This window comes from Methylobacterium sp. Gmos1 (genome assembly GCF_053764715.1).
Genome location: NZ_JBSNCC010000003.1, coordinates 554587 through 609162, shown reverse-complemented (window position 1 = coordinate 609162; position 54576 = coordinate 554587). Strand labels below are relative to the sequence as shown.

The 54576-nt window shown below is 70.7% G+C and carries 51 protein-coding genes and 1 pseudogene (2 of these 52 cut by a window edge); 20 read left to right on the top strand and 32 right to left on the bottom strand.

Annotated features, from left to right (window positions below; translation table 11 throughout):
• The 17 genes from ACS5PV_RS09025 to ACS5PV_RS08945 form a co-directional block, all read right to left on the bottom strand.
• Positions 1-262, bottom strand: the 5' portion of a protein-coding gene (locus ACS5PV_RS09025; protein WP_455395016.1) for an ABC transporter substrate-binding protein. The gene continues 674 nt to the left of window position 1, outside the view; 262 of the gene's 936 nt are visible here — the first part of the coding sequence; it begins with the start codon at positions 260-262; its stop codon lies beyond the left edge, outside the window.
• A gap of 28 nt (positions 263-290) precedes the next feature.
• Positions 291-1217, bottom strand: a complete 927-nt coding sequence (locus tag ACS5PV_RS09020) for an ABC transporter substrate-binding protein (protein WP_455394989.1) — start codon at positions 1215-1217, stop codon at positions 291-293.
• A 55-nt stretch (positions 1218-1272) separates the two neighbouring features.
• Positions 1273-3039, bottom strand: a complete 1767-nt coding sequence (locus ACS5PV_RS09015; RefSeq protein ID WP_455394988.1) for an amino acid ABC transporter permease/ATP-binding protein — start codon at positions 3037-3039, stop codon at positions 1273-1275.
• Between the two features lie 71 nt (positions 3040-3110).
• Positions 3111-4454 (bottom strand): LLM class flavin-dependent oxidoreductase, encoded by a 1344-nt coding sequence (locus ACS5PV_RS09010; RefSeq protein WP_455394987.1) that lies wholly within the window; start codon positions 4452-4454, stop codon positions 3111-3113.
• Between the two features lie 17 nt (positions 4455-4471).
• Positions 4472-5461: an MsnO8 family LLM class oxidoreductase gene (locus ACS5PV_RS09005; protein WP_455394986.1), complete on the bottom strand. Its 990-nt coding sequence runs from the start codon at positions 5459-5461 to the stop codon at positions 4472-4474.
• A gap of 415 nt (positions 5462-5876) precedes the next feature.
• The gene (locus tag ACS5PV_RS09000; protein WP_455394985.1) at positions 5877-7190 is read right to left on the bottom strand and encodes an NtaA/DmoA family FMN-dependent monooxygenase; all 1314 of its coding nucleotides are present in this window, start codon (positions 7188-7190) and stop codon (positions 5877-5879) included.
• 91 nt (positions 7191-7281) lie between these two features.
• The gene (locus tag ACS5PV_RS08995) at positions 7282-7902 is read right to left on the bottom strand and encodes a GNAT family N-acetyltransferase (RefSeq protein ID WP_455394984.1); all 621 of its coding nucleotides are present in this window, start codon (positions 7900-7902) and stop codon (positions 7282-7284) included.
• Positions 7903-8258: 356 nt separating this feature from the next.
• Positions 8259-9629: an LLM class flavin-dependent oxidoreductase gene (locus ACS5PV_RS08990; RefSeq protein WP_455394983.1), complete on the bottom strand. Its 1371-nt coding sequence runs from the start codon at positions 9627-9629 to the stop codon at positions 8259-8261.
• A 184-nt stretch (positions 9630-9813) separates the two neighbouring features.
• Positions 9814-11199, bottom strand: a complete 1386-nt coding sequence (locus tag ACS5PV_RS08985; protein ID WP_455394982.1) for an FAD/NAD(P)-binding protein — start codon at positions 11197-11199, stop codon at positions 9814-9816.
• A gap of 13 nt (positions 11200-11212) precedes the next feature.
• Positions 11213-11338, bottom strand: a complete 126-nt coding sequence (locus tag ACS5PV_RS08980; RefSeq protein WP_280137046.1) for a hypothetical protein — start codon at positions 11336-11338, stop codon at positions 11213-11215.
• A gap of 66 nt (positions 11339-11404) precedes the next feature.
• Positions 11405-13027 (bottom strand): chaperonin GroEL, encoded by a 1623-nt coding sequence (gene groL, locus ACS5PV_RS08975; protein ID WP_455394981.1) that lies wholly within the window; start codon positions 13025-13027, stop codon positions 11405-11407.
• A 30-nt stretch (positions 13028-13057) separates the two neighbouring features.
• Positions 13058-13348, bottom strand: coding sequence for a co-chaperone GroES (gene groES, locus ACS5PV_RS08970; RefSeq protein ID WP_455394980.1), 291 nt, complete (start codon positions 13346-13348; stop codon positions 13058-13060).
• A 293-nt stretch (positions 13349-13641) separates the two neighbouring features.
• Positions 13642-14148: a hypothetical protein gene (locus ACS5PV_RS08965; protein WP_455394979.1), complete on the bottom strand. Its 507-nt coding sequence runs from the start codon at positions 14146-14148 to the stop codon at positions 13642-13644.
• A gap of 35 nt (positions 14149-14183) precedes the next feature.
• Complete coding sequence (locus ACS5PV_RS08960) at positions 14184-15818, bottom strand: ABC transporter substrate-binding protein (RefSeq protein WP_455394978.1); 1635 nt, start codon at positions 15816-15818, stop codon at positions 14184-14186.
• Positions 15815-17014: an acyl-CoA dehydrogenase family protein gene (locus ACS5PV_RS08955; protein WP_455394977.1), complete on the bottom strand. Its 1200-nt coding sequence runs from the start codon at positions 17012-17014 to the stop codon at positions 15815-15817. The genes ACS5PV_RS08960 and ACS5PV_RS08955 overlap by 4 nt, the downstream gene beginning before the upstream one ends.
• A 22-nt stretch (positions 17015-17036) precedes the next feature.
• Positions 17037-18623 carry an ABC transporter substrate-binding protein gene (locus tag ACS5PV_RS08950; protein WP_455394976.1) on the bottom strand — a complete coding sequence of 529 codons (1587 nt, stop codon included), beginning with the start codon at positions 18621-18623 and terminating at the stop codon, positions 17037-17039.
• Between the two features lie 29 nt (positions 18624-18652).
• The gene (locus ACS5PV_RS08945) at positions 18653-19855 is read right to left on the bottom strand and encodes an LLM class flavin-dependent oxidoreductase (RefSeq protein ID WP_455395015.1); all 1203 of its coding nucleotides are present in this window, start codon (positions 19853-19855) and stop codon (positions 18653-18655) included.
• Between the two features lie 134 nt (positions 19856-19989).
• Here ACS5PV_RS08945 and ACS5PV_RS08940 point away from each other — a divergent pair, with 134 nt between their 5' ends.
• The 6 genes from ACS5PV_RS08940 to ACS5PV_RS08915 are packed head-to-tail and all read left to right on the top strand — an operon-like array spanning position 19990 to position 25243.
• Entirely contained in the window at positions 19990-20979 is a 990-nt protein-coding gene (locus ACS5PV_RS08940) for an ABC transporter permease (protein ID WP_455394975.1), read from the top strand.
• A gap of 11 nt (positions 20980-20990) precedes the next feature.
• Complete coding sequence (locus ACS5PV_RS08935; protein ID WP_455394974.1) at positions 20991-21893, top strand: ABC transporter permease; 903 nt, start codon at positions 20991-20993, stop codon at positions 21891-21893.
• Position 21894: 1 nt separating this feature from the next.
• A complete protein-coding gene (locus ACS5PV_RS08930; protein WP_455394973.1) occupies positions 21895-22926 on the top strand; it encodes an ABC transporter ATP-binding protein in 1032 nt (343 codons plus the stop codon).
• Positions 22904-23824: an ABC transporter ATP-binding protein gene (locus ACS5PV_RS08925; protein ID WP_455394972.1), complete on the top strand. Its 921-nt coding sequence runs from the start codon at positions 22904-22906 to the stop codon at positions 23822-23824. The genes ACS5PV_RS08930 and ACS5PV_RS08925 overlap by 23 nt, the downstream gene beginning before the upstream one ends.
• Before the next feature lie 28 nt (positions 23825-23852).
• Positions 23853-24434: an FMN reductase gene (msuE, locus tag ACS5PV_RS08920; protein ID WP_455394971.1), complete on the top strand. Its 582-nt coding sequence runs from the start codon at positions 23853-23855 to the stop codon at positions 24432-24434.
• A complete protein-coding gene (locus ACS5PV_RS08915; protein WP_455394970.1) occupies positions 24434-25243 on the top strand; it encodes a MetQ/NlpA family ABC transporter substrate-binding protein in 810 nt (269 codons plus the stop codon). The genes msuE and ACS5PV_RS08915 overlap by 1 nt, the downstream gene beginning before the upstream one ends.
• Positions 25244-25310: 67 nt before the next feature.
• On the opposite strand, the gene ACS5PV_RS08910 is transcribed toward ACS5PV_RS08915, so the two are convergent.
• Positions 25311-26927, bottom strand: a complete 1617-nt coding sequence (locus ACS5PV_RS08910; RefSeq protein WP_455394969.1) for an ABC transporter substrate-binding protein — start codon at positions 26925-26927, stop codon at positions 25311-25313.
• Between the two features lie 278 nt (positions 26928-27205).
• Between ACS5PV_RS08910 and ACS5PV_RS08905 the strand changes: the two genes are divergently transcribed.
• Positions 27206-28207, top strand: coding sequence for a hypothetical protein (locus ACS5PV_RS08905; RefSeq protein WP_455394968.1), 1002 nt, complete (start codon positions 27206-27208; stop codon positions 28205-28207).
• Here ACS5PV_RS08905 and ACS5PV_RS08900 read toward each other — a convergent pair.
• Positions 28191-28643 (bottom strand): RrF2 family transcriptional regulator, encoded by a 453-nt coding sequence (locus ACS5PV_RS08900; RefSeq protein WP_455394967.1) that lies wholly within the window; start codon positions 28641-28643, stop codon positions 28191-28193. The two genes, ACS5PV_RS08905 and ACS5PV_RS08900, sit on opposite strands and share 17 nt — an antisense overlap.
• A gap of 262 nt (positions 28644-28905) precedes the next feature.
• Here ACS5PV_RS08900 and ACS5PV_RS08895 point away from each other — a divergent pair, with 262 nt between their 5' ends.
• From ACS5PV_RS08895 to ACS5PV_RS08865, 7 genes are read left to right on the top strand one after another with little or no spacing between them, the layout of a single operon-like run.
• The gene (locus tag ACS5PV_RS08895) at positions 28906-30270 is read left to right on the top strand and encodes an LLM class flavin-dependent oxidoreductase (protein WP_455394966.1); all 1365 of its coding nucleotides are present in this window, start codon (positions 28906-28908) and stop codon (positions 30268-30270) included.
• 17 nt (positions 30271-30287) lie between these two features.
• A complete protein-coding gene (locus ACS5PV_RS08890; protein WP_455394965.1) occupies positions 30288-31124 on the top strand; it encodes an ABC transporter ATP-binding protein in 837 nt (278 codons plus the stop codon).
• 25 nt (positions 31125-31149) lie between these two features.
• Positions 31150-32505, top strand: coding sequence for an LLM class flavin-dependent oxidoreductase (locus ACS5PV_RS08885; RefSeq protein WP_455394964.1), 1356 nt, complete (start codon positions 31150-31152; stop codon positions 32503-32505).
• Between the two features lie 5 nt (positions 32506-32510).
• Positions 32511-33557 (top strand): PhnD/SsuA/transferrin family substrate-binding protein, encoded by a 1047-nt coding sequence (locus tag ACS5PV_RS08880; RefSeq protein WP_455394963.1) that lies wholly within the window; start codon positions 32511-32513, stop codon positions 33555-33557.
• Positions 33558-33584: 27 nt separating this feature from the next.
• A complete protein-coding gene (locus tag ACS5PV_RS08875; RefSeq protein ID WP_455394962.1) occupies positions 33585-34652 on the top strand; it encodes an ABC transporter substrate-binding protein in 1068 nt (355 codons plus the stop codon).
• A gap of 8 nt (positions 34653-34660) precedes the next feature.
• Entirely contained in the window at positions 34661-35479 is an 819-nt protein-coding gene (locus ACS5PV_RS08870) for an ABC transporter permease (RefSeq protein WP_455394961.1), read from the top strand.
• On the top strand, positions 35476-36264 hold the full coding sequence (locus ACS5PV_RS08865) for an ABC transporter permease (RefSeq protein ID WP_455394960.1): 789 nt from the start codon (positions 35476-35478) through the stop codon (positions 36262-36264). The genes ACS5PV_RS08870 and ACS5PV_RS08865 overlap by 4 nt, the downstream gene beginning before the upstream one ends.
• A gap of 17 nt (positions 36265-36281) precedes the next feature.
• Here the strand turns inward: ACS5PV_RS08865 and ACS5PV_RS08860 are convergent.
• Positions 36282-36928, bottom strand: a pseudogene (locus ACS5PV_RS08860) (NtaA/DmoA family FMN-dependent monooxygenase); the annotation flags it as partial.
• Between the two features lie 26 nt (positions 36929-36954).
• The gene (locus ACS5PV_RS08855) at positions 36955-37824 is read right to left on the bottom strand and encodes a MetQ/NlpA family ABC transporter substrate-binding protein (protein WP_455394959.1); all 870 of its coding nucleotides are present in this window, start codon (positions 37822-37824) and stop codon (positions 36955-36957) included.
• A 332-nt stretch (positions 37825-38156) separates the two neighbouring features.
• Here ACS5PV_RS08855 and ACS5PV_RS08850 point away from each other — a divergent pair, with 332 nt between their 5' ends.
• Complete coding sequence (locus ACS5PV_RS08850) at positions 38157-39380, top strand: acyl-CoA dehydrogenase family protein (protein ID WP_455394958.1); 1224 nt, start codon at positions 38157-38159, stop codon at positions 39378-39380.
• A 903-nt stretch (positions 39381-40283) separates the two neighbouring features.
• Here ACS5PV_RS08850 and ACS5PV_RS08845 read toward each other — a convergent pair.
• Positions 40284-41105: an NAD(P)H-dependent oxidoreductase gene (locus ACS5PV_RS08845; protein WP_455394957.1), complete on the bottom strand. Its 822-nt coding sequence runs from the start codon at positions 41103-41105 to the stop codon at positions 40284-40286.
• A 91-nt stretch (positions 41106-41196) separates the two neighbouring features.
• On the opposite strand from ACS5PV_RS08845, the gene ACS5PV_RS08840 reads away from it, so the two are divergent.
• Entirely contained in the window at positions 41197-42117 is a 921-nt protein-coding gene (locus ACS5PV_RS08840) for a LysR family transcriptional regulator (protein WP_455394956.1), read from the top strand.
• Between the two features lie 73 nt (positions 42118-42190).
• Here ACS5PV_RS08840 and ACS5PV_RS08835 read toward each other — a convergent pair whose 3' ends face one another.
• The 4 genes from ACS5PV_RS08835 to ACS5PV_RS08820 form a co-directional block, all read right to left on the bottom strand.
• Positions 42191-44176: a family 2A encapsulin nanocompartment cargo protein cysteine desulfurase gene (locus ACS5PV_RS08835; protein WP_455394955.1), complete on the bottom strand. Its 1986-nt coding sequence runs from the start codon at positions 44174-44176 to the stop codon at positions 42191-42193.
• The gene (locus ACS5PV_RS08830) at positions 44163-45554 is read right to left on the bottom strand and encodes a family 2B encapsulin nanocompartment shell protein (protein WP_455394954.1); all 1392 of its coding nucleotides are present in this window, start codon (positions 45552-45554) and stop codon (positions 44163-44165) included. Before ACS5PV_RS08830 ends, ACS5PV_RS08835 begins: the two co-directional genes overlap by 14 nt.
• A 409-nt stretch (positions 45555-45963) precedes the next feature.
• The gene (gene cysE / locus ACS5PV_RS08825) at positions 45964-46833 is read right to left on the bottom strand and encodes a serine O-acetyltransferase (RefSeq protein WP_455394953.1); all 870 of its coding nucleotides are present in this window, start codon (positions 46831-46833) and stop codon (positions 45964-45966) included.
• 26 nt (positions 46834-46859) lie between these two features.
• Complete coding sequence (locus ACS5PV_RS08820; protein ID WP_455394952.1) at positions 46860-47066, bottom strand: hypothetical protein; 207 nt, start codon at positions 47064-47066, stop codon at positions 46860-46862.
• Between the two features lie 272 nt (positions 47067-47338).
• Between ACS5PV_RS08820 and ACS5PV_RS08815 the strand changes: the two genes are divergently transcribed.
• Both ACS5PV_RS08815 and ACS5PV_RS08810 read left to right on the top strand, forming a co-directional pair.
• Positions 47339-47767 carry a YeeE/YedE family protein gene (locus tag ACS5PV_RS08815; RefSeq protein WP_455394951.1) on the top strand — a complete coding sequence of 143 codons (429 nt, stop codon included), beginning with the start codon at positions 47339-47341 and terminating at the stop codon, positions 47765-47767.
• The gene (locus ACS5PV_RS08810) at positions 47767-48198 is read left to right on the top strand and encodes a DUF6691 family protein (protein WP_455394950.1); all 432 of its coding nucleotides are present in this window, start codon (positions 47767-47769) and stop codon (positions 48196-48198) included. Before ACS5PV_RS08815 ends, ACS5PV_RS08810 begins: the two co-directional genes overlap by 1 nt.
• A 280-nt stretch (positions 48199-48478) precedes the next feature.
• Here ACS5PV_RS08810 and ACS5PV_RS08805 read toward each other — a convergent pair whose 3' ends face one another.
• The gene (locus ACS5PV_RS08805) at positions 48479-48604 is read right to left on the bottom strand and encodes a hypothetical protein (RefSeq protein WP_455394949.1); all 126 of its coding nucleotides are present in this window, start codon (positions 48602-48604) and stop codon (positions 48479-48481) included.
• A complete protein-coding gene (locus ACS5PV_RS08800; protein WP_455395014.1) occupies positions 48601-49002 on the bottom strand; it encodes an ABC transporter substrate-binding protein in 402 nt (133 codons plus the stop codon). The genes ACS5PV_RS08805 and ACS5PV_RS08800 overlap by 4 nt, the downstream gene beginning before the upstream one ends.
• A gap of 382 nt (positions 49003-49384) precedes the next feature.
• Here ACS5PV_RS08800 and ACS5PV_RS08795 point away from each other — a divergent pair, with 382 nt between their 5' ends.
• The gene (locus ACS5PV_RS08795; protein ID WP_455394948.1) at positions 49385-49660 is read left to right on the top strand and encodes a hypothetical protein; all 276 of its coding nucleotides are present in this window, start codon (positions 49385-49387) and stop codon (positions 49658-49660) included.
• Here the strand turns inward: ACS5PV_RS08795 and ACS5PV_RS08790 are convergent.
• Positions 49647-50318 (bottom strand): TetR/AcrR family transcriptional regulator, encoded by a 672-nt coding sequence (locus ACS5PV_RS08790; RefSeq protein WP_455394947.1) that lies wholly within the window; start codon positions 50316-50318, stop codon positions 49647-49649. The two genes, ACS5PV_RS08795 and ACS5PV_RS08790, sit on opposite strands and share 14 nt — an antisense overlap.
• Before the next feature lie 210 nt (positions 50319-50528).
• Here ACS5PV_RS08790 and ACS5PV_RS08785 point away from each other — a divergent pair, with 210 nt between their 5' ends.
• Positions 50529-51593 (top strand): alpha/beta hydrolase, encoded by a 1065-nt coding sequence (locus tag ACS5PV_RS08785; RefSeq protein WP_455394946.1) that lies wholly within the window; start codon positions 50529-50531, stop codon positions 51591-51593.
• 289 nt (positions 51594-51882) lie between these two features.
• Here the strand turns inward: ACS5PV_RS08785 and ACS5PV_RS08780 are convergent, their stop codons facing one another.
• The 3 genes in view from ACS5PV_RS08780 to ACS5PV_RS08770 are tightly spaced (each overlapping or abutting the next) and all read right to left on the bottom strand, a layout consistent with a single transcriptional unit that may run on beyond the window.
• A complete protein-coding gene (locus ACS5PV_RS08780; RefSeq protein WP_455394945.1) occupies positions 51883-52617 on the bottom strand; it encodes a flavin reductase family protein in 735 nt (244 codons plus the stop codon).
• A complete protein-coding gene (locus tag ACS5PV_RS08775; protein WP_455394944.1) occupies positions 52614-54347 on the bottom strand; it encodes a class I adenylate-forming enzyme family protein in 1734 nt (577 codons plus the stop codon). Before ACS5PV_RS08775 ends, ACS5PV_RS08780 begins: the two co-directional genes overlap by 4 nt.
• On the bottom strand, positions 54344-54576 hold the 3' portion of the coding sequence (locus tag ACS5PV_RS08770) for an alpha/beta fold hydrolase (RefSeq protein WP_455394943.1). The gene runs 544 nt beyond the window's last position; 233 of the gene's 777 nt are visible here — the last part of the coding sequence; its start codon lies off the right edge, out of view — the gene reads right to left on this strand; its stop codon occupies positions 54344-54346. Before ACS5PV_RS08770 ends, ACS5PV_RS08775 begins: the two co-directional genes overlap by 4 nt.

Sequence of the window (54576 nt, the reverse complement as noted above, 5' to 3'; positions counted from 1 at the left end):
CGCCGATGACGGTCTTCGCATCGGTCGCGTAGGTGCCGAGCGGGGGGCCGCCCGGTGTGATCGCCACCGTGAGGGTTCCCGGTTCGACGAACCGGTACCCTTTCGGGAGCCGGGCGACCGCCGCCGGATCTGCCTCGGCGCGGACCCGGCCGGGCTGCTCGGGCCCGAGGTCGAAGGGGGGGCCCTGCGCCGCGGCGGGCAGGATCGCGCCGGCGCAGGCCGCGCCGACGAGAAGCGGAAGGATCCGGCGCCGCACGCGCATGAAGACGCTCATCGGGGATCTCCGGCTGTCAGGCTCGCGGCAGGCCGGGCGGGTTGGTGCGCGATTCCTCGATCGCCTCGGCCGAGAGGTTCCAGCGCGCCAGCGCCTTGGCGTAATGGCCGTTGCGGATCTGGGTGTTGATCGCGTGCGTGATGCCCTCCGCGAGACCCGCCCCCTTCCGGGTCGTCACGGCGATCTCGGCCACCACCGGCCAGCCGCCGCTGAAGTTGCCGGCGAGCCGCGTCTTGCCCTCGCGGGCCGCCTTGAAGCTCAGGAGGGCGTTGGGGCCGAGATATGCGTCGGCGCGTCCCGATTCGAGGGCGAGGTAGAGCACCACGTCGTCGTCGTAATACTGCGGCTCGACGGGCTTGAGGCCGTTCTTCACGTTCTGGTCGTTCCAGCGCAGCAGGATCTGCTCCTGGTTGGTGCCCGAGGAGACGATGACCTTGAGCCCAGCCACGTCCTTCGGCTCGCGGATGACGAGGGGGTTGCCCGCCTTGACGTAGAAGCCGAGCAGGTCCTTGCGGTAGGTCGAGAAGTCGAATTTCTCCTTGCGCTGCTCCGTGACGGTGACGTTCGAGATCACCGCGTCGAACCGGCCCGAGGCGAGACCCAGCGGCCAGTCGGCCCAGGAGGTCGTGACGATCTCGAGCCGGCGGCCGAGCGCGTCGGCGACGAGCTGGGCGAGGTCGATCTCGGCGCCGATCACCGTTTTCGTATCGCTGGCGTAGCCCGCGAAGGGGAGGCGCCCGGTGTTGTTGCCGACCGTGAACACCCCGTCACGGGCGAACTTCGCGTCCTTGGCGATCAGCCGGATCGCCTCCTCGTCGCGCGGGGCGCGGACGCGGCCGGGCTGCTCGGGGGAAAGGTCGATCGCCTGCGCCAAGGCACGGCCGGAGAGGAGGGCGGTCGAGGCGGAGGCGAGAAGGGCGAGCGAGTCGCGACGGGTCGGCACGGGACGAGGTCCTTCGGGGAGGGCGGAGGGGAGGGTCGAGGGGAAGCGGGGAAGGTCAGAGCACCTTGGCGAGGAATTCGCGGGTGCGGGGATGGTCCGGCGCAGCCAGCACGCGAGACGGCGGGCCCTGTTCGAGGATCCGGCCGCCCTCCATGAACACCACTTGGTCGGCGACCTCGCGGGCAAAGCCGATCTCGTGGGTGACGATCACCAGGGTGGTGCCGGAGCGAGCGAGCTCCTTGATCACGTCGAGCACCTCGCCGACGAGTTCGGGGTCGAGGGCGGAAGTCGGCTCGTCGAACAGCAGTACCTTGGGCCGCAAAGCCAGCGCCCGGGCGATGGCGACGCGCTGCTGCTGGCCGCCGGAGAGCTGGCGCGGATAGGCATCGGCCTTGTCGGCGAGACCGACCCGGGCGAGCAGTTCGCGCGCCTCGGCGACCGCCTGGGCCCGGGGCAGGCCGCGCACCGTGATCGGCGCCTCGACGATGTTCTCGATCACCGTGAGATGCGGGAACAGGTTGAAGCTCTGGAACACCATGCCGACATCGACGCGGCGGGCGAGGATGTCCTTCTCCTTGAGCTCGTAGAGCGTGTCGCCGTCCTGGCGGTAGCCGATCAGCTCGCCGTCGATGGCGATGAAGCCGGCATCGACCCGCTCGAGATGGTTGATCGCCCGCAGGAGCGTCGACTTGCCGGAGCCGGACTGACCGATGATCGCCGTCACGCTGCCGGGCCGCAGGGCGAGGCTCACCGCGTCGAGCACCTTGAGCGGGCCGAAGCTCTTCGAGACATTCGTGATGCGGATCTCGCCGCCCTGGCGGGCGGGCAGGACAGGGAGCGCGGAGACGACCGGAACGGTGGACCGTGCAGGAGCGCCGGCCCGGTGCAGGCGCTTGAGCGCGGTGCCGATCAGCGAGGGCGGCGGGTTCCGCAGCGCGCCGCGGGCGTAGTAGCGCTCGACGTGGCGCTGGACGAAGGACAGGACGCTGAGGATCACCAGGTACCAGACGGTCGCCACCATCAGGAGCGGGATGACCTCGAGGTTGCGCCGGTAGATGACCTGGATCGTGTAGAACAGCTCGGGCAGGGCCAGGATGTAGACCTGCGAGGTGCCCTTGGCGATGCTGATGACCTCGTTGAAGGCGGTCGGCAGGATGGTCCGCATCGCCTGCGGCAAGACGATGCGCGAGACCTGCCGGCGGCGCGGCAGCCCGAGCGCCGCGGCGGCCTCGTGCTGGCCCTGGTCCACCGCCAGGATGCCGCCGCGCACGATCTCGCTGGAGAAGGCGGAGGCGTTGAGGGTCAGCCCGATCACCGCGGCGAGGAACGGCGTAATGAGCTGCGTCGTCTGCCAGGAGGCGAGGGTGATCCCGGTGAACGGCACGCCGAGCCAGATCGTGTCGTAGAGGTAGCCGAGGTTGTTGAGGATCAGGAGCAGCACGATCAGCGGGATCGAGCGAAACAGCCAGACGTAGCCCCAGGCCAGCCCCGAGAGCAGCGGCGAGCCGGAGACCCGGGCGAGCGCGAGCAGCGTGCCGAACAGGAAGCCGAGAACCGTGCCGAGCGCCGTCAGCAGCAGGGTGCGCCCGAGCCCGACCAGCACCGGCTCGGCGAAGAACCACTCGGCGAACACGTCCCAGCCCCAGCGCGGGTTGGAGAGGACCGAGTAGAGCACGCCCGCGATGACGAGACCGGCGAAGATCGTGCCGGTGGTGCGGGCCGGGTAGCGAGCCGGGACGACGCGAAAGCCGCTGAAGTCGCGACCGGGGGAGGCGGCGCGGGCCTGCGCGGGCAGGTCCGCCACATTGGCAGCGAGGGGCATGGTGCGTGTCGGGCTCTGCTCTCGGGAATGGGGCTTGAGTCAGGCGGCATTGCGCGGCGGAGCGTAGGCTTTCACCGCGCCACCACCCGCCGGGGCGCCGCATCCTCGGCGGCGTAGCGGCTCTCGCGGCGGGGCAGACCGAGGTGGTCGCGCAGGGTTTTTCCGGGAAGCGTGCGGTCGTAGACGCCGCGCGCCTCCAGCACCGGGATCACGAGGTCGACGAAGTCGTCGAGGCCCTGGCCGATCACGGGAAAGCCCAGAACGAAGCCGTCCGCCGCCCCCTGCTCGACGCGGGTGATCAGCTCAGCCGCGACCTCCTCGGCCGAGCCGATCAGGTCGGTGCGCGGGGTCGCCGCCTCGAGCGCCGCCTCGCGCAGGGTCTGGCCCTTCTCGGCGGCGTTGCGCTTGATGCGGTCGGTGGTGGAGCGGAAGCTGTTGCGGCCGATCTCGCCGAGGTCGGGGAAGGGCCCGTCGAGCGGGTAGGCGGAGAAATCATGGTGGTCGAAGAAGCGGCCGAGATAGGCGAGCGCGTCGTCGATCGAGATCAGGTCGCGGATCGCCCGGTACTTCTCCTCGGCTTCCGCCCTGGTACGTCCGACGATCGGGCCGGCGCCGGGGAAGACCTTCAGGTCGTCGGCCCGGCGGCCATGGGCGACCGCACTCGCCTTGAGGCTGCGGTAGAGGCTCTGCGCCTCGGGGAGCGGCACGTGGTTGGCGAAGACCGCGTCGGCGTGGCGCCCGGCGAGCCCGATGCCGGCCTCCGACGAGCCGGCCTGGAACACCACCGGCTGGCCTTGGCCCGAGCGCTGGATGTTGAGCGGGCCCTCGACCTGGAAGAAGCGCCCCTTGTGGTCGAGGCGGTGCAGCTTGTCGGGATCGAAGAAGCGGCCGGTCTCGCGGTCGCGCGGGAAGGCGTCGTCGTCCCAGGAATCCCACAGGCCCTTCACGACGTCGAGGTGTTCGCCCGCGATCTCGTAGCGCAAGCCGTGCTCGGGATGCGGCCGGCTGTAGTTCCGCCCCGAGCCTTCGAGGGGCGAAGTCACGGCGTTCCAGCCGGCCCGGCCGCCGCTGATCAGGTCGAGCGAGGCGAATTGCCGGGCGATGGTGAAGGGGTCGCTGTAGGAGGTCGAGACCGTGCCGACGAGGCCGAGCTTTTCGGTGCTCGCCGCCAGCGCCGACAGGATGGTCAGCGGCTCGAAGCGATTGAGGAAGTGCGGAATCGACTTCTCGTTGATGTAGAGCCCGTCGGCCACGAACGCGAAAGCGATGCCGTTCGCTTCCGCCTTGCGGGCGTTGCGGACGAAGAAGTCGAGGTTGACGCTGGCGTCGACCGGGTTGCTCGGGTGGCGCCACGCATTCATGTGGCTGCCGCCGCCCTGGAGCATCAGGCCGAAGGTGAGACGGGTCTGGGTCATCGTGGAGCTCTCGAAGGTCAGGCCGCCAGCGCCGGGGCGCCGCCCGCGAGCAGGGTCACGGAGGCGAGGCGCCGGCCCGTGGCGGAAGGCGGCGTGTCGATCACGAACTCCTCGATGCCGAAGCGGGCATGGAGCCGGTCGAGCTCGGCCCGGACTTCGGTTGTGGTGCCCGACAGCACGTGCGGGCGGCGGATCTCGGTCCGGTACGAGGCGGCACCGGCCTGCCGGGCGAAATCCTCGGCTTGCGCTTCGCTGCCGAGATTGACGCTCTGGCCGTCCGGCAGCGTCACCCGCACCACCTGGAGCGGGTCGGTCAGCGCCCGGGCCTCCTCGGTGGTCGCGGCGGCGAGCGCGGTGACGGCGAGGAGCGGCGGGGCCGGAGCGCCGGCCTGCGCGTAGGCCGTGAGGCTCGCCTCGATCGCCCGCGGGTCGCCGTTGAGCTGGCCGGCATAGACGAAGCGCCAGCCGAGGGAGGCGGCGGTGCGCGCGCTGTCGGGGCTGGCGCCCAGCAGGAAGCGCTCCGGAGGCGCGGGCGGCGTCGGCAGGGCCCGCAAGGAGCCCGTCTCCGGGGCTGCGAGGTAGCGGTCGAGTTCAGTCAGGAGGTCGTCGAAGGCGACGCTCTCAGCCAGAGCGTGCCGTCGCCGCAGGGCGCGGGTCGCGTCGGGCAGGCCGCCCGGGGCCTTGCCGATGCCGAGGTCGATCCGGTTCGGTGCCAGGGCGGCGAGCAGGTTGAAGGTCTCGGCGACCTTGTAGGGGCTGTAATGGGGCAGGAGCACGCCGCCGGAGCCGAGCCGGATGCGCTGCGTGCGCGCGGCGAGATGCGCGATCAGGATCTCGGGCGCGGTGCCGGCGAGCCCCGGATTGGCGTGATGCTCCGCCACCCAGAAGCGTGCGTAGCCGAGGCGTTCGGCGGCCTGCGCCAGCACGATCGTGCGCTGCAATGCGACGGTGGCCGGCTCGCCCGGCAGCAGCGGGCTCTTGTCGAGGAGACTCAGGCGATAGGTCATCGGGAACTCGGACGGTCAGGACGGCGCGGTGCCGGGAGGGTCCCGCACGGGCTGCTGCGGTCGGGTGCGGCGGCCCTGGGCTCGGTCGGGGAAGGCCGATGCCCGTCCGGTCCGGGTGCCGTCGCCTCGGCGCGTCCACGCCGCGGCTCGGCGATCGAGGGGAGGAGCGCGATCAGAATCATGGCGGGTTGTTCCGGTCTCCCGAGCCACGGCCGGGTCGTCGCGCATCAAGCATTCGTCGCGATCAGCGAAGCAGTTTAAAAAAACCGAGCCGCGCGAGCACGAAGCATCTGCCATTAATTATTGCGATTATCTTCCTTGTCGGCGCCTGCCGTCAATGAAAGGCACTTCCAAAGATCGGCAACGACAGGGCAGGGCACTTTGCCGGCTGGAGCGAAACCGGGAGGATCTTCTCCTAGGCCGCGCTGACGCGATCCGCGCCGGCAAGCGGCGGCAATTCGAGGTTGGAGCGGAAATCCTCGCCGAGATAGTCGGTGTCGATCAGGCCGCGGCGCCGCAGCTCGGGCAGGAGACCGTTGAGCAGGAGATCCTCCTGATCCGGGTTGCCGAGACCGTGCAGGGTGACGACGTCGAGGATCCCGGCGCGGTAGCGCTCCTCGAGGGCGTCGGCCAGCTGCTCGGGCGTGCCGGCGACCGACCAGTGGCCGGTCTCCTGCGCCTCGATGATGAGTCGGCGCAGCGGCAATCCCTGCTCGGCGTAGCGGCGGAAGATCTCGACCCGGCCACGCCGGCGGTTGATGCTCGTCACCTCCGGCAGCAGCGACGCGGGCAGGGGCGCGTCGAGGGGAAGACCCGTCAGGTCGATCTCCCCGCCCAGCATGTCGGCGAGCTTGAGCCGGCCCTGGTCGTAGTCGATCCGGGCGTGCTTCTCGGCGAGGCGCCGGCCGACATCGGCCTCGGACTCGCCGATGAGGCAATGGAAGGAATTCATCACGAAGGGCAGGCCGGGCCCACGCCCGAAGGCGGCGGCTCGCCGGCGCAGCTCGGCCGCGAAGGCGAGGGCGCCCGTAAAGCTCGGCTGCGAGGTGTAGACGACCTCGGCAAGGGCGGCGCCGACGGACACGCCCGCCTCCGACTGCCCGGCCTGGAACTGGACCGGGCGCCCCTGCGGCAGCGGCGGTACGTTGAGCGGACCGGCGACCGTGAAGTGCCGGCCGCGATGGTCGATGCGGTGAAACTTTGCCGGATCGACCGAGATCGCGCCCGACGCCCTCCGGGCGACCGCGTCGGGCGCGTTGGCGTCGAACAGGGCGTTGACGACCGCGATGAACTCGGCGGCCCGGTCGTAGCGCGTCTCGGGGTCCGGCAGGGAGTCGCCGAAATTCTCCTCGCCGACCGAGGAGGTCACGGCGTTCCAGGCGGCGCGCCCGCCGCTGACGTGATCGAGGGTGGCGAGCTGTCGGGCGAGGTTGAAGGGATGGTGGAAGGTGGTCGAGACCGTCGCCACTAGCCCGATCCGGGAGGTCGCCTGACTGAGCGCGGCGAGCGTGATCAGCGGCTCCTGCACGCCGGCGGTTCCGGCGAGGCCCGCGGGGTCGATCTGCAGCAGGTCGGCCGTGAACAGGCCGGTGATCCGCTCGGCCTCGGCCTTGCGGGCGAGCGCGACCGCGCGGCGCAGGCCGTGGCCGGGATCCACGTCGTTAGCCGCCGCGACGAGAGTGGGCGCGCCGACGAGGGTCTTGAGCCGGCGGGGACGGGGCAGGGCCATGGGGGTTCAGGGGATCAGGGGTTCGGGGGTTCCGGGCGAGGCCCGCCGGCGACGCGGCGGGTGGGCGTGCAGGTGGGCGTGACGGTCGGGTTCAGGCGGCCCGCGCCTGATGCGCTGCAATGCGGGCGAGAAGCCGTTGCTCCTGCTCCGCCTTCAGGGCGTTCACCCGGGCGGTTGCCGCCTCGAAGGATGCGGCGGGCGGAGTGACCGGCGTGGCGAGGCCAATGGACGTATCCAGGGCTTTCTCGAACGGCAGCGAGCGGTACAGCAGCGGGTCGGCGGCATCATCGAAGAGCCGCCGGTAGCCGAGCGAAGCGTAAAGCGCCGTCGCCTCCGGCTGGCGAAACCCCGTCGTCAGGTAGGCCCGGGCGTAGCCGAGCCGGACGGCACTGTCCTCGAGCGCCCGGACGACGAGCTTCGCGAGGCCCTGGCGCCGCAGGTCGGGCCGGGTCCAGATGCGCTTGAGTTCGACCGTCGCGTCGTCGTGGCTCATGAACGCGCCGCCCGCGATCGTCTCCCCGTCGCGCACGACGAGCAGGAAGTCCCCGAGCGGCGGGCGATAGGCCTCGGCGGGGTAGCGCAGGATCTCGGCCCGGGCGCCGCCCGGCCGGCTCACCGCGCCGTAGCGGCCGTCATACTCGGCCACCAGCCCGTCGAGGAGGGGTTGGGCGGCAGGCTCCAGGGGTGACGAGCGGACGATGACGTCGGTCATGGTGGGCTCCGGGATCGGGGAATTCGGCACAGGCTCGCGCGCCGGCGCACAGGCATCGGACGACGTCGGCCAACGCAGCTCGCCGCGCCAAGTCCGTATTGATGATGGTCATCGTAGATCGGCCAGGACGTATCTCGCACCTGGCGGAGGCGTTCCTGCAAGAAGCCTGCGAACTGGCTTTTTCAACTATTGTAATATTCGACCAGGATCGCGGATCGCGTCAATGAAAGCGATCTCTCTTTTTGTGGGGGTTCGAAGGACGAACAGGCCGCCGGCACCGGCCCACGTGGAAAACCCGCCATCCATCCGCGATCACCGCGCGGTTCGGACGAGGGACGAGGCACGTCCGCAGCGCCTCACCGCTTCCGGCGAAAGCCGGCGCCGGGATGGCTGTCGGCCAGTCGCGCACCGCGTCCGGAAAACAGCTTCTCCCGCAACGTTCCCTCGCGATAGGCGGTCTTGAACACGCCGCGGGCCTGCAACTCGGGCACGAGCAGGTTCACCACCGCGTCGAGCGATTCCGGCATCACCGTGCGCACGAGGTTGAAGCCGTCCACGTCCGTCTCGTCCACCCAGGACAGGAGCTCGTCGGCGACCTCGCTGGCCGAGCCGACCACCAAAGCCGCCCGCGCGCCGGCCGGCGTGAAGTCGAGGAGGTCGCGCACCAGGGTCGGGCGCTCGGCGCGGGTGAGGTTCTCCACCGTCGAGCGGATCGCGTTGGTGCGCCGGAAGGCGAGGGGATCGTCGAGGGACAGGCCCGAGAGGTCGATCCCGGTCCAGCCGGACACGAGCGCCAGCTGGCCCGCCGCGTCGATGTAGCCCCGGTACTCGTCGCGCAGGCCGCGGGCCTCGGCCGAGGTTGCTGCGACGATCACCGTGGCGCCTAGGAAGGTCAGGACGTCGTAAGGGTCGCGCCCCGCCTCCCGGGCCGCCTCGCGCACGCTTCGCACCGCCTTCGCGGCGGCGGGCTTCGTCGGGCCGTTGAGGAAGACGCTCTCGGCGTGGCGCCCGGCGAACCGCACGCCCCGCTCCGAGGTGCCGGCCTGGTAGAGGACCGGCGTGCGCTGCGGCGAGGGCTCGGCGAGGTGGCGCGCATCGACCTTGTAGTACGGGCCGTCATGCACGACCCGGTGCACCTTGTCCGGCCGCGTGAACACTCCCGCCGCCCGGTCCCTCATGACCGCGCCGTCCTCCCAGGAGCCTTCCCACAGCTTGTAGACGGCCGCCATGAAGTCCTCGGCCGCCTCGTAGCGCTGGTCGTGGTCGCGCGAGACCGGCAACCCCATGCCGCGGGCGCCACTGTCGAGGTAGCCCGTCACGATGTTCCAGCCGAGGCGGCCCCCGGTGAGGTGGTCGAGGGTCGTGAAGCGGCGGGCGAACTGGAACGGGTGGTCGTAGGTCAGGTTCGAGGTGATGCCGAAGCCGAGATGGCGCGTGACGTGCGCCATGGCCGAGACCGCGAGGACCGGGTCGGCGTTGGGCGCCTGGGCGCCGGCGAGGAGCGCGGCGTCGCCGTTGCCCGCATAGACGTCGTAGAGGCCGAACACGTCGGCGATGAACAAACCGTCGAGGAAGCCGCGCTCCGCCGTCTGCGCCAGGTCCGTCCACCAGGACAGTTTGTTGTAATCGGCCTGGGTATCGCGCGGATGCCGCCACAGGCCGGCCCAGTTGTGCGACGGTGCGGCCATCTGAAAGGCGTTCAGGCGAAGCTCGCGGCGCGTCGTCATGGTCTCGACCGGGTGTCCCGCCGCGGCCAGCCCGCGAGGTGCGGCTTGGTTTCGCTCGCCCGGACCAGCGAGTCAAAGGTAGTTTAGCGCATAGCTGGACTAAGTTGACCACTTCCGGGCACGGCGCTACGGTCGCGGCTTCCGAGGTGGCCATGCCGAGCCCGCCGCGGGCGTGTGCGGTCGCTCACGCGCCCGCGACCCGACGACAGGACGCCGGCAGGCACTCGACCTCCGCGGCGATCAGGGCGGCGACCTCGGCGGCCTGGCTGCGGATGTCCGGCACCGCGACGCATTCCCACACAGTGCCGCGCAGGAGCGGGCCCAACGTCCACAGCCGGCCCGGCCGTCCGGCGCGCAGGCGGTAATCGTCGCCGGCCGCGAGGCCGAGACCGAACGCGTCCGGCCGCGCGAGGCCGCGTATGACGAGGCGGCGCAGCAGCGGGTCCCCGGTCTCGTCGATGCGCCCGATCCCGGTGGCGTCGACGATGCCCTGCACCGCCAGCGCCTCGGTCGCGCCGCCGCCCCGCTGCCGGATCGTCACCACCGCCTCGCCGGGGCCGTCCGCGATGGCGAGGATGCGCCCGGCCCGCACCGCCAGGCTCCCGGCGGCGATCTCGGCCGTGATGGCGGCCGCGGCGGGCGGGGCGGCCCGGTGGCGATGCACGTCCCAGAACGGCCGAAGGTGGCGCAGGAAGCGCGCCCGCTCGGATCCCGGCAGGCCGCGCCAGAGATAGCCGATGAGCGGGCGAAGCGCGTCGATCACGTCGCGCCAGTCGCGCCCGGAGCGCGCCGCCGCGGCGATCTCGGCCCGGATCCGCCGGGTCAGCCGGGTCAGGGAGGCGAGATCGGCGGCCGTCAGGTCGGGCACCGGCCAGGGCCTCGTCGGCGCGTGGACGTTCGGCACCAGGCCGCGGCGCGACAGGGCGACGATCGGGCCGGAAAACCCCCGGCCGCGCAAGGAGGCGACCGCGTCGACCATGGTGAGGCCGGTGCCGACGACGAGGACCGGCCGGTCCGGGTGCAGCCGGCCGAACTCCTCCGGTCGCCACGGGTCGAGCCGGTGGCGGCTCGCCGGCGCCCCCGGGCCGGTGAGGTTGCCCATGGCAAGCACCGCGCCGGCCACCGCGTAGGAGGCGCCGCCCTCGGTGCGCAAGGAGTAGCCGCCCGCCACCGGGACGAGATCGGTGACTGCATCCTGGACGAGGTGGAGCCGCGGCGTGCCCTCGGCCACGAGCGCCTCCGTGAGCAGGTCGCCGAGGTAGCGGCCGTAGAGCGCGCGGGGCGCGAAGGTGCCGGCGGGCGTCGCCGCGACGCCCGCTCGCTCGTCCTCCGGCAGGCTCTCAAGCCACGTCGAGAAGTGCTCCGGCCGCTCGGGATAGGCGCTCATGTTGGCGGAGCGCAGGTTGAGCAGGTGGGCGGGCGCCGCGGTGCCGTAGGCAAGACCCCGTCCGAAGCTGCCGGCCTTCTCGCACAGCAGCACCGACCAGGAGCGGGGCAGGGTGGACAGGAGATGGAGCGCCGCCATGCTGCCGCTGAAGCCGGCGCCGAGGACCGCGATGACCGGGTTCATCGACAACAATCCGTCAGGCGGCGCGCAGCAGGAACGCGAAGGCGGCGAGGATCAGCACGGCGCAGAGCGCCACGACGACGAGGCCGGGGCTCGGCTCGGAGGGATGGAACGGCACGGCCGGATCGGGAAGTTGCGGCATGGTTGTCCTCGCGCGACGAGCGGGGGGATGGCGCGCCCCGGGGCTGGCCCGGGGCGCGGCGAGAGGTCAGAAATCCGGGGCGGCCGGAGGCGGCGAGGCGGCCTTGTCCTTCGGTCGGTCGGCGACGAGCGCTTCCGTCGTGACGAGCAGGCCCGCCACGGAGGCGGCGTCCTGGAGCGCGGTGCGCACCACCTTCACGGGATCGACGATGCCGGCCTCGATCAGGTCGAGGTAGGTCTCGGCTTGCGCGTCGAAGCCGTAGGTGTCGGAGTCGCTCTCGCCCACCTTCGCCACCACGATCGAGCCCTCGACCCCGGCATTGGCGGCGATCTGGCGGATCGGCGCTTCGAGGGCCTTGAGCACGATCTTGATGCCGGCGGTCACGTCCGGGTTGCCGCCCTGGAGCGCCGCGACCGCGCCGCGGGCGCGCAAGAGCGCGGTGCCGCCGCCGGGCACAATACCCTCCTCGATCGCCGCCCGGGTGGCGTTCAGCGCGTCGTCGACCCGGTCCTTGCGCTCCTTGACCTCGACCTCGGTGGCGCCGCCGACCCGCAGAACCGCGACGCCGCCCGCGAGCTTCGCCAGGCGCTCCTGGAGCTTCTCGCGGTCGTAGTCGGAGGTGGTCTCCTCGATCTGCCCCTTGATCTGGGCGACGCGGGACGCGATCTCGGAAGCCTCGCCGGCGCCGTCGACGATCGTGGTGTTCTCCTTGTCGATCCGCACCCTTTTGGCGCGGCCGAGCTCGGCGAGCGTCACGTTCTCGAGCTTGATGCCGAGTTCTTCCGAGATCGTCTGGCCCTTGGTGAGGATCGCGATGTCCTCGAGGATCGCCTTGCGGCGGTCGCCGAAGCCCGGCGCCTTCACGGCCGCGACCTTCAGGCCGCCGCGCAGCTTGTTGACGACCAGGGTGGCGAGCGCCTCGCCCTCGATGTCCTCGGCGATGATGAGGAGCGGCCGGCCCGACTGGACCACGGCCTCCAGCACCGGCAGCAGCGGCTGGAGCGACGAGAGCTTCTTCTCGTGGATCAGGATGTAGGGCTCGTCGAGCTCGACGGTCAGCTTCTCGGCGTTGGTGACGAAGTACGGCGAGAGGTAGCCGCGGTCGAATTGCAGGCCCTCGACCACGTCGAGCTCGGTCTCGGCGGTGCGCGCCTCCTCGACCGTGATGACGCCCTCCTTGCCGACCTTCTCCACGGCCTGGGCGATCAGCCGGCCGATCTCGGCGTCGCCGTTGGCCGAGATGGTGCCGACCTGCGCGATGGCGTCCGACGCCGTCACCTTGCGGGCCCGTCCCGCCAGGTCCTTCACCGCCGTGGCGACCGCGAGGTCGATGCCGCGCTTGAGGTCGAGGGGATTGAAGTTGGCGGCGACCGCCTTCGCGCCCTCCTTGACGATGGCCTGGGCCAGCACCGTCGCGGTGGTGGTGCCGTCGCCGGCGAGATCGTTGGTCTTCGAGGCGACCTCGCGCAGGAGCTGGGCGCCGAGATTCTCGAACCGGTCCTCCAGCTCGATCTCCTTGGCGACGGTGACGCCGTCCTTGGTGATCCGGGGCGCGCCGAAGCTCTTCTCGATCACGACGTTGCGGCCCTTCGGGCCGAGCGTGACCTTCACCGCGTCGGCCAGGATGTCGACGCCGCGCAGCAGGCGCTCGCGGGCGTCGAACGAGAACTTCACGTCCTTGGCAGCCATGGGTGTCTATCCTTCCCGGTTCTCTGAAAGTCAGGCGGCGATCACGCCGAGGATGTCGGCTTCCTTGAGGATCAGCAGGTCCTCGCCGTCGATCTTGACCTCGGTGCCGGACCACTTGCCGAACAGCACCCGGTCGCCCGCCTTCACGTCGAGGGGCGTTTGCGTGCCGTGGTCGTCCCGGTTGCCGGGGCCGACGGCGACAACCTCGCCCTCCTGCGGCTTCTCCTTGGCGGTGTCGGGGATGATGATGCCGCCCTTGGTGGTCGCCTCGCCGTCGAGGCGGCGCAGCAGCACGCGGTCATGCAGGGGCCGAAAGGCCATCGGTGGAGCCTCCTGGTACGTGAAGGGAGACCGGACGGGCCCGCATCCGGGGGTCGCATCCGATGGTCCAAAGGTGTCCGGAGGCGTTCGCCAAGTCAACGAGATTGTTCTTTTTAAAGAACGGGATCGGGGAGATGATCTGCCCGGTACGGGCGGCGGACCGAGAAGATTGTCCGCCATGACCCCAATGCGATGTGAGGTAGACTGGATTGGCGCCGGTACACGACGACGAGGCTGACAGATGGCCCGCTTGGGCGATGGCGCATCGTTCGGTATCCCGAACGCGCGAGGTATCAGAAGGCCGAGCCCTTCACGGCGATGCCGGCATAGCTCGATCGGGCCTGCACGCCCCAATGCCCGTCCTTGCGCGTCACGATGTAGAGCGACTCGTACGAGCCGATCGGCTTGTCGTCGGCGCCGAACCGCGTGAACTGCACCAGGAAGTGCAGCTTGTCGGGGGATTGCTGGACGAGGCGGCGCCAGTCCCAGCGGGAGCGCGACCAGCCGCTCTTGCCGAGTTCGCGCACGTCGTTCTGCCGGGCATACTCCTCGGCGGTGCTCCAGACCTGGACCTCGTTGCCCGCCAGGCGCACGTGCGGGAAGTTCAGGGTCGCGGCCCAGGACTTCGGCTCCCCGGCGTTGAACGCCGTCATGAAGTTATCGAGGACCGTGCAATCTTGCGTCAGCAGTGGGGCCTTCTCGGGCTTTCCGCAATCGTCGGCCCAGGGTGGCTCGGCCCGCGCCGCGGAGGTGGCGAGGGCGAGACAAGAGACGAGAAGGCTGAGCTTGAGCGACGGCATCGAGTCTTCCTCCGGTGAGGCACGGCGGCCGATCATCAGCCGCGCAACCACAACTCCGAAAAGCTCGCCGAGACACCGGTGGCGCCGACCGTGTGGTTCACGACCCGGCGGTTGAACACGGTGATCGACCGGCTGAGGAACAGCGGCAGCACCGGCAGGTCGGCGAGCAGGATCGCCTGGATCGCGTCGATCGCCTCCTTGCGCCGGGCCCTGTCGCCCTCGACCGCGATGACGGCGAACAGGCGGTCGACCTCTGGATTGGCGTAGCGGCTGGCATTGGTGAAGGCGACGCCCTTGCGGACGTTGTCGCTGGTGAAGAAGCGCTGCAGCCCGACCGTGGGATCGAACATGTTGGTGAAGGGGTGATTGGTGAAGTCGAAGTCCCGGTCGTTATAGACCCGCCGAAGGTAGGACGGGAAATCCTGCCCGCGGACGGTGACGTCGATGCCGATCCGGGCGAGCGAGGAGCGGATGACCTCGCCAGTGCGTTTGAAGCCCTCGCCGAAGGGCTGGTAATCGTGGGTCAGGGTGAAACGGGTCCGGCCCTTGCGCGGGAAGCCGGCCTCGTCGAGGAGGCGTTCGGCGCGGCCCGGATCGAAGGCGTAACGCGGCACATCCGGGTTGTAGAATTCCTTGAGCGTCGGGCTGACGACACTGTCCGAGGGATCGCCGAGCCCGTACCACGCCACCTTGAGCAGGGCCGGACGGTCGATGGCGTGGGCGATCGCCTGGCGCACCGCGCGGTGGCGCAGGTACGGGTTGTCGAGGTTGAATTCGATTCCGTAGATCGTCGGGCCGTACTCGTTGCCGCGGCTCTCGAGACCGAGATGCGGCAGGGCGGCGAAGCGCGCGACGTCGGGCGGGGCCACCGGTGTCGCCCCGCCGAGATCGACGTCGCCGGTTTCGAAGGCCGCCGCCCGCGCAGCCCCGTCCGGGATGATCCGCACCACCAGTTCGTCGAGGTAGGGCTTGCCCGGATCCCAGTAGTTCGGGTTGCGGACGTAAGCCACGTGGCTGCCCGGCACCCATTCGCGGAAGACGAACGGCCCGGTGCCGACCGGCGCGCGGTTTGCAGGATTGGCCAGCGGGTCGCCTTTCCCCTCGTAGAGATGGCGCGGCAGCATCGGCGACTCGGCCCCAGCAAGCGCCGCGAGAAGGTACGGCGCCGGCCGCCCGAGCCTGAGGACCAGGGTATGGGGATCGGCTGCCCGCGCCTCCTTGAGGTTGGCGAAGGTGGTGCGGCCGCGCGGATGGCTGGCGCGCAGGAGGCTGATCGAGAATGCCGCGTCCGCGGCGGTGAACGGCGTGCCGTCGTGCCAGGTCACGCCCCGGCGCAAGGCGAAGCGGACCTCAAGCCCGTCGCCGCTCACCTCCCAGGCGGTGGCGAGCTGCGGTCGCGGCGTGAGGTCGAAATCATACGAGAGCAGGCCCTCGTGGACCTTGGTGCTCGCCTGGATCGCCGGCCCTTCGGTGGTGTTGAAGCAGACGAGCGTCGTCGGCTCGGGGTGGATCACGAAGTTCAGCGTGCCACCCCGGCGTGGCGCCTCGGCCTGGGCGGAGGCGACGCCGGGATGGACGAACCCGGCGGCGGCGAGGGCCAGCAGGGTGCGGCGGGAGGGTGCCCAAGCCCCCCGGGAGGGGATCCAAGCTCCGGTCGTGCGGTCGCTCATTGGAAGTTGCTCGGCTGCGGGTAGGCCCCCGTCAGGAACCAGGTGCCGACGTTGCGGATCTTGTACTCGGCCGGGTTGTGCAGGGTGTGGGTGCGGACGTTGCGCCAGAACCGGTCGAAGCCGTACGAGGCCGCCGAAGCCCGCGCGCCCATCACCTCGAACACCGTGCTGGTGACGTCGAGGCCGACCGCCCCGGCATGGGCGTTGGCCGCCGCCACCGTGACGGCGGCCTCGCCGCGCTCGGCTTCGGTCAGGTCGCGGCCGCGGGCGAAGGCGGCGTCGATGGCCGCGAGCGCGTTGTCGGCGAGCAGGGTCGCGGCTTGCGTGCGCAGGACGAGGTCGCCGTAGGTACGCTGGACCCAGGGGTCGTCGGTGTGCTTCTCGACGCCGGAATGCAACCAGGGCCGCGAGGTCGTCACGGTGTAGTCGCGGGCGGCGAGCAGCGCGCCCTGCGCGCTGCCGATGAAGACGTTGAGCAGCACACTTTGCTGCTGCAGCACCCCGAGCGTCCGGTAGGGGCGGCCGCGGTCGAAGCCGTGGTCCAGCACCTCGTCGGCATGGATCTTGAGGTCCGCGAAGGTCACCCGGCCGCTGCCGGTCTGGCGCTGGCCGATGGCATCCCAGTCGTTCTCGACGATGATCCCCGGCCGGTCGGCCGGCACGGCCGCGAAGGTCCACTCGTGGGAGGTTTCGTCGAGCCAGGCGATCATCAGCGCGTCGGCGACGTGCGAGCCCGACGTGAAGGGCTTGAAGCCGTTCACGGTGATCCACTCGCCGTCGCGGCGGCCGAACAGGGTTTTCGAGAAGCTGTTGCGGGCGTTGCCCCAGAACCAGTTGCCCTCGGCCGAGCGCCGGTAGAGGGCGGCGGCCTGGTCCGGATCGCCGAGGAGGTGGGCGGCGTGGACCGAGCCGAAATGGTAGCCGTAGAGATGGCCTAGCGACCCGTCGACCTTGGCGAATTCCCGCACGATCCGGAGCGCCGTCGACCACGGCTCGCCGTGGCCGCCATGCTCGCGCGGGATCAGGAGCTTGAGGAGGCCGCTCTCCTTGAGGAGGCCGATCTGCTCGGACGGCCGGCCGCCGGCCTTGTCGCGCTCGACCGCGTCGCGGGAAAAGATGTCCCGCAAGGCTGCCGCCTTGGCGAGATAGGGATCGGTGAGGTCGGGCTCGAAGCCTAGGCCGTGAGATGAGCTCATGCGGGTCTCCTGTCGCGGGCGCTCACGCCTCGAGCCAGATGTCGGCGAAGGTGTCGGACGGGCCGTCGATCGTGGTCGGATGGTTAGCGACGCGGCGGTTGAGGATCGTCAGGTTGGCGCCGGTGACGAGGTTCACGTCCGGCAGGTCGCGCCCGACCTGTTCCTGGACGGCGAAGAAGAGCGCGCGGCGCCGGTCCCGGTCGGTCTCGACCGCGGCGGCCTCGAGCAGCCGGTCGACCTCCGGGTTGCTGTAGCCGGAGCCGTTGGTGAAGGGCACGCCGGGGCGAAAATTCTTCGACCAGTACAGCCGCTGCACCCCGACCGTCGGATCGAAGGAGTGGCTCATGCCGTTGCTCATGAAGTCGAAAGCGCGGTCGGTGTAAGTGCGCTTGAACCAGGTCGGCACGTCCTGCGCCCGCAGGGTCACGCTGATCCCGATCTTGGCGAGCGCCTGCCGGGTGTAGTTGCCGAGCTGCTGGTAGGCCTCGCTGTAGGGCATGTAGTCGTGATGGACACGGAAGCGCACGCCGTCCGGGCCGCGGGGAAAGCCTGCCTCGTCGAGCAGGGCTTCGGCCCGCTTGGGATCGAAGGGGTGCTTCGGTGCGTCCGGGTCGTGGAAGGCCTTGAGCGCCGGGCTGATCGCGGACGGCGCGTCCTGGCTGTAGCCGTAGAAGACGAGGCGGTTGATCGCCGAACGGTCGACCGCGTGGGCCACCGCCTGGCGCACCGCGAGGTGCTTGAAGTACGGGTTCGCCAGGTTGAACTCGAGCCGGTAGACGATCGGCTGGTAGTCGTAGCCCCGGGTCTCGATCCTGAGCGACGGGTTACCTTTCAGCGCGTCGAGCTGGGCGAGCGGCACCGGGGTATCGGGGGCGTAGAGCACCTCGCCGGTCTCGAGGGCCACCGCCCGGGCGTTGGCGTCTGCGATGAAGCGCACGACGATTCGATCGAGATAGGGCTTGCCCGGGTCCCAGTAATCCGGGTTGCGCTCGTAGAGGATGTGGCTGCCCTGCACCCACTCCTTGAACACGAACGGACCGGTGCCGATCGGCGCCTTGCCGTTCGGGCTTCCCAGCACGTCGCCGTCGTAGCGGTGCTTCGGCACGATCGGCGTCTCGGACGCGGTGAGCGCCGCGAGCAGGTAGGGGGCCGGCCGCGACAGTACGATCTCGGCGGTGTGGGGATCGGGCGTCAGCACGTCGACGACGCCCGCGAGCGTGCCGCGCCCGCGCGGATGATGCTCCTTGAGCAGCCGGACCGAATGGGCGACGTCGGCCGAGGTGAAGGGCCGGCCGTCGTGCCACTTGACGCCCTGGCGCAGGGAGAAGCGGTAGCGCAGGCCGTCGCCGCTCACCTCCCAGGCGGTGGCGAGTTGCGGGCGCGGCCGGAAGTCGAGGTCGAAGGCGAGCAGGCCCTCCGTCACCTTCGGGCTCACCCGGGTGGTCGGTCCGGCGGTGTGGGTCAGGCTCACCAGGGTCGGCGGCTCGGGCTGGATCACCATCGTCAGGGTGCCGCCCCGGCGCGGGGTGCCGGCACGAGCCCGGGTGGCGAAGCCGAGGCTGCCGGCGGCGAGGCCGGCGGTGAAGTGGCGACGGGTGAGGGCGGTCATGGCATCGTCGTCCGGCGCGAGGGCAGGGGTCAGGCCGCCAGGGAGACGGGCGCAGCCCGCAGGCCCGCCTGGCGCATCAGCGGCAGCACCCGCTCGCCGAAGAAGCCGAGGTCGGGCTTGAAGTCGTAGAAGCTGAGCTGCACCCCATCGATGCCGGCCCGCTTCAGGGCCGCGAACTGCTCCACCACCTGTTCGGGCGAGCCGATCACCCGGATGTTGCCGCCGATCGCCGCATAAGGGTCGGCCCGGCCCTCGCGGCCCTTCCAGGCCTGGGCGTCGGAATCGAGCGTGCGAAAACCCTTCGGGCTGCGCGGATCGGCGTGCGCCACGATGGCGTCGGCATAGGCCCAAGCTTCGGCTTGCGTCTCGCGGCAGATCACCAGCGGGTTGATGAGCGTGCGGATTTCGCGCCCGACCGCGCGCGCCGCCGCCTTCACCCGGGCGGTGTGGTCGGGTAGCGCCTCGAGCGCACTCTCGATGTCGGCGCCCGCCGGGCTCGTCACGAACACGATGTCGGAATAGCGCCCCGCGAAGGCGATCCCCGCCTCCGAGCCCGTGGCGTTGACGAGGATCGGACGGCCGTAGCGGGGCTTCGGGGTCACGAAGCCGTCGCCGAGGCGCCACGAGGATTCGCCCGTGAACGAGAACGGCTCGTCGTCCTGCCACAGGCGCTGCACCACCTCGACGAACTCGGCCGCGAGCGCGTAGCGCCGGTCGTGCTCGATGCGGGGCCAGCCGAACATCTCGTGCTCCACCGCCCGGTGGCCGGTGACGACGTTGAAGCCGAAGCGGCCGCCGGAGATGTGGTCGAGGGTGGCGCCGAACTTGGCCAGATGCAGCGGGTGCCACGGCCCGTAGAGCACGTGCACGGTCGCCACCAGCAGGATGCGGCGGGTGAGCGCCGACAGGGCCGCGATGCTGGTGAAGGAATCGAGGGCCTGCCCGTCGAGGACGCCGCCGTAGCCGCCCTTCGGCAGCCATTGCGACAACGCGAAGACGAGGTCGAAGCCGAGTCGCTCGGCCTCCAGCACGAGGTCGCGGTTGTAGTCGAAGCTCCAGTCGGTGGTGCGCGGCAGGGTCGAGGCGGTCCAGCCGCCGGCCTGGATCGGCAGGAACAGGCCGAGGAGCAGCGGCTCCGCCAGCGCCCGCGACAGCGGACTGTCCGGGAAATCGGTTGGGCTCGCGAAGCCGGATCGGCCGACGAGAGCGCCCGGAGGATGGATCAGGGTCATGATGAGGCTCGCCCGGGAGGTCATGGGCCGCGGGCCCATTCGATGGTGATATCCTATAGTTGACAAAATAGATCGACAATATGAATTTAGCGCCGTCGCCGCGGCCTGACGGCCTCACACCGGAGTGACCCGCAATGGACCGAGCACGCCGCCTGCTCCCCGTACTGGGACGGGCGCTCACGGACGCGGTGCCGACGGCTCTCCTGATCCTGGTGGTGAACTTTTTTCTCCTGCGCCTCGCGCCCGGCGACGCCGCCCAGGTGATGGCCGGCGAGGCGGGGGCTGCGACCGAGGAGACGCTCGCGGCGATGCGCAGCCGCTTCGGCCTCGACCTGCCGCTCGTCGACCAGTTCCTGGCCTACCTGAACAACCTCGCCCATCTGAGCCTCGGCTTCTCGCCGCGCTACAACATGCCGGTCGCCGAGCTGATCGGGCAGCGCCTGCCCGGCACGCTGATGCTGATGGGCCTGGCGCTCGCCCTCGCGCTGCTCGCCGGCCTGGCGCTCGGCGCGCTGATGGCCCGGGCGCCGGGCGGATTCCTCGACCGGGTCCTGTCGGTAGCGGTGCTGCTGTTCTACTCGGTGCCGGGCTTCTGGATCGGCCTGATGCTGATCGTGCTGTTCTCGGTGAAGCTCGGCTGGCTGCCGAGCGGCGGCGCGCGCACCATCGGGCAGGGGCTCACCGGCGTCGCGGCGCTCCTCGACCAGCTGCGCTACATGGTGCTGCCCGGCCTGTCGCTCGCCCTGTTCTACGTCGCGATCTACGCCCGCCTCGTGCGCGCCGCGATGCTGGAGGTGCGGGCCCAGGACTTCGTGCGCACCGCCGCCGCCAAGGGCCTGTCGCCGCTGGCGATCACCCTGCGCCACGTCCTGCGCAACGCGCTCCTGCCGGTCACCACGGTGGCCGGGATGCATGTCGGCGGGCTTCTCGGCGGCGCCGTCGTGGTCGAGACGGTCTATTCCTGGCCCGGCCTCGGGCGCCTCGCCTTCGAGGCGATGATGGCGCGCGACTTCAGCGTGCTGCTCGGCGTGCTCCTGCTCTCCTCGCTCCTGGTCCTCGTCGCCAACGTGGCGGTCGACCTCATCCAGGCGATCCTCGACCCTCGCATCGCGGTGCGCTCATGACCTCCTCGCCGATGACCCTGCCTCTCGTGCAGGCCCCCGCCGCCGTGGACCGTGGGGCCGCGCTGCCGGCACCCGCGCCGCGCCGGGCCTTGCGGGCCTTCCTGCGCAACCCGACGGCCCTGTCCGGCCTCGCGATCCTCGGCGTGATCGCGGCAGCGGCTCTGGCCGCGCCCTTCGCTTATCCCGACGATCCGCTCGGCATGGTGGCGCAGCCGTTCCTGTGGCCGGGCCAGGATCCGGCCTATCCGCTGGGCACCGATTCCCTCGGCCGCGACGTCGCCGCCGGGATCGCCCACGGCGCCCGGATCTCGCTCCTCGTCGGCTTCGCGGCGGCCGCCACCGGCCTCGCGGTCGGCGTATTGGTCGGCGCCACCGCCGGCTATGCCGGCGGGCGGATCGACCGGGCGCTCGGCCGCGTGATCGCCCTGTTCCAGACCATCCCGTCCTTCATCCTGCTGGTGGTGCTGGTGGCGATCGCGCAGCCCTCGATCCCGGCGATCACGCTCGCCATCGGGGCGACCTCTTGGCCGACGGTGGCCCGGCTCACCCGGGCCGAGTTCCGCTCCTTGCGCGAGAAGGACTTCGTCACCGCCGCCCGTGGCCTCGGCTACGGGCCCGTGCGGATCGTGTTCGCCGAGATCCTGCCCAACGCCCTGCCGCCGATCGTCGTCACCGCCTCGGTGATGGTCGCCTCCGGCATCCTGATGGAATCGGCTCTGTCCTTCATGGGACTGGGTGACCCGAACGTCATGAGCTGGGGCAGCATGATTGGTTCGGGCCGGGAGGTCCTGCGCAGCGCCTGGTACCTGACGGCGATCCCCGGGGTCGCGATCGTGCTCAGCGTGCTCGCCCTCAATCTCGTCGGCGACGGGCTGAACGACGCCCTCAACCCGCGTCTCGCCGAGGAGGCGTGAGATGGCGCTCCTCGACGTCCACGGCCTCGGCATCGCCTTCCCGCGGGCCCGGCCGGTGCAGGACCTGAGCTTCACCGTCGATCCGGGCGAGACGGTTGCCCTCGTCGGCGAGTCGGGCTCCGGCAAGTCCCTCACGGCGCTCGCCCTGATGCGCCTCCTGCCGCCGCGCGGCCGGATCGAATCCGGCACGATCCGGTTCGACGGCCGCGACATCGGTACCCTGAGCGAGCGCCGGTTCCGCGAGATCCGCGGGCGCGAGATCGCGATGGTGTTCCAGGAGCCGATGACGGCGCTGAACCCGGTGCTCACCGTCGGCGTCCAGATCGCCGAGGTTTTGCGCCGGCACGAGGGCCTCTCAGCCCGCGCCGCCCGGGTGCGCGCCGTCGACCTCCTAGACCGCGTCCGCATCCCCGATCCGCACCGGCGGGTCGATGCCTACCCGCACCAGCTCTCCGGCGGCATGCGCCAGCGGGTGATGATCGCCGTCGCGGTCGCCTGCGCGCCCAAACTCCTCATCGCCGACGAGCCGACCACGGCCCTCGACGTGACGATCCAGGCCCAGGTGCTCGACCTGATCGACACACTTCGCCGCGACCTCGGGATGGCGGTGCTGCTCATCACCCACGACCTCGGCGTGGTCGGGCAATGGGCCGACCGCGTGGTGGTGATGTATGCCGGCCGGCGGGTCGAGGAAGCGGAGCCGGACGCGCTGTTCGACGATCCCCTCCATCCCTATACGCGCGGCCTCCTCGCCGCCTCGCCCCGCGGCCGGACGGCCCTCCACGGTGAGTTCAGGCGCGGCGCGGCCCTGCCGGAGATCCCGGGATCGATCGCCTCGGCGCACGGCCAGCCCGGCTGTGCCTTCGCACCCCGCTGTCCGCTGGTCGAGCCGGGCTGCCGCACCGCCCCGCCGCCGGCCGTGGCGCGGCCCGACGGGCGCATCGTCGCCTGCCCGGTCACGACCGCGATCGCCCGTCCCGCCCTTCCGCCCCGTAGTCCCGGCCATCGTCATGACGCTGCTCTCGGTCTCTGACCTCACGACCGCCTATGACGGAGTGCGGGCGGTCGACGGCGTCAGCCTCACGGTCGCGCGGGGGGAAACCGTCGGCCTCGTCGGTGAATCCGGCTGCGGCAAGTCGAGCCTGGCGAAGAGCCTGCTCCGCCTCGTCGAGCCGCAGGCCGGCGAGATCGTGTTCGACGGGGTGCCGGTGCGCGGTCTCCGCGGCGGCGATCTCTGCGCCTATCGCCGCCGGGCGCAGATGGTCTTTCAGGACCCCTTCGCCTCGCTCAACCCCCGCCACAATGTCGGCCGCATCCTCGAGACGCCGCTCAAGGTTCACGGTCTCGGCGGCCGGGGCGAGCGCCGCGCCCGGGTCGCCCGCGCCCTCGACCAGGTCGGCCTGCCGGAGACCGCGGCCACGCGCTATCCGCACGAGTTCTCCGGCGGCCAGCGCCAGCGCATCGGCATCGCCCGCGCCCTGGTGGTCGAGCCGCGCCTCGTCGTCTGCGACGAGCCGGTCTCGGCCCTCGATCTCTCGGTCCAGGCGCAGATCCTCAACCTGCTCGCCGCGATGCGCCGCGAGCTCGGTCTCGCCTACCTGTTCGTCTCGCACGACCTGTCGGTGGTCAACCACGTCGCCGACCGGGTGCTGGTGATGTATCTCGGCCGCATCGTCGAGAGCGCGCCGACCGCGGCGCTGTGGGCCGCTCCGCGCCACCCCTATACCCGCGCCCTCATCGCGGCGGTGCCGGACCCCTCGCGAAAGCGCCAGGCGCCGCCGCTCTCCGGCGACCTACCGAGCCCGACCGACGTGCCGTCCGGCTGCCGTTTCCACCCCCGCTGCCCGCTGGCGACCGACCTCTGCCGCCGCGACGACCCAGCCCTGCGCCCGGTCGCCGAGGCTCACGCCGTCGCCTGCCACCACGCCTGACGCTTCCCTCCAGCACAAGGACACGTCCATGAGCCTGCGCCAGACCACCCGCTTCCGCATCGTCGGCTTCAGCGGCAACACCCACCGGCCGTCGAAGTCGCGGGCCCTTGTCGGCGCCATCGCCGAGGCCGTGGCCGCGCGCCGTCCCGTCGACGTCCAGCTCCTCGACATCCTCGACGGCGGGCCGGAACTCGGCGCCGCCTACACCCCGATCGACCTGAGCACCCGCGGTGCCGCCCTGATCCGGGCGATCGCGGAGGCCGACGCCCTGATCGTGGCGAGCCCGGTCTACAAGGGCTCCTATGCCGGCCTGTTCAAGCACGTCTTCGACCTCATCGACCCGGCGGCGCTGGCCGACCGCCCTGTGATCGTCGCGGCGACCGGCGGCGGGCACCGCCACGCCCTCGTCGTCGAGCACCAGCTGCGGCCGCTCTTCGGGTTCTTCGGCGCCCACACGGTGGCGACCTCGGTCTATGCCAGCGATGCCGAGTTCAGCGACGGCCGCCCCGCCGACGCCGCCCTGGAGGCCCGGATCGCCTCGGCCGCCGGCCAGCTCGTCGAGGCCCTGGCGCACCGCACGCCCCGCGCCGCGGTTCCGGTGGCCGCCTGATGACCCGCTTCCTCACCCGCCGGGCCCTCCTCGGCACCGCCCTCGCGGCTTCCGCCGTCGGAGGCGTTCGCGTCAGTCCCGCCCGGGCCGCGGCGCCCTTGCGCATCGGCACCACCGCCGGCCCGGTCGCCCAGACCCTCGACGTCGCCGCCAAGCTCGCCCGGGCGCAGGGGCAGAGCGTCGAGATCGTCGAGTTCACCGACTGGCTCACCCCGAACGAGGCGGTGGCGACCGGCAGCCTCGACGCCAACCTGTTCCAGCACGTGCCCTTCCTCACCAGCGCCATCAAGGCGCGGGGCTACGCCCTGGTGCCGGTGGCGCCGGCCATCATCCTGCCGGTCGGGCTGTTCTCGAAATCGGTCAAGCGCCTGGAGGACGTGCCGAAGGGCGCCTCGGTCGCGATCGCCAACGACCCGGTCAACGCCGCCCGCGGTCTGCACCTGCTCGAGAAGGCCGGCCTCGTCTCCCTCAAGCCCGGCCTCGGCGACGCGGTCACCGTGGCCGACGTCGTGGAGAACCCGAAGGGCTTGCGCATCCTCGAACTCGATGCCGCGCAGCTCCCCCGCGTCCTCGACGACGTGGCCCTGGCCCAGATCAGCTTCACCTACCTGATCGCCTCCGGCGGCGACCCAAAGACCGCTCTCATCACAGACGGGGCCGGCGACAAGCACTACACGCTGAGCTTCGTGGCGCGTCCGAACAACCGCGACGATCCCCGGCTCACCGCCTTCATCGCCACCTACCGCTCGCCGGAGGTGAAGCGGTTCCTGCTCGACCGCTACGGCGGGTTCCTCGAGCCGGCGTGGTAGGGGCGGGGCCGGGACACCCGGCCCCCGAGTGTGAGCCTGGAAGCAGGGAGGGGCCTGTGGGCGCTCCTCACGCCTCCCGCGGGTCGATGTACAGATCCGCAAAGTTGCCGGTGATCCCCTCGGCGCCGGGGGCGAAGTTCTTCACCTTGCGGTGCGCCACGATGATGCCGGAGGGCGCGATCAGGTCGACCGACGGCAGGTCGGCGCGGATGCGGCGCTGGAAGGCGACGAACAGGTCGCGGCGGCGCGCCTCGTCGGGCTCGATGGCGGCGGCTTCGAGCAGGCGGTCGACCTCCGGGTCGGCGTAATGCGCGGCGTTCGAGAACGGCAGGCCGAGCTTGAAGTTCTTCGACCAGTAGGCACGCTGCACCCCGATCGTCGGGTCGAAGGTGTTCGACAGGGACTCGATCGTCACGTCGAAGGCACGGTCGCGGTAGACCCGGGTGAGGTAGGTCGCGAGATCCAGGCGCTGGAAGTCGACCGCGATGCCGATCCGCGTCAGCGCCTGGCGGATGAAGTCGCCGTAGCGCCCCTCCAGGAACGGGTTGAGGGTGAGCCGGAGCGGGAAGCGGGTGCCGCCAGGACCGCGGCGGTGGCCGGCCTCGTCGAGCAAAGCCTCGGCCCGCTTCACGTCGAACGGCACCGGCCCGAAGCTCGCGTCGTGAAACTTCGGATGGACGACGCTGACCGGGGTCGGCGAGACCGCGCCGTGCCCGAAATACACCGCCGCCAGCAGCGCCTTCAGGTCGATGGCGTGCGCCACCGCCCGGCGCACCCTCAAGTCTTGCAGCACGCCGGTGTCGAGGTTGAAGAAGAGCTGGGTCTGCGGCCCGGAATAGGCGTAGGTCGTGGTGTCGACCACGAGCTTCGGCAGGGCGCGCAGGCGGGCGAGGTCCGCGAGCGGGACCGGGTTGCCGCCGAGATCGACCTCGCCGGCCTCGAACGCCGCCGCCCGGGCGCCCGGATCGGTGATGATCCGCATCACGATCCGGTCGAGATAGGGTTTGCCCCCGTCCCAGTAGTTCGGGTTCCGCTCGAACAGGAGGTGACTGCCCGGCACCCACTCCTTGAGCATGAACGGCCCGGTGCCGATGGTCTGGGCGAGGCTCGCGCTCGCCTCCGGCCGGATCGCCTCGTAGATGTGGCGCGGCACGATGGGGGATTCCGCCCCCGCGAAGGCGCTGATCAGGAACGGGGCCGGCCGCGACAGCACGATCTCGACCCTGTGGGAATCGGGCGTGCGCACCTCGGCGACGTTGGCGAAGGTGATGCGCCCGCGCGGATGCGCCTCGCGCAGGCGCTGGAGCGAGAACGCCACGTCGGCGGCGGTGAACGGCCGGCCGTCGTGCCAGGTCACCCCGCGCCGTAGGCTGAAGCGGTAGCGCAGGCCGTCCGGGCTGATCGCCCACTCCGTCGCGAGATTCGGCAGCGGGGTCATGTCGTAGGCGTAGCGCAGCAGCCCCTCGTTGATCTTGCTGCCGATGGTCTGGCCGGTGCCCGAGGTGGTGTTGATGGCGATGATCGCCTGCGGCTCGGGAAAGAACACCCAGTTCAGAGTGCCGCCGCGGACCGGCGTCTCGGCCGGGGCCGCGAGGAGGGGGGAGCCGGACGGGATCGCCGGCAGGGCGGCGCCCGCGGCGGCACTCAGGAGCAGGCGGGTCGCATGGCGGCGCGTGAGGGACATGACGCGGGCGCTCCAGGATGAGTGGATTTACGGGTCGTTCTTTTAAACGAACAAAGGACGCCAAACCAGAGCCATATTGAGTCGTACGCAATCGAGTCGCTTGACCTGACAAGCTAGTTTCGGCCTTGATGCCCGCTCTTTCCTACGCGGAGCGCTATGAACAGCAGATAATTCCTTCGCTGCTGGTTCGTTAAAAAGAACATTCTCGTTGACCGACCAGCGCGGTGCGCAGAGACTGACATCCATCAGAGCCTGCCCAACCGCGCGGGGAACGATCGATGCCGGATACGCAGCAAACAGGAGCCGGTCGTCCGACTGCCGGGCCCGCACCGACCGCCCGCGGCCGCCACGTCCTGGTGATCGGGGCGAGCGCGAGCGGCTTGGGGCTAGCCTCCCACCTGCTGCGCCGCGAGGCGCGGGTGCAGGTCACGGTGATCGAGACGTCGGGCTCCCGCTGTCGCCGCCTGCGCCGGGCCGAGTTCGCGACCCTGCTGGCCGAGGAGACCGGACCGCTGCCGGCCGAGCCCCTGCACCTCGTCGAGGCGCTGCGGCAGCATGCGGGGCGTCTCCACGTCGCCGAGACGACCTGCCTGTCGGTCGCATCCACGCCGCAAGGCGTGGCGGCGCGGACGGCCGACGGGACCACCTATCTCGGGCGCGCCGCAGTGCTGGCCTTTGCACTGCAACCGCCGGCGGCGGGGTCTCCGCCGAGAGAGAGGAACGCCGCGATCCGTGCGCTCCGTCTCGACCCCGCCGATCTGCCGCTGGGAACCGGCGCCGCTGCCTTGGTGCGTGCCCTGCGCTCGCTGGTGCGAGAGGCGGGAGGCCGCGGGGTGAGCCTCGACGTGGCGGTGGCGGGCCTGCGCCTGAGTGCCCCCGCCCTCTGGCACGATCTGCCCGACGAGGCGCGCGAGCGCCTGCTGCGTCACGGCCGACGGGTGTGGGACCGGATTCTCGGCGGCGGGACGGACGGCCCGGTCACGCGCCGCGACGGCCCGAGGCCGAGCGCCCTCCTGCGCGACCTCGTCGGGCGTGGCCTCCTGCTGCCGCGCGCCAGCGGCCCCGCCGTCGCACCGGGGGCGGCCGACCGGCTCTTCGCCGGGCATCCGGCGGACCTGATGCCCTACGCGGCGCCTCGCCTCCTCGACCTCGACGCGGCCTGCGCCTGGCTCGCCGGGCGCGTCGCCTATGCCGGTCGCGTCGGGGAGGGGGCCGTTGCATCGGCGGAGGCGCAGCCGAGCCCGGGTCGCGAGGACGCGGCGCTCAGATGTGGTAGGTGAGGCTCGCCTCGGCCTCCGCCTGCGGCATCGCCCGCATCTGCTCGAGCGTCAGGTTGTCGAGGATGCCCGCGATGCTGTTGCGCACCGCCAGCATCGTGAGACGCACCGAGCACGCCGCTTCGTCGGTACAATCCTCGCACGGGCGGTAGGCCGTGCGGCTGGCGCAGGGAAGCGGCGCCAGCGGGCCGTCGAGGGCGCGCACGACGTGGCCGATGCGGATCTCCTCGGCCGGGCGCGCCAGGGCGTAGCCGCCGCCAGGCCCCTTCTTGCTGTGCACGAAGCCGGCATTGCGCAGGTCGCCGAGGATCGCGTCGAGGAACTTTTTCGGGATCCGGTGCGCCTCGGCGATCTCGGCGACGCCGATGCGGGCGCCCGGGGGCAGGCCTGCGAGGTGGACCATCGCCTTGAGCCCGTACTTGCCCTTGTTGGTCAGCATCGTCGTCCTGCGTGTGGCGGGGGGCTGCGGAAGAGGCGGGCCGGCAAGCGGTGCCGGAGAGATGGGGATTTGTCGACTGCCTCGGTAGACTTCCTCCCAGGGTGATGCCGGTGCGGCAGGCCGGAGGATGACGGCGGCCTTCGCTCCCAGCTATAGTACATAAAAATGATTGACTAAATAGACTGAAACCGCGAGACCGGTACGACCGGCGGGTGCGATCCGCCGCTTTCGGACGAGGCTGACGGCTTACGAGGCTGACGACATGGCGCGTCGCGACGACACCCTGCATCTGGGCGCCTTCCTGTATCCCGGCGGCCACCACGTCGCCGCCTGGCGCCACCCGGACGCCAAGGCCGATGCAGGCATCGACCCGCGCCATTACCGGCGCCTCGCGCAGGTCGCGGAAGCCGCGAAGTTCGACCTGATCTTCCTGGCCGACGGCGTCAGCATCCGGGGCGATGACATCGACGCGCTCAGCCGCACGGCGACCCGCTACGTCGGCCAGTTCGAGCCGCTGACCCTGCTCTCGCACCTCTCGGCGGTGACCGAGCGCATCGGCCTCGTGGCCACCGCCTCGACCACCTACAACGAGCCGTTCCACGTCGCGCGCAAGTTCGCCTCCCTCGATCACCTGAGCGGCGGCCGGGCCGGCTGGAACCTCGTGACCTCGGCCGACGAGCGCGAGGCGTGGAATTTCGGCCGCGACGCCCACCTCGCCCATGCCCGCCGCTACGCCCGCGCGGAGGAGTTCGTCGACATCGTCACCGGGCTCTGGGACACCTACGAGGACGACGCCTTCGTCCGCGACAAGGACGAGGGCCTGTTCTTCGATCCCGCCAAGCTCCACGTGCTCGGCCACCGGGGCGAGCACTTTTCCGTCCGCGGCCCCCTCAACGTGCCGCGCCCGCCGCAAGGTCACCCGGTGGTGGTGCAGGCCGGCTCCTCCGAGGCCGGCAAGGCGCTCGCCGCCCGCACCGCCGAGGTGATCTTCACCGCCCAGGTCACGCTGGAGGACGCGGTCGCGTTCTACGCCGACGTGAAGGGGCGGCTCCCCCGCCACGGCCGGGCGCCGGACGACCTCAAGATCATGCCGGGCGCGATGCCGTTCCTCGGCCGTACGCGGGCGGAAGCGCAAGCGAAATACGATGCGGTGCAGGCCCTGGTCCATCCGGTGGTCGGCCGCTCGCTCCTCGAGCGGATGCTCGGCATCGACCTCGCGGGCTACCCGGAGGACGGGCCGGTGCCGGACGTGCCGGAGACGAACGGGGGCAAGAGCCGGCAGGCGCTGCTGGTGGCGCTGGCGCGGCGCGAGAACCTGTCGATCCGCGACTTGTATCTGCGCATCGCCGGGGCCCGCGGGCACTGGACGCTCGTCGGCACCGCCGAGGATGTCGCCGACGCGCTCCAGGAGCGCTTCGAGGCCTACGGCGCCGACGGCTTCAACATCATGCCGCCGGTCCTGCCGACCGGGCTCGACGACGTGGCGACTTTGCTCATCCCCGAGTTGCAGCGCCGCGGCCTGTTCCGGACCGAGTATGCGGGCCGAACCCTGCGCGAGCATCTCAGGGTGCGCCGCCCGCCCCACCGCATCCACGCCCGGCCCACCGGCCGCGAGGCGGCCGAGTGACACGAGGAGCGCGCCTCATGCCGGACAGCCGGATCGAGATCGCCCGCGTGGCGAAAGACTTCTCCGTCGACGGCCGGCCCCTGCGGGCCCTCGACGGCATCGACCTCAGCGTTGCCCCGGGCGAGTTCGTCACCATCGTGGGTGCGAGCGGCTGCGGAAAGTCGACGCTGCTGCGCATCATCGCCGGGCTCGATCCTGCCCATGACGGCGAGGTGCGCCACGACGGGCGCTCCGTCACCGGCCCGAGCCTCGAGCGTGGCATCGTCTTCCAGGAGCCAAGGCTGTTTCCCTGGCTCACCGTCGCCGAGAATATCGGCCTCGGGCTCGAGAACACCCGTCTGAGTGGGGCGGAGAGGGCGCGGCTCGTTGCCGAGCACGTCGCGCTGGTGGGCCTGTCGGGGTTCGAGAAGGCCTATCCGCGCCAGCTCTCCGGCGGCATGGCCCAGCGCGCGGCCATCGCCCGCGGCCTCGTCAACCGGCCGGGCCTGCTGCTGCTCGACGAGCCGTTCGGCGCCCTCGACGCGCTCACCCGCGCGCGGCTCCAGGACGAGCTGCAGCGGATCTGCGCCCGCGAGGGCATCACGGCGCTCCTCGTCACCCACGACGTCGACGAGGCCCTGCTGCTCGGCGACCGGGTGGTGGTGATGGCCCCGCGCCCCGGCCGGATCGCCGAGATCGTGGACGTCCCGGCCTCGAAGCCCCGGGACCGGCGCGATCCCGTGCTGGCGGCTTTGCGCCACGCGATCCTCGACCGGCTGGAGGCGACGCAGGGCGCGCAGCCCCAGGCTGCGGCCGCCCGGGAGGCGGAGCGCCGTCCCGCCGCCTCCCTGCCGCTCGCCGCCCGCTCGGCCTGATCCTTCCCTTCCGGAGCCTCGTGCCATGGCCCAACCCCGACAGATGAAGCTCGGCGCCTTCCTGATGACCGACGGCCACCACGTGGCGGCCTGGCGGCATCCGGACGGGCGGCCCGACGCCCATGTCAGCCTCGACCATTTCGTGCGGCTCGCGCGCCTCGCCGAGTCGGCCGCCTTCGACGCGGTGTTCCTCGCCGATTCCTCAGGGGTGCGGAACACCGACCCCGCCTCGCTGAGCTTCACCTCGCGGGCGGCGAGCTTCGAGCCCCTGACCCTGCTCTCGGCCCTCTCGGTGGTGACCGAGCGCATCGGCCTCATCGCCACGGCGTCGACGAGCTTCAACGAGCCGTACAATCTCGCCCGCAAGTTCGCCTCCCTCGACCTCCTCAGCGGCGGCCGGGCGGGCTGGAACCTCGTCACCTCGTCGAGCGAATCCGAGGCGCAGAACTTCAACTTCGAGCGTCATGCCGCGCATGCCGACCGCTACGACCGGGCGCGGGAATTCGCCGAGGTGGTCACGGGCCTGTGGAACTCGTGGGAGGACGACGCCTTCCTGCGCGATCCCGAATCCGGCCGGTTCTTCGATCCGGACAAGCTCCACGCCCTCCACCACCACGGCCGGCACTTCCGGGTCCGCGGCCCCCTCAACGTGGCGCGCTCGGCGCAAGGGCATCCGGTCGTCGTCCAGGCCGGCTCCTCGGAGGACGGCAGGGAACTCGCCGCCGCCACCGCCGAGGCGATTTTCACCGCGCAGGTGACGCTCGAGGAAGCGCAAGCCTTCTACGCCGACGTGAAGGGGCGCCTGTCGCGCTACGGCCGCGACCCCGACCACCTCAAGATCATGCCGGGCATCTTCCCGGTCGTCGGCCGCACCGAGGAGGAGGCGCGCGAGAAATTCGCGGTGCTCCAAGAGCGCATCCACCCGGTGGTGGGCCTCAGCCTCCTCTCCACCACCCTCGGCGGCGCCGACCTCACCGGGTACGACCTCGACGGTCCGCTGCCGGAACTCCCTGAGACCAACGGGCCGAAGAGCCGCCAGAAGCTCCTCATCGAGCGGGCACGGCGCGACAACCTGACGATCCGGGAGCTCTACCTCGCCATCGCGGGGGCGCGGGGCCACTGGCAGGTGGTCGGCACCGCCTCCCAGATCGCCGACCAGCTCGAGGAGCGTTTTCGGAGTGGCGGCGCCGACGGCTTCAACGTGATGGCGCCCTACCTGCCCGGCGGGCTCGAGGACTTCGTCACCCACGTCGTGCCCGAACTGCGCCGCCGCGGCCTGTTCCGCGAGGCCTACGAGGGCCGGACCCTGCGCGATCATCTCGGCCTGCCGAAGCCGGCTCACCGGGCACCGCGCGCTCCGGCCCGGCAAGCGGCGGAGTGAGGACGATGCGCCTCCTCGCCTGCCTCGTATTCCTGCTCCTCGCCGCCCTGCCGGCGGCGGCCGGCCCGCTCACCATCCGGGTCGGCTATGCCGGCCCGGCGCCCGGCGGCACCCGTTACGTCCCGGGCCTCGCCGGCATCGTTGCGTCCGAGCGCTATATCGAGCGCGAGGTCGCAGGCGACCCGGACCTCGCCGTCGAGTGGGTGTTCTTCAAGGGCGCAGGCCCGGCGGTGAACGAGGCGCTGGCCGGCGGCCAGCTCGACTTCGCCTTCATGGGCGACCTGCCGTCGTTGAGCGGCCGGGCCGCCGGCCTCGACACCCGCATCGTCATGGCGACCAACGCCCGCGACGCGCTCTACCTCGTCACCACCCCGGCCTCGTCGATCAAAGGTCTGTCCGACCTGAAGGGCCGCAAGGTGGCGCAATTCCGCGGCACCAGCACGCATCTTGCCAGCGAGGGCGCCCTGCGGCGGGCCGGGCTCACCAGCCGCGACCTTCAGGTCTACGCCCTCGACGATGCCTCGGCGCTGGCGGCGCTCGCCGCCGGCGACGTCGAGGCGGTGCTCGGCAAGGCGCTGTTCCTGACCCTGGTCGAGCGCGGCCAGGCGCGGGTCGCCTGGAGCTCGAAGGGCGATCCCCGCGCCGGCCCCAGCAACCACCTGATCGTCGCCGGCGCCTTCGAGCGGGCCCATCCCGATCTCGTCGCCCGGGTGGTCAAGGCGAGCGTGCGCGCGGCCGCCTGGGCCTCCGACGAGGCCAACCGCGAGGCGGTGTTCGCCCTGTGGGAGAAGTCGGGCACGCCGGCTGCGGTGTTCCGGGCCGATTACGATGGGCAGCGCCTCGCCGAGCGCCTGTCGCCGCTGATCGACGACCTCCTGGTTGACACCTACCGCGAGAAGGCGGCGCGGGCCCGCGACCTCGGCCTCGTGCGCCGCGCCGTCGACGTCACCGGCTGGTTCGAGCCGAGATACGTCGACGCGGCGATCCGCGACCTCGGGCTCGCCGGCACCTGGACCCGCTACGGCGCCGACGGCCGTCCCCTCGGCTCCTGACACGACCCTACGACCGGAGCACGCCCGATGATCCGCCTCACCCGCCGCGCCCTCGCGGCCGTCACGCTCGCCCTCGCCCTCGCGCCGGTTGCCGCCCGGGCCGAGCCGGTGACGATCCGCTTCGGCTTCGCGTCGATCGGGACCGACAACCGGCCCTTCGCCGGCGGCAGCGCCGCGGCGCTCGCCCATTCCGAGCGCTACGTCGAGGAAGCCTTGAAGGACGAGCCCGGCGTCACCGTCGCGTGGTCGTTCTTCAAGGGCGCGGGGCCGGCGGTGAACGAGGCCTTCGCCAACGGCCAGCTCGACTTCGCCTTCCAGGGCGACCTGCCCTCGGTGATCGGCCGGGCGAGCGGGCTGAAGACCAGGATCGTGCTCGCCACCGGCGCCCACGCCCCGCTCTACCTCGCGGTGGCGCCAGGCTCGTCGATCACCTCGGTCAAGGATCTCAAGGGCAAGAAGGTCTCGATCTTCCGCGGCACCAACAACCACCTGGCGGCCGTCAAGGTGCTGGCGGCGAACGGCCTGACCGAGCGCGACCTCAGCGTGCTCAACATGGACGTCGCCACCACCAACGCGGCCTTGGCCTCCGGCGACATCGACGCGGCCTTCGGCAATTTCGGGCTGATCTCGCTGCAGCAGCAGGGGCGGGCCAAAATCGTCTATTCCACCAAGGGCGACGACCCGGCCTTCGAGCGTCAGGCCGGGGTGCTGGTGACGGAAGCGTTCGAGACGGCGCATCCCGACCTCGTCGCCAAGGTGGTGAAGGCCCTGGTCCAGGCCTCGCACTTCGCCTCCGACGAGGCCAACCGCGACAAGGTCCTGGCGATCTGGGCCCGCTCGGGCACGCCGGATTCGGTCTTCCGCTACGACTACGCCGATCAAGACTTGCGCACCCGCAACTCGCCGATCATCGATCCCTTCCTGGTCGAGCAGTACCGGGTGCAGGCGCGCCAGGCCCGCGCCTACGGGCTGATCCGCCGCGACGTCGACGTCGCGGGCTGGTTCGAGCCGCGCTACCTCGACCGGGCACTCAAGGAACTCGGCCTCGAAACCCGGTGGCCTCGCCTCGGGCCGGACGGAAAGCCGCTGTCGTGAGGGCGCCCGTGACCGCCATCGCCTGGCCCGCCCGCGGCCTCGCCGCCTCTCTCCATCGCCGCGTGCATCGCCATCTGGCTTCGATCGCCCTCGGCCTCGTCGTGCCGCTCGGGCTCCTCGTCGCCTGGGCCGCCGCGGCGGCGTCCGGCTGGCTGCCCGAGCAGATCCTGCCCGCGCCCCGGGTCGTCGCCGAGACCCTCGTCGAGATGATCCGCAGCGGCGAGCTCGCCCAGCATGCCGGGATCAGCGGTCTGCGGGTGCTCGCGGGCTTCTCCCTCGGGGCCGGCCTCGGCCTCCTCCTCGGCGCCGCCATGGGCCTGTCGCGCCGGGTCGAGGACACTGTCTTGCCGCTGTTCACGGCGCTCGCCCAGGTGCCGACCCTCGGCTGGATCCCGCTCCTGATGCTGTTTCTCGGCATCGGCGAGACCCTGAAAGTTGTCGTCATCGCCAAGGCGGCCCTGGTGCCGGTGACGCTCAACACGGCGGCCGGCATCCGGGCGATCCCGGAGGGCTACCGCGAGGTCGCCCGGGCCTACCGCTTCACCCGCGTACAGACCTTGCGCCGGCTGATCCTGCCGGCGAGCGTGCCGCCGGTCTTCACCGGCATCCGCTACGGCCTGACCAAGGCCTGGACCGCCCTCGTCGCCGTCGAGCTTCTCGCCTCGGCCGAAGGGCTCGGCTACCTCCTGGTCTGGGGCCGCCAGATGTTCTGGCTCGACACGATGATCGTCGCGATGGCGCTGATCGGCCTCGTCGGCGTGGCGATGGATGCGGGCCTCGCCCGGATCGAGTCCCGGCTCCAGCTCTGGCGGATCGACGCGCCATGACCGTCCCCTCGCGTCCCTCCGCCTCTCTTGCCTCGGCCACCCGCCTGCGCCGCGGGCTCGTCCTGCCGCTCCTCCTGCTCGTCGCCTGGGAGGCGTCGAGCCGCACCGGCCTCGTCGATCCGCGCTTCCTGCCGCCGCTGGAGGCGATTCTCTCGACGGCGCTCACCGAGATCCGCTCCGGCGACCTCGTCCGGCATCTCGCCGCGAGCCTCGCCCGCGATCTCCTCGGCTTTGCCATCGGCGCGAGCGCCGGCATCGCATTCGGGGCGCTGCTCGGCCTGTCGCCGCTCGCCGCCCGGCTGTTCGGGCCGACGTTCCACGCCCTCAAGCAGATCGCGGTCCTGGCCTGGATCCCGATCATCTCGATCTGGTTCGGCTTCGCCGAGAGCGCTAAGGTGGTGTTCATCGCGCTCGCCGCCTTCGTGCCGGTGGTGGTGAACACGAAAGAAGGCGTCGCCAGTGCCTCGCCACAGCTCGTCGAGGTCGGCCGGGCGCTCCGCTTCTCGCACCGGCAGATGCTGCTGCGGGTGTTCCTGCCCTCGGCACTGCCCTCGATCGCCACCGGCCTCCAGCTGGCGCTGATCTATTCCTGGCTCGCCACCGTCGGGGCCGAATACTTCATGGCGGTCGGCCCCGGCATCGGCGGCCTGATCATCGCCGGGCGCGAGCGCTTCCAGATGGATCTGGTGATGCTCGGCGTCGTGATCCTCGGCCTCGTCGGCTTCCTGCTCAATGCCACCGCCGCCTCGCTCGCCGCCCGGGCGCTGCGCTGGCGCACCGTCTGAAGGATCGTTTCCCATGCAGCGGCGAAGTCGCGGCCGCGGTGCAAGGCGCCGGCCTGGAACAGGAACGGCGTGCGCTGCGGCGAGGGATCGACGAGGTGGATGCCCTCCATCCGGAAATGGCCGCCCACGTGCTCGATGCGGTGGATTTTTTCCGGATCGGCGAACAGGCCGCGCTCCCGGTCGCGCAACACCGCGCCGTCCTCCCAGCTCTCCTCCCAGAGCTGGTAGACCACGTCGAGGAACTCGTCGGCGATGTCGTAGCGGGTGTCGTGGGCGGTGATTCCGGGGCGGCCCACCGCCCGCGAGGCCGCCGCCGAGTAGCCGGTGACGACGTTCCAGGCGATGCGCCCCTCCGTGAGATGGTCGAGGGTCGAGAAGCGCCGCGCCAGGATTAAGGACGGCTCGCAGGAGACCGAGGCGGTGATGCCGAAGCCGAGATGCTCCCTCACCGCCGCCATGGCGGAGACGAGCAGCATCGGATCGTATTTCGGCACCTGGGCGGCGCGGCTCAGGGCCGCCGCGGCCGCTCCGCCATAGACGTCATGGATGCCGATGCCGTCGGCGATGAACAGGGTCTCGAACAAGCCGCGTTCGAGGAGCCGGGCCACGCGGTCCAGTATCCGAGGGTGTTGAACTCGAGCGAGCGGTCGCGCGGGTGCGTCCACGTGAGGCCTCCTCACGGGCGCGGGGTCAGCGGAAGTAATCCGGCAGGGTGAAGCCGTCGTAGAAGCGGTCGGCCCGGATCGCCGCCTGGAACGCGTTCGAGCGGTAGGCTGCCACGATCGCCTTCGCCCACGGCGTCTCAGCCTGGCCGCGGCGGACCGCCACCACGTTGATGTACGGCGCGGTCATCTTTTCGAGCGCTAGGGCCTCGGTGAGCTTGAGGCCACTGAAGATCGCGAAGTTGCCCTGGATCGCCGCGAAGTCGACGTCGTCGAGGGCGCGCGGCGCCTGGGCGGCTTCCAGCGGCACGATGCGGATGCCGCTCGGATTCGCGATCACGTCGAGCTCGGTGACGTCGACCGGGTTGGCGTTGGGCTTCAGCCCGATCCATCCGGCATCGCGGAGGATCTTGAGCGCCCGCTCCAGGTTCACCGGATCGTTCGGCACCGCGACCGTCGCGCCGGAGCGCACGGCCGAGAGCGTCCTGTGCTTGCGCGAGTAGAGTCCCATCGGCGGCGTCGGCACCTGCACGATGCCGACGAGGTCGGTGCCGTTCCGCTCGTTGTAGGCCTTCAGGTAGACGCTGTGCTGCATCACGTTGGCGTCGATCTCGTCGAAGGCCACCGCCTTGTTGACCTCGAGCCCGGTGCTGAAATGGGCGTAGGCGATGCGGTAGCCCTGCGCGCCGAGAACGGGCGCGGCGCCGGCCTTGAACGCGTCCTCGTAGGGCCCCGGCGTGAAGCCGACACGCAGGTCGCGTTTCTCGATCGACGCCTTGATGGGGGTGCCCGATTGGGCGAGGGCCGGAGCGGCGGTCGCGAGCAGGGCGACAAGCCCGAGCAGGACGGCGACGAGGGGGCGGCCCCTCGGACGGTGAGAGGGCGGATCGGCGATCATCGTGAGGTCCGGCGAGGGGAGAGGCGACAGGCTCGGCCGCGCCCCGGTCCCTGTCAACGAGAATGTTCTTTTTGTAGAACGATACGCGGGAAAGAGTGTTTCTTCACAGCCGCTCCGACACAGCATAAATATTCCGAAAGCGCTAAAATAGCTGTGTCAGCAAACATGAATGCTTGCCTGGCACGCCGCCTCCGGCGAAAAGATCCCTATCGCAGAGCCGATTGCCTACCGTCCGTTCTCTTAAAAGAACGCGTGCGTGGCGCGTCGGCGCAAGGTTCGGCCTGACGGGGTCCCGAGTGGGACGCGCCGGCCGACAGGATGGGACGACCGTGATGACGCAGATCCAGGCCGGGTGGGGGGCGGGCCCGAGCGCCCGCTACGAGGATCTGGCCGAGCGCTTCCGGCCGGTCTTCCGCGAGATCCGCGCGGGCGCGCCCGCGCGCGATTACGACCGACGCCTGCCCCACGCCGAGCTCGCGGCGCTGAAGGAGGCGGGTTTCACCACCCTGCGGCTGCCGCCAGGGGAGGGCGGGCACGGCGCGAGCCTGCCGGAGCTGTTCGGGCTCCTGATCGAGCTGTCCGAGGGCGATCCCAACGTGACGAACGCGCTGCGCGCGCATTTCGGCTTCACCGAGGACGTGCTGAACTCAGCCTTTCCGGACTGGCGCCGCCAGTGGCTGCCACGGATCGCCGCGCGCGAGACGGTCGGCAGCGGTGTCTCTGAGACCGGCACAGCCAAGGTCGGAAGCTTCGACACCGTGCTCAAGCGGCGCGGCGACGCCTACGTCCTCGACGGCACCAAGTTCTACACCACCGGCTCGCTCTTCGCCGACTGGATCCACCTCGCGGCAGTGGACGAGGCCGGCCAGCCGGTCGGTGCCGCGGTGCCGCGGCGCGCCGCCGGGGTCGAGGTGCTGGACGACTGGGACGGCTTCGGCCAAGCCCTGACCGCGAGCGGTACGGCCAAGTTCACCGGCGTCGCCGTGGAGGCGGCCTGGGTGAACCCCGATCCCGGCCGGTTCCGCTACGCCGTGGCGTTCTACCAGCTCGTCCACCTCGCGACGCTCGCCGGCGTCGGCCGGGCGGCGGCCGGCGACGTCGCTCGCCTCGTCGCCGAGCGCACCCGCGTCTACAGCCACGGCAATGCCGCCCGCGCCGCCGACGACCCGCAGGTGCTCCAGGTGGTCGGCCGGGTGCGCGGTGCGGCCTACGCGGCCGGCGCCATCGTGCTCAAGGCGGCGGAGGCGGTCGGGCGCGTGTGGGAGGCCGACCGGGCCGGGGACGCGGAGGGTGCGGCCGTCGCCGCGACGGTGGCCGATGTCGAGGTCAACCAGGCGGTGACGGTGGTGACCGGGCTGGTGCTCGACGCCACGACGCAGCTCTTCGACGCGCTCGGCGCGTCGTCGACCCGGCGCGGTCTCGCCCTCGACCGGCACTGGCGCAACGCCCGCACCATCGCGACGCACAACCCCCGCATCTACCGCGACCGCACCGTCGGCGACTTCGCCGTCAACGGCGCGGCCCCGCCGCGACAGTACCGCGTCGGCGAGGCGTGAGACGACCGTCGTCGCGCCCGGTCACGGGCGCGACGGGCTGCGGGAGCGGGCGCCGGTCGGTTACGCCCGCGGCGAGTCCGGTGCACGGGCGACATGGAAGCGCGCGCGCCGCCGCCATCGAGGCGCGGGAGGAGGCCGGCGTCGTGGGGCGGATCGGTAAGGAACCGGCCGACTACCACACCTACGACGAGCGCTTGCCGGAGGGCGGCGTGGTCCCGTGCCGGGTGGCGGTCTACGTGCTCGGCGCCACCGGGAGCCTGGACGAGTGGTGCGAGAAGGGTCAGCGCGACCTGCAATGGGTTAGCGGCGAGGCTGCTGCCGCGCTTGTCCAGAAGCCGGAATTGGCGGCCCCGATCCACGACAACGCTCGCTTGCTGCCTGTGGCGGACGGCGATCGACCGGGGTCCCGAGCGCGCGGCGCGCCTTGCGGGCCGTATCAGGCCCGGCGCGGTGCGGCTGCGCCGAGATGGCGCGACAGGGCGAGCATGAGAAGCACGACGGCAAGTGCCGCGACGGTCAGGAGCCGGCGAGATCGCCGAGGCTGCCGTAGACCAGGGGCTCTGCCAGCGCGCTGCCTCCGAGGGTGAAGGTGTAGAACACCGCGAAGGCCTGCTCGACCCGGCCGTGCGCGCGTTCTGCACCTGTCTCGTCGCGGCGGCGGGACCTTCAGTCGGACCGCTTCGCCCGGGTCTTACATCGTCGCTCCTTCGCATCGGCACGTCGATGCGAAGACGTCCGGCGCATCAGCGCCGACGCCCGGTCGGGCTTAGCCAGCGCCTTCGAACGGATCCGTTCGAAGGCGCGGCGGTATAAACCTGGTCGGCTCGGCTGGGCGGGGGCCGCTTTCGGGCCGCCGAAGAGGCTGTCGCGGACGATCTAGTCGAGCGGTTGTCCCTTGGACTGCTATCCGCGTGGATGCTCGACGTCTCGAACGCCGTGATCGGGCCGCTCGACGTGGGCCGCGAAACCGGTGAGGTCCGGTTCGACCCTGTCGGAACGCAACTCCATCGACGGGATTGCGTAATCCCCGCCGTTCTGGCGGCGGAACGGAATCGGCGGCGTCTCGAAAAGGGCTCGCATCCGGGCTTTCAGTGCGGCCGCGGCCTCGTCGAACGTCGCTTCGTCGGTCCGGTCGGCGCGATACAGCACGAAGGGCGGCAGCACGTCGTAGCCCGGATAGAACAGCACCCCGTGGTGGATGGGGAAGAGAAGGTCGTCGATCGGCCCGTTGATCCCCCGAGGACCATAATGGGACGGCCAGCCTCCGGCCGTCACGACGAGCATCGCGCGCTTGCCCGCGAGCGTGCCCTCGCCGTAGCGGTCGCCCCAGCGCGTCTCGCTGTGTTCGCCGACGCCGTAGGCAAAGCCGAACGCGTAGACCCGATCGATCCATCCCTTCAGGATCGCTGGCATCGAGAACCACCAGAGCGGAAACGCCAGGATGAGTGCGTCCGCCCAGAGCAGATCCCGCTGTGCGGAAACGACGTCCTGCGTCAGGCTTCCGGTGGCGAAGGCCTCGCCGGACGCGGCCGGCACCCGCAGGCGCGCCGAGGCGGGCAGGGCGGGGAAATCGAGGCGGTCGACCTCGGATTTCCAGCCGATCGCGTAGAGGTCGGTTACGCGGACCGCGTGCCCCTCGGCCCGGAGTTCGGCCACCGCCACGTCGCGCAGGGCGTTCGTCAGGGAGGCCGGATCGGGATGGGCGGAAACGACGAGGATGTTCATGCGTGCGGCTCACCGAAGGACGATGTCGCGAAGCTAGGCACCGCTCGATCCATCCGGTAGCTGGGGGAAACGGATAGGATCATGCCGTTAAATGGATAGATCTGGCATCACCCTGGAGCGGATGCGCAGCTTCGTGCGCGTCGCGGAACGCGGCAGCCTGTCGGCGGTGGCGCGCGAACTGGGTGTGGGACAATCGACCGTCTCGCGGCACGTGGCGGAGCTTGAAGACGCCCTTGGCGTCACGCTCCTCAGCCGGACCACCCGGCGCGTCACCCTCACCGACGAGGGACGGCGCTACCACGCCGAGGTGCGCACCATCCTGCGGCTGGTGGACGAGTCCACGGACGGGGCGCGCGGCGCCGGCGGTGGCCTGACCGGGACGATCCGGATCTCCTGCACCGCGGCCCTCGGGGTCCGTCACGTCTGCCGGATGCTGTTCTCCATTCAGGATCGCCATCCGGGGATCGTGGTGGATCTCAGCCTGTCCGATGCGCGCATCGACCTCGTGCGGGAGGCGGTCGACGTCGCGGTCCGGCTCGGACCCCTCGCGGACAGCACCCTGCAGTGCCGGACCCTCGGCCGGTCCCGCCGCATCCTGGTGGCGTCCCGCGCCTATCTGGCGGAGCGGGGAAGGCCGGAGACTCCCGACGACCTCGTCGCCCATGCCTCGATCCGCATGAGCAACCTCGCTGGGGGCGGGACGCTGCCGCTGCGCGGCCGGGACGGCGCGGCGGTCCAGATCCCGTTCGACGGCGGCCTGCGGGTCGATCACGGCCTGGCGGCCCGCGAGGCCCTGGCCCAGGGACGCGGGATCGCGGCGGCGCACGTCTGGCTCATCGACGATCTGCTGGCGGCCGGATTGGTCGAGCAGATCCTGCCGGATTTCACGCCCGAGCCCGTGCCCCTGTCGCTGCTCGTCGTGCCCGGGCGGACGCGGATCAAGCGCGTCCGGATGCTGGTGGACGCGCTCGCCGCCTCGCTCGCGACGCTGCCCGGCCTCGACCGGGAGTGAGGTGGCCTCTCGCCTCGGCGGCCCTCGGCATCGATTGCCCGGCGCTGCAAGGCGCCGGGCGATCGCGCGAGGATCAGCGCCGCGGCAGGGTGTGCAGCGCCTTGAGGAACACGTCGACGTCCTCGCGGGTGTTGTAGAAGGCGAGCGAGGCACGGATCGACTGGTCGACGCCGAAGCGGCGAAGCGCCGGCAGGGCGCAATGGTGGCCCGAGCGCACCGCGATGCCGTGCCGGTCGAGATGGTGGGCGACCGTCTCGTTCTCGTACCCGTCGATCACGAACGACATCACGCTCGCCTTCTCCCGCGCCGTCCCGATCAGGCGCAGGCCCTTCACCTCGGAAAGCCCCTCCTGCGCGTAGTCGAGCAGGTCGTGCTCGTAGGCCGCGATGCCCGGAAGCCCGACGCCCTCCAGGTAGTCGAGGGCGGCGCCCAGGCCCACGGCGCCGGCGATGTCCGGGGTGCCGGCCTCGAACTTTTCCGGCGCGCCCTTGTAGACGGTCCGGGTGAAGGTGACGTCCTCGATCATGTGGCCGCCACCCTGCCAGGGCGGCATCTGTTCGAGCAGGTGGCTCTTGCCGTAGAGCGCGCCGATGCCGGTCGGCCCGAACACCTTGTGGCCGGAGAAGACCAGGAAGTCGGCGTCGAGCGCCTGGACGTCGATGGGGATGTGCGGCGTCGATTGCGCGGCATCGACCAGAACCGGCACGCCGTAGGCGTGGGCGAGCGCGATGATCTCACCGATCGGGTTCACCGTGCCGAGCGCGTTGGCGACATGGGTCACCGAGACGATCTTGGTGCGGCCCGAGAGAAGGGCGGCGTATTGCTCGAAGATGATCTCGCCGCGGTCGTTGACCGGGATCACCCGGATCGTCGCGCCGGTGCCTTGAGCCAGCAGCTGCCAGGGCACGATGTTGGCGTGGTGCTCGATCGTCGAGACGATGATCTCGTCGCCCGGGCCGATATGGGCGCGGCCATACGAGTTGGCGACGAGGTTGATGCCCTCGGTGGTGCCGCGCAGGAAGACGATGTCGTCCTTCGACGGCGCATTGAGGAAGCGGCGGGTCTTCTCGCGGCCGCCCTCGAACAGATCGGTGGCGCGCGCCGCGAGCGTGTGCGCCGCCCGGTGGATGTTCGAGTTGTGGTGGCCGTAGAAGTCGCTCGTCGCGTCGATGACGCTCTGCGGCTTGTGGGTGGTGGCGGCGTTGTCGAGCCAGACCAGCCGGTGGCCGTTGACGCCCTGGTGCAGCGCCGGAAAGTCCCGGCGCACGCGCTCGACGTCGAACGGCGCCGCGACCGGGCTCGACCCGAGGGCGAGCGCCCGCGAGGCCGGGCCGTGATGTCGCGACGGCTCGACCCGGGGCCTCGCCGCAATCCGTCCGCCCCGGGCCGGGGAGGGGGCCGGGTTCAGGAAGTAGTAGTCGGCCTCGGCCGAGGGCACGGAAGGCGGCTCGGACAGGCGGCCGGTGCGCCGGAAATGCTCCTGCGCCACGTCCCTGCCTTCTCGCGACGGATCCACCGGGACCAGGGCCGGCGCCACCGCCTGCGCGAAGGCGTGCGCGCGCGGGTGGTCGGCGGCGATCTGCCGGGTGAGGTCGGTGCCTCCGGGCAGGCCGGCCGCGACCTCGGCGAGGCTCGGCACCGCGTATTCCGGCAGGCTTTCGGACCGCAGCGGGTCGCTCAGCGGATGCACAGGGGCGATGGCGCCGAGATCGAGGACGTTGGCGCTCGCCGGGCCTGAGTTGGCGCCGAGGGGCTTGGCGGCTGAGGGGCCGCTCACGCCGGCCAAGCCGACCGGTGGCGCCCCGAAGGAGCGGGCGCCGAGGGCAGAGAGGCCGGGTTCGGCCCCCGAGGGGGTGGCCCCGGCCGGAGCCGGGGACGAGGGAAGCGCGTCAAGTGCCTGCGGGATCTGAGGTCCCGCCGGCAGCGTCGGCGCGAAGGGGGCGCTCAAGGCCTGGCCCTGCCCATAGATCTCGCGGGCGAGGCGCCCGACGAGATCCGCGTGGGCGAGCTCGGCCGGCGTCCCGGAGGGGAAGCCGGACGGCGCCTCAAGCATAGTCATGGTAGTTGCCGAGCAGCACGTTATCGAGACGGGCGATCGCGTCCTCGACCAGCACCGCGGCCGAGAAGTAGCGGGTCACGAGATGCGAGGCGATCGAGTGGTCGTTGGTGCCCATGTAGCGCACCGACAGGCCGGGCTCGATCTCGCCGGTCACGCCCGACTTGTGCAGGCCGACCACGCCCTGCTCGCCCTCGCCGACGCGGAGCAGCAGGATCGAGGTGGTCTGGGCGCCGGTCACCGGGTCGATGTCGACCGGCAGCTTGTCGCTGGGGACGAGCGGCACGCCGCGCCAGGTGATGAACGGCGCCCCGAACAGGTGCACCACCACCGGCGGCACGCCGCGGCGGGTCGCCTCCCGGCCGAAGGCCGCGATGGCGCGGGGATGCGCCACGAAGAAGGCGGGCTTCTTCCACACCAGGGTCAGCAGCTCGTCGAGGTCGTCCGGGGTCGGCGGGCCGCCGCGGGTCGGGATGCGCTGGCGCGGCGCGACCTCGTGGAGGAGACCGAACTGCGAGTTGTTGAGCAACTCCCACTCCTCGCGCTCCTTCACAGCATCGACCGTGAGGCGGATCTGCTCGCGCAGCTGGTCGATCTCGTTGGAGTAGAGGTCGGTGACGCGGGTATGGGTGTTGAGGATCGTCTGGATCGTCGAGAGGTGGTACTCGCGCGGATCGATCTCGTAATCGACGAAGGTGGTCGGCAGGCGCGGCTCGCCGGCATGGACCGCGAGCAATTCGATGCCCTGCTCGCCGTGGGAATTGGTGTGGCCTTTCAGCCGGTCGCGCTCCTCGCGGTGCTGGGCGATGCGCGAGGCGATGGCCTCGTCCTCGATCGCGGCGCGGTCGAGGGTGAGCAGGGTCACCGCCGAGAGCGCCTTGACGGCCGGGGCGGGGCCGGGCTCGCCGACGAGGTCGCCGTCGCCGAAATGGTCGCCGCGGGTCGCGAGCCCCTGGCGCAGGCGGCCCTTGTAGGGACCCGACAGGGTCAGCTCGACGGTGCCGTCGGCGACCACGACGAGGCTGCGCCCGGTCGAGCCCTCCTCGGCGATGACCTCGCCGGCCTGGTGGCGGCTCTCGGTGAACTTGCCCGCCAAAGCCGCCAGCTCGGCGTCCCCGAGGCGGCTGAACAGCGGCACGGCGCGCAAGGACCCGGCCTTGACCGCCCGGGTCTCGCCCTCGGCCGCGAGGTCGATGCGGCCGGCCTTCGCCAGCACGACGGCGCGGCGGTTGACCCGGTAGACGCCGCCCGGCACGTCGACGAAGGGCAGCAGCCGCAGTAGGAAGCGCGGCGTGTTGGCCGCGTTCTGGACCGAGGTGACGGTCGCGGTGGCAAGGTTGCGTGCGGCTGAGGCGCTGACGCTCAAACCCGGTCCGCTCATCGTGGTTCGTCTCCGTATTGCCGTATGGGCCCGTGACCGGCCCGGAATGCCGCACAGAGAGACGCCGGCAATCGTCGCTGTCCGCATGGAACGGCAAGTCGTAGCAAGATATCGTCGATCGATTATCTTGCCAGGCGCAGCATCTCGACAGCAGCGATGGCAGCGCCCACTCGTGAATGCTGGGCCGCCTGCCGTCTCGCTGACCCAGCGATAGCGTCTGGCGGGTCCAGGGGTCAATAGGATGTTTTTTCCTTTATCGCCGCACCGATATATATATATTTTCATTGCGTCAGATGACGGATAAGAACGATCGCAATACAGCAGATTTCGTAAAATTGACTTCTCCGCGAGCGCGATCGTGTCGTGCCCGCGCGATCGCCCGTCTCTGGTACGGCGGACGCGGCGCCGGTCAGATCCCGTCGCCGAAGAACTGGTCCATGGTCAGGGCCGGCTCCTCGCTGCGCGGGATGCGCGACACCACCCGGGCCGGCACGCCCGCCACGGTGGTGTGGGGCGGCACCTCGTGCAGCACCACCGCGGCGGCCGCGACCTTGGCGCCCTCGCCGACCCGGATGTTGCCGAGCACCTTGGCGCCGACGCTGAGCAGCACGCCGCGCTCGATCTTCGGGTGGCGGTCGCCGCTCTCCTTGCCGTTGCCGCCGAGCGTCACCGATTGCAGGATCGACACGTCGTCGGCGATCACCGTGGTCTCGCCGATGACGACGCCGGTGGCGTGGTCGATGAACACGCCCGACCCGATCCGCGCCGCCGGGTGGATGTCGCAGCCGAACACCTCCGAGATCCGGCTCTGGACATGGAGGGCCAGCGTCATCCGGCCCTGATGCCACAGCCAGTGGGCGACCCGGTAGCCTTCGAGGGCGGCAAAGCCCTTGTAGAACAGGAACGGGTCGAGGTAGCGCCGGCAGGTCGGGTCGCGCTCTCGGATCGCGATCAGGTCGCGCACCGCGTGGGCGCCAGTTTGCGGGTCGGCCTCGAAGGCGGCGAGGCAGAGGTCGCGCATCGACAGCCGGGCGAGGTCGCCGTCGCCGAGCCGGTGGGCGAGGCGGTAGGCCAGCGCCTGGGCGAGACCCCGCTGGTCGAGGATCGTCGCCTGGATGATCCCGGCATAGAGCGGCTCCTCGATCAGGGCCGCCTCCGCCTCGGCGCGCAACTCGGCCCAGACATCGGCCTCCGCCGTACTGTGGCTCGTCGCGCGCAAGGGCGGCTGGCGCAACGCGGAGGCGCTCGCCCGCAGCGCAGGCGGCAGGGCCGGATCCATGTCGAGACGATCTCCGTGACGGACGGCTACTGCACGCGCCGGAACAGGTCCGGCAGGTAGCGCCGAAGGGTCTCGTGGCCGTCGAACGCGACGTCGATGGTCGGGGTGCGGCCGTTCTGGTCGTGGACGCCGACGACCCGCCCCTTGGCGTTGCGCCAGATCCCCAATGCCTCCGCGAGGTCGAGCCGGTCGAACACCACCTCGTCGCCGCGGGTCATCGTCGCTGAAGCCATGGCGTGATCCTCCGATGGGTCTCGCAAAGAGGCCTGCCATGCGCCGCGGACCACCGGGTGGGAAGAACCTCCCTCGTTTCCGGCCATGCCGGAGAAGGCCATGATCGCGAACGGTGCAGACAAGAGCATTTGCTTCGCTAAGCTATTGATTTCAATTGATATTCTACGAAAATACGGTGCGCCGCAAGCCTTGTTTCGCTGTTTACCCTCCGCTACGGCAGGCGTGCGGCCGCCGGAGGTCCGGCGCCGCCGTCTCGAACCCGGACCCCCCGATGAGCAGTTTCGCCTCCGCCTTCGCCGGCGGGCTCCTGATCGGCCTCTCGGCCGCCCTGTTCCTCCTCCTCGACGGCCGCATCGCCGGGATCAGCGGCCTCGTCGCCGGTCTCGCCCGGCCGGCCGGCGAGGGGCCTGCTGGAGAAGCCTGGCACACCGGATTCGCCTTCCTCGCCGGCCTCGTCCTCGGACCGCCGGTCTTCGCGTTGCTCGCCGGCGGCCGGCCGGCGATGCGGATCGAGGCGAGCCTGCCGGTGCTGGCGCTCGCGGGGCTGCTCGTCGGCTTCGGCACGCGGCTCGGCTCGGGCTGCACCTCCGGCCACGGGGTCTGCGGCCTCGCCCGGCTCTCGCCGCGCTCGGCCGTGGCCGTCGCAGTGTTCCTGGCGAGCGGGATGCTGACGGTCGCCCTCGGACGGGTGCTGGCGTGATGCCGATGCTCCGCCTCGCCGCCGCGGCCCTCGCCGGCCTGCTGTTCGGGATCGGGCTCGCCATGTCCGGCATGCTCGACCCCGCCCGGGTGCGCGGCTTCCTCGACGTGACCGGTGCCTGGGACCCGACCCTCGCCTTCGTGCTCGCCGGGGCCGTCACGGCCTCGAGCCTCGGCACCGCGCTGGCGCGCTCCTTGCGCCGGCCGCTCCTGGCGGATGCGTTCGACTGGCCGACCCGGACCCGGATCGACCGGCCGCTCGTCCTCGGCGCCGTCCTGTTCGGCATCGGCTGGGGCCTGTCGGGATTCTGTCCCGGGCCGGCGGTGGCGGCGCTCTCCACCGGGCTGATGCCGGTCATCGTGTTCGTCGCCGCGATGCTCGTCGGAATGGCGGCGCACGGCGCCCTGCGCCGCGGGCTGTCATCCCGGTAGCCTGTTACGCCGCGAGCCAGGTCTCCGAGAAGTCGCCGGCGGCGAGGTCGATGCTGTTGAACAGGCGCCGCACCCGGGCGTTCTGCACCGCGACCGTCGGAATCGTCACCAGGGCCACGGCCGGTAGGTCGGCACCGACGATGGCCTGGATCTGCCGGAAGGTCTCGCGCCGGCGCGTCTCGTCGACCTCCGTCGCCGCCTGGCGGAAGAGGTCGTCGACCGCCGGATTGCTGTAATGGGCGGTGTTCAGGTAGGGGAGGGGGCGCTTGATCCCGTCCGATCAGTAGAGCCGCTGCACGCCGACGGTCGGATCGAACAGGCGGCTGATGCCGTTGAGGTTGAAGTCGAAATCGCGCTCGGCATAGACGCGGCGAATGAAGGTGGCGAGGTCGCCGTCGGCGATCACGATCCGGTGGAGGAAGGGCCGGCCGGGCTGCCGGTAATCCGGGTTGCGGCGAAGGACGACGTGGCTGCCCCGCGCCCACTCGGCGAAGATGGCCCGGTCCCGATCGGGGCGCTGCCGTTCGGGCTGTCGCCGTATGGCTCGCCCGGATAGGGGTGAACCGGCACGATCGGCGACTCGGCCGCGGTGAGCGCCTTGAGGAGATACGGCGTCGACTTCGACGGGACGGGAATCGCCGTCAGCGGGTCCGGGGTCTCGACCTCGACGAGGTTCGCGAAGGTGATGCGTCCGCGCGGACCGATCTTCTTCAGGGCCAGGAGCGAAAAGCGCACGTCGGCGGCGGTGAACGGCTTGCCGTCGTGCCATCGGACGTTCGGGCGCAAGGAGAAGCGGTAGCGCAGGCCGTCCTCGCTGACGCTCCAGGTAGCCGCCAGCAGCGGCTGCGGAGCGAAGTTCGCGTCGAAGCGCCGCAGGCCCTCGGTGACCTTCGTGCTGAGGTTGCGGGTGCGGGTGTCCGAGTCGGTGAGCGGTACGAGGGTGGTCGGCTCGCCGACCTCGACGAGCGTCAGCGTGCCGCTTTATAGGAAAATAATCGTAAATATAACATATTGATCGATCATCGATTTTCAGCGGCAATGCGGCGTATCGGATGACGGCAAGTTATAGATCGCAAGTAAAAATACCACTTATTAACTTTTTTTCATAAGAAAACTACAGTTCGGGCATATCCGGATCTGGAGCGACCACCCGATGCCCGTGCTCACTATCCCGCGGAAACTCGCCATGTTGATCGCACTGGCGGGTCTCAGCCTGGCGACGCTGGGCGGGATCGCACTCACCTACCAGTACGTGATTGCCGTCGAGGCCATCGACGTCATCCGCCCGCGATCTCAACGTGCGGCCTCGCCCGGGCTTTCTATCGGAAGTTCCTGTTCGGCGAGGCTGCTTGATTGTTCGCCCTCCTGGCTGAAATCCTGGATTTCGACCACGCCGACCGGGCTGTCGCACGGCATTCCCGCAAGGTGCGCTGCTGCAAAGAGCGCTGTCACGACTCTTTGAGGATCAGCCTGCAGATCACATCGGCGTGATTGCTGACCTCTTCGGGCGTCGTGATGTCGACGCCGAATCGATATTCCGTCTCAGCCTTGAGGGCGAAGATGTTTTGCGAGAGCGAAGCGATGACGTAGACCAGCGTGTGGATCGGCATCTCGACGATGACGCCGTCGTGCATCGCTCGCCCCAGGAGCCGGACCAGCGGTCGCGTCACCCTCTCGATGTGATGGTCGATCAGCCACCTGGTTCTGTCGTTCAACGATCCGATCGTTTCGCGGAACATGATGCGGACATTTTCGGGATTTGCCGCGCAGAGCGCGACGAAGTCGTGAATGAATCTGCGAACGTCCTGCGCGTCCAATCTTTCAAGTCTCGAATATGCGCTGAAATCCATCGCCTGTTCCTGGCGCTCGAATAGATAATCGATCGTCGCCCGCCAGAGTTCTTCCTTCCCGCCGAAATGGGCGCGAACCAGGGCATGCGTGACGCCGGCATCGCCCGCGATGTCACGCAGCGACGCCGCATCGAATCCTCTTTCGCTGAAATGGCGCAGCGCACACTCCAATATTCGCTGCCGGCTCTCCCGTTTCTGATCGTCGCGGGACGTCGATTGATATCGACGGCGTCTGACGGGCGGCTCTGCCGCCCGAGCTGCCTTGCTCATCTCATATCCCATCCGCCCCCGGATCGCCGCGCACGAAGCGGGACGCCGCCATGGCGAACCTTGCCCGAGGCGAAACGATTTTCCAAATGGACGACGAAAAATCGCTCTGTTATCCAGATGGACAACGAATGAGCCGCGCCGCCGGTCGTGCCGCCGGGGCGACGCCGATCGGCCGGCCATCATCGGATATTGAGAAGTGGAGTCACGTCCATGCGCGCTGTCACGAAGATCATCCTTGCTGGAACGATGCTGATCGCTCCTGCGGTCTCGCACTCGGCGGATGGGCATTCGACCGATCCAAGCCGCTATTTCGTTCCCTCGACCGTCTCGCCCCCGGCGCGAACGGCCTTGAGCCGAGCCTATGCCGAGAGGGAGAAGCAGCCTGAGATCAAGGAGCCGACCGATCTGGCAGGCTATGATGCTCTCAATGCGCGAGTCGCTGCGAGCCGTGCAGCGCAAAACCAGCGGATGGTCGACGCGCTAGGGGTCAGGGTGACCGAGGCGCAGCTCGGCGGCGTCCCGGTCCTGCGCATTGCGCCCAAGACGCTTCGGTCGGGATCGGGGCCGGTCGTCTACATCCATGGCGGCGGATACGTCCTGGGCTCGGCCCGCTCGACCGTCGGCGCGGCGGCATGGATCGCGGACGCGACCGGACGGGAGGTGGTCTCCGTCGACTATACCCTTGCGCCGCGCGCGGATTACCGCGTCGTCACCGATCAGGTGGTCGCCGTGTGGAAGGCGCTCCTCGCGGCGGGCGGCGCGGCCGGCTCGATGGCGATCGCGGGGGATTCCGCCGGCGGGAACATGACTATCGCCTCGACCTTGAAGCTGCGGGATCAGGGGATCGCCATGCCGGGCGCGCTCTGGGTGCTGTCCCCGAACACCGACCTGACGCGCTCCGGCGACACCTATACGACGCTCAAGAATGCGGACCCGATCCTCCCTGCGGATCAGCTGCCCTGGTTCATGAAGACCTATGTCGGCAACGGCGACATCGACTCGCCCTACGCCTCGCCGATCAAGGGCGATTTCGCCAAGCCCTTCCCGCCGACGCTGATCCAGGGCGGTACCCACGAGATCCTGCTCAGCGACTTCGTCCGCCTCTACCAGGCGATCCGCAGCGGCGGCGGTGACGCCGTGCTCGACCTGTACGAAGGCATGCCGCACGTCTTCCAAGTGGTCGTTCCCGAGGTGCCGGAGACGCGGATCGCCGGCAGCCGCGCCGCCGCCTTCCTCGATAAGAGCCTCGAGCCGGCCGCGCGAAAGGATCGGTGACGCGTCGCCCTCGTCCGAGGACCGCCCGTCACCGACCGGGTGCCCGACGACATCCGTGGGAGCGATGGCCTGGCCACGGCCTGCCTCGCCTCCCGGCGGGTCCGGTGTCGCTCATGGCAAGTCCGACCGATTGCGTCGTACGCCGGAAAACGGCCTGGTGAATCATGTATGTTGTCGGCATTGATCCACTGGAGCGCTTCCCGACTGCATCGCGATCGGGAAGCGCTCCAGATCTTTGACCCTTGTGTATTCTTCGACGAACCGGCACCGACTTCGTCGGAAAAATGCCCTACGGCGATGCCTTGATCCCCGGAACGATCGCGTTGCCAGCGGCCGACCACCCTGCCTCGTCGATCGGCGACCAGCCCGGGGGGCGGGCGTCGAGCCGTGTCATCCGGCTGCCCCTGCGCCCTGCCACGACCTCGGCATCGAGCGGACAGGTGAACACGTTGTCGGCGAGCGTGTACTCGGCCGCCAGCCGTCCCACGGGCTGCAAGGCGGCCGTGTCGACGCGTCCTCCCTCGAGATAGAGGTCGTCGCGCACGTGGAACCGCAGCACCCGTCCGAACACGACGTGGTCGCCGACCTCCCCGAGGGGGATGATGCGCTCAAGCCGGCATTCCAGGCTGACGGGGGCCTGCGCGACGCGCGGTGGGCGCACGACCTCGCTCGGCGCCCTGGACACGTTCGCCAGCACGAACTCGTCCGCCTCCGGCGGATGCTCCGCCGAGGAGGCGTGCATGCCGTCGGCCTGGGGCAGCGACACGAGGTTGACCACGAACTCGCCCGTGTCGCGGATGTTCACGAAGGTGTCCTTGAGCGTCACCCGGTCCGAGCGCGGCTGCATGGTGAGGGAGATCATCGGCGGCTTGCGGCACACCACGGTGAAGAACGAGAACGGGGTGAGGTTCGCGATCCCGTCCGCCGACAGGGTGCTGACCCAGCCGATCGCCCGCGGGACGACCGTTCCGATCAGCAGCTTGTAGCAGGCGGTAGCGTCGAGGGTGTCGGCGTCCAGGATCACGGCTTCTGCCCTCCCACCATCCCGGCGGCGAGGCGGCGCACCTCGGCCTTCTGCGGCTTGCCGTTCTGGTTGCGCGGCACGGCGGCATCGGTCACGTGCCAGAAGTCGGGCACCTTGTAGTCGGCGATCCGCGCCAGGAGCCCGGCCCGGAGCCCGGCCGGATCGAGGCCGGGATCGCGGCGGGTCACGTAGGCGAAGGTCCGCTCGCCGAGGACCGGGTCGGGAACGCCGACCACGGCGCAGTCGGCGACGCCCGGGTGCTGCATCAGCGCGTTCTCGACCTCGGCGCTGAACACCTTGAAGCCGCCCCGGTTGATCATGTCCTTGAGTCGGTCGTGCACGAAGACCAGGCCGCGCGCGTCGCGGGTGCCGATGTCGCCGCTGCGCCAGAAGCCGTCCTGGAACGCGCCGGCCGTCGCGTCCGGGTCGCGCCAGTAGCCCGGGGTGACGTTCGGGCCGCGGATCCACACCTCGCCCGGCTGCCCGGCCGGCGCCTCCCGCCCGTCCTCGCCCACGATCCGCACGTCGTCGCATTCGAGCGCGAGGCCGACGCTGGCGGACGCCTCCGCCGTCAGCTCGGGGGGCATGATGGTGCAGACGGCGCAGGTCTCGGTCGCGCCGTAGGCGTTGACGAGGCGCAGGGCCGGCAGGCGCTCGGCGACCCGCTCGATCACCGCCGGCGGCATGATGGCGCCGCCGTAGACCCCGTAGCGCCAGCGCGACAGGTCGTGGTCCCCGAGCGAGGGCTCCATCAGGCAGAGCTGGTACATCGCCGGCACGAGGACCGTGAAGGTGACGCGCTCGCGCACCATGGTCTCGAGGACGGCGCGCGCCTTGAACTCGCGCATCAGCACCAGGGTGCCGGCGCAGGCGAGCGTCACCGACATCACCGGCCCGAAGCCGGCGATGTGCGTCGCCGGGATGACCAGGAGGCTGCGCTGCGGCCGGTCGAGCGCGAGGGCGTAGAGGTAGTGCAGGCAGGTATGCACGAAGTTCAGGTGCGTGAGGCAGGCCCCCTTCGGCTTGCCGGTCGTACCCGAGGTGTAGACGATCATCATCGTCGCCTCGGGCTGCAGAACCGGCAGGGGCGCGGGGCCGCCCCGTCCCAGCCCGTCGAAGCGCTCCCGGCTTCCCTCGGCCGCGTCGACCAGGAAGACGCCGCGCAGGAAGGCGCGATCGGGCAGGCGCGGCCGCCATTCCGCGGCCGTGACCGCGAAGGTCGGGGCGGCGTGGTCGACGATGTGGATCACGTCCTCCGGCCCCAGCCGCGTTCCGAGCGGCACCGCGATGCCGCCGGCGCGGATCGTGGCGAGCATCGCCACCACGTATTCGAGCCGGTTGTCGAGCATCACGGCGACCCGGTCGCCGACGGCGAGCCCGGCGCCGACCAGGCCCGCGGCGGTGCGCTCGACGAGGTCGTCGAGCTCCCGGTAGCGCAGGCGGCGGGTGCCGCAGATCACGGCCTCGCCGTCCGGGTTGCGCACCGCGGCGAGGCGCACCATCGCGTCGTAGGTCGCCGGCCGGTCGCGGAAGGTGCGCACGGCCCGATCACCGAACACCGTCTCTGCCCGGGTCGCGTTCACCGCCGCGTCGACCCGCCAGCCCTGCGCCCCCCACGTTCCGCGCGGCGGGCCCGCATCATCCGGTCCGAACGCCCCCGCGAGGGGGATGCCCTGCGCGACCGGCGCCGTCCGGCGCTCCTCCGGCGCATGAGGCTCGGATCGCATCATGGCACGGCCCCCTGTTCGATCGTGCGCGCGAGCAGCGCGGCGGTGTAGGCGGGCAGCTCGAGGCCGGGATAGTGGCCGGTGCCGGCGATCGTCGCGACCGCCGCGTCCGCAAACAGCGGAACGATGTGGTCGCGGGCGACCGCTTCGGTCAGGACGGGATCGTGCTCGCCGACGAAGGCCCGCACGGGGCCCGGGAACGGGCCGACCTCCGCGGCGACGTCGTCCTCGG

What these genes read in the sequence shown, in the direction of transcription:
- ACS5PV_RS09015 (WP_455394988.1), bottom strand. Translation starts at nt 3,039, where the DNA reads ATGCCCCTCGCTGCCAATGTGGCGGACCTGCCCGCGCAGGCCCGCGCC.
- ACS5PV_RS09010 (WP_455394987.1), bottom strand. Translation starts at nt 4,454, where the DNA reads ATGACCCAGACCCGTCTCACCTTCGGCCTGATGCTCCAGGGCGGCGGC.
- ACS5PV_RS09005 (WP_455394986.1), bottom strand. Translation starts at nt 5,461, where the DNA reads ATGACCTATCGCCTGAGTCTCCTCGACAAGAGCCCGCTGCTGCCGGGC.
- ACS5PV_RS09000 (WP_455394985.1), bottom strand. Translation starts at nt 7,190, where the DNA reads ATGGCCCTGCCCCGTCCCCGCCGGCTCAAGACCCTCGTCGGCGCGCCC.
- ACS5PV_RS08995 (WP_455394984.1), bottom strand. Translation starts at nt 7,902, where the DNA reads ATGACCGACGTCATCGTCCGCTCGTCACCCCTGGAGCCTGCCGCCCAA.
- ACS5PV_RS08990 (WP_455394983.1), bottom strand. Translation starts at nt 9,629, where the DNA reads ATGACGACGCGCCGCGAGCTTCGCCTGAACGCCTTTCAGATGGCCGCA.
- ACS5PV_RS08985 (WP_455394982.1), bottom strand. Translation starts at nt 11,199, where the DNA reads ATGAACCCGGTCATCGCGGTCCTCGGCGCCGGCTTCAGCGGCAGCATG.
- ACS5PV_RS08980 (WP_280137046.1), bottom strand. Translation starts at nt 11,338, where the DNA reads ATGCCGCAACTTCCCGATCCGGCCGTGCCGTTCCATCCCTCCGAGCCG.
- groL (WP_455394981.1), bottom strand. Translation starts at nt 13,027, where the DNA reads ATGGCTGCCAAGGACGTGAAGTTCTCGTTCGACGCCCGCGAGCGCCTG.
- groES (WP_455394980.1), bottom strand. Translation starts at nt 13,348, where the DNA reads ATGGCCTTTCGGCCCCTGCATGACCGCGTGCTGCTGCGCCGCCTCGAC.
- ACS5PV_RS08965 (WP_455394979.1), bottom strand. Translation starts at nt 14,148, where the DNA reads ATGCCGTCGCTCAAGCTCAGCCTTCTCGTCTCTTGTCTCGCCCTCGCC.
- ACS5PV_RS08960 (WP_455394978.1), bottom strand. Translation starts at nt 15,818, where the DNA reads ATGAGCGACCGCACGACCGGAGCTTGGATCCCCTCCCGGGGGGCTTGG.
- ACS5PV_RS08955 (WP_455394977.1), bottom strand. Translation starts at nt 17,014, where the DNA reads ATGAGCTCATCTCACGGCCTAGGCTTCGAGCCCGACCTCACCGATCCC.
- ACS5PV_RS08950 (WP_455394976.1), bottom strand. Translation starts at nt 18,623, where the DNA reads ATGACCGCCCTCACCCGTCGCCACTTCACCGCCGGCCTCGCCGCCGGC.
- ACS5PV_RS08945 (WP_455395015.1), bottom strand. Translation starts at nt 19,855, where the DNA reads ATGACCCTGATCCATCCTCCGGGCGCTCTCGTCGGCCGATCCGGCTTC.
- ACS5PV_RS08940 (WP_455394975.1), top strand. Translation starts at nt 19,990, where the DNA reads ATGGACCGAGCACGCCGCCTGCTCCCCGTACTGGGACGGGCGCTCACG.
- ACS5PV_RS08935 (WP_455394974.1), top strand. Translation starts at nt 20,991, where the DNA reads ATGACCCTGCCTCTCGTGCAGGCCCCCGCCGCCGTGGACCGTGGGGCC.
- ACS5PV_RS08930 (WP_455394973.1), top strand. Translation starts at nt 21,895, where the DNA reads ATGGCGCTCCTCGACGTCCACGGCCTCGGCATCGCCTTCCCGCGGGCC.
- ACS5PV_RS08925 (WP_455394972.1), top strand. Translation starts at nt 22,904, where the DNA reads ATGACGCTGCTCTCGGTCTCTGACCTCACGACCGCCTATGACGGAGTG.
- msuE (WP_455394971.1), top strand. Translation starts at nt 23,853, where the DNA reads ATGAGCCTGCGCCAGACCACCCGCTTCCGCATCGTCGGCTTCAGCGGC.
- ACS5PV_RS08915 (WP_455394970.1), top strand. Translation starts at nt 24,434, where the DNA reads ATGACCCGCTTCCTCACCCGCCGGGCCCTCCTCGGCACCGCCCTCGCG.
- ACS5PV_RS08910 (WP_455394969.1), bottom strand. Translation starts at nt 26,927, where the DNA reads ATGTCCCTCACGCGCCGCCATGCGACCCGCCTGCTCCTGAGTGCCGCC.
- ACS5PV_RS08905 (WP_455394968.1), top strand. Translation starts at nt 27,206, where the DNA reads ATGCCGGATACGCAGCAAACAGGAGCCGGTCGTCCGACTGCCGGGCCC.
- ACS5PV_RS08900 (WP_455394967.1), bottom strand. Translation starts at nt 28,643, where the DNA reads ATGCTGACCAACAAGGGCAAGTACGGGCTCAAGGCGATGGTCCACCTC.
- ACS5PV_RS08895 (WP_455394966.1), top strand. Translation starts at nt 28,906, where the DNA reads ATGGCGCGTCGCGACGACACCCTGCATCTGGGCGCCTTCCTGTATCCC.
- ACS5PV_RS08890 (WP_455394965.1), top strand. Translation starts at nt 30,288, where the DNA reads ATGCCGGACAGCCGGATCGAGATCGCCCGCGTGGCGAAAGACTTCTCC.
- ACS5PV_RS08885 (WP_455394964.1), top strand. Translation starts at nt 31,150, where the DNA reads ATGGCCCAACCCCGACAGATGAAGCTCGGCGCCTTCCTGATGACCGAC.
- ACS5PV_RS08880 (WP_455394963.1), top strand. Translation starts at nt 32,511, where the DNA reads ATGCGCCTCCTCGCCTGCCTCGTATTCCTGCTCCTCGCCGCCCTGCCG.
- ACS5PV_RS08875 (WP_455394962.1), top strand. Translation starts at nt 33,585, where the DNA reads ATGATCCGCCTCACCCGCCGCGCCCTCGCGGCCGTCACGCTCGCCCTC.
- ACS5PV_RS08865 (WP_455394960.1), top strand. Translation starts at nt 35,476, where the DNA reads ATGACCGTCCCCTCGCGTCCCTCCGCCTCTCTTGCCTCGGCCACCCGC.
- ACS5PV_RS08855 (WP_455394959.1), bottom strand. Translation starts at nt 37,824, where the DNA reads ATGATCGCCGATCCGCCCTCTCACCGTCCGAGGGGCCGCCCCCTCGTC.
- ACS5PV_RS08850 (WP_455394958.1), top strand. Translation starts at nt 38,157, where the DNA reads ATGACGCAGATCCAGGCCGGGTGGGGGGCGGGCCCGAGCGCCCGCTAC.
- ACS5PV_RS08845 (WP_455394957.1), bottom strand. Translation starts at nt 41,105, where the DNA reads ATGAACATCCTCGTCGTTTCCGCCCATCCCGATCCGGCCTCCCTGACG.
- ACS5PV_RS08840 (WP_455394956.1), top strand. Translation starts at nt 41,197, where the DNA reads ATGGATAGATCTGGCATCACCCTGGAGCGGATGCGCAGCTTCGTGCGC.
- ACS5PV_RS08835 (WP_455394955.1), bottom strand. Translation starts at nt 44,176, where the DNA reads ATGACTATGCTTGAGGCGCCGTCCGGCTTCCCCTCCGGGACGCCGGCC.
- ACS5PV_RS08830 (WP_455394954.1), bottom strand. Translation starts at nt 45,554, where the DNA reads ATGAGCGGACCGGGTTTGAGCGTCAGCGCCTCAGCCGCACGCAACCTT.
- cysE (WP_455394953.1), bottom strand. Translation starts at nt 46,833, where the DNA reads ATGGATCCGGCCCTGCCGCCTGCGCTGCGGGCGAGCGCCTCCGCGTTG.
- ACS5PV_RS08820 (WP_455394952.1), bottom strand. Translation starts at nt 47,066, where the DNA reads ATGGCTTCAGCGACGATGACCCGCGGCGACGAGGTGGTGTTCGACCGG.
- ACS5PV_RS08815 (WP_455394951.1), top strand. Translation starts at nt 47,339, where the DNA reads ATGAGCAGTTTCGCCTCCGCCTTCGCCGGCGGGCTCCTGATCGGCCTC.
- ACS5PV_RS08810 (WP_455394950.1), top strand. Translation starts at nt 47,767, where the DNA reads ATGCCGATGCTCCGCCTCGCCGCCGCGGCCCTCGCCGGCCTGCTGTTC.
- ACS5PV_RS08795 (WP_455394948.1), top strand. Translation starts at nt 49,385, where the DNA reads ATGTTGATCGCACTGGCGGGTCTCAGCCTGGCGACGCTGGGCGGGATC.
- ACS5PV_RS08790 (WP_455394947.1), bottom strand. Translation starts at nt 50,318, where the DNA reads ATGAGCAAGGCAGCTCGGGCGGCAGAGCCGCCCGTCAGACGCCGTCGA.
- ACS5PV_RS08785 (WP_455394946.1), top strand. Translation starts at nt 50,529, where the DNA reads ATGCGCGCTGTCACGAAGATCATCCTTGCTGGAACGATGCTGATCGCT.
- ACS5PV_RS08775 (WP_455394944.1), bottom strand. Translation starts at nt 54,347, where the DNA reads ATGATGCGATCCGAGCCTCATGCGCCGGAGGAGCGCCGGACGGCGCCG.